This window comes from Aquirufa sp. OSTEICH-129A (assembly GCF_054558355.1).
The window spans coordinates 581,570-639,240 of sequence record NZ_JBPXKC010000001.1 but is presented as its reverse complement, the minus strand read 5'-3'; the positions used below and the strand labels follow the sequence as shown (position 1 = coordinate 639,240).

The window sequence follows — 57,671 nt, the reverse complement described above, 5'->3', positions numbered from 1 at the left end:
CATAACCACCATCTTCTTTTTCTTCGATGGTTACGGTAGCTCCTGATTGCTTTTGGATATCTTGAACCACTTTACCGCCTGGTCCGATTACCGCACCAATTTGGTCTTTCATGATTTTGATAACAGTAGCACGAGGAGTTTGAGGCTTGAAATCTTCTCTTACCTGTGGAATCGCTTTTTTCATCTCATTCAAGATGTGTAAACGACCTTCTTTAGCTTGAGATAAAGCTTCCACTAAAACTTCGTAGGAAAGTCCTTGAACTTTGATGTCCATTTGACAAGCCGTGATACCGTTTTCTGTACCAGTAACTTTAAAGTCCATATCACCTAAGTGATCTTCATCACCTAAAATATCAGAAAGAACGGCATATTTACCTGTTTTAGGGTCGGAGATTAAACCCATGGCAATTCCAGAAACCGGTGCTTTGATTTTTACACCTGCATCCATCAAAGCTAAGGTACCTGCGCAAACTGTGGCCATAGACGAAGAACCGTTAGATTCTAAGATATCCGATACAATACGCAAGGTATAAGGGAAATCTTCCATTTTAGGAAGAACTTTCTTGATGGCACGCATGGCTAAGTTACCATGACCAACTTCACGACGACCTACGCCACGATTCGGTTTTACCTCCCCTGTTGAGAAACCTGGAAAGTTATAATGCAGCATAAACTTATTATAACCTTGTGTCATAGGTTGATCGATGATTTGCTCATCCATCTTAGTTCCTAATGTCACGGTAGTTAATGACTGAGTTTCTCCACGAGTAAACACGGATGAACCATGAGGAGTAGGTAAATAATCTACTTCGCAAGTAATTTGACGAATTTCGTTCAATTTACGTCCATCCAAACGGTAGCGCTCTTGCAATACTAATTGACGAGCAGCTTCTTTTTCGATATCGTGGAAATAATGTTTTGCCAATGAAAGGTTCACGGTATGATCTTCCGGTAAAGAAGCAACATATTCGTCAACGATGGCTTTGAAAGCGGCTTTACGCTCGTCCTTTTTAGGATTAGCTTGCTTAGCTACTGCCAAATATTTATCGTAATAGTTTTTCCACAATTCAGCACGTAGTTCTTCGTCGTGTGTTTCATGTGAATAAGCACGCTTTTCAGTCTTATCTGTCGCAACAGTTAATTCTTTTAAAGCAGCACATTGTAATTTTATAGCTTCGTGAGCGATTTTCAAAGCTTCTAACATTTCTATTTCAGAAACTTCGTCACCTTCACCTTCCACCATTAAAATATCATTTTCGTTGGCAGCCACGATTAATTCTAGGCTGGCACCGGCTAATTCACTTACGGTAGGATTTACTTTATATTCCCCATTGATTTTAGCAATGCGAACTTCGGATATTGGTCCATTGAAAGGGATATCGGATACCGCCAATGCCGCCGCTGCAGCTAAACCTACAAAAGCATCAGGTAAAACTTCTGAGTCAGCTGAAATCAAATTAATTAAAACTTGCACGTCAGCATGATAGTCATCTGGGAATGTGGGACGCAAAGCGCGGTCCACCAAACGCGAGATTAGAATTTCATAATCAGAAAGGCGAGCCTCTCTTTTAAGGAAAGATCCAGGGATACGTCCGTTCGACGCAAATTTTTCTTGATAATCGACAGATAATGGAAGGAAATCCACTCCTTCTTTGGCCTCTTTGTTGGCTACTACTGTAGCTAACAACATCATATTTCCTGATTTGACAACAACGGCTCCATCGGCTTGCTTGGCTAATTTGCCAGTTTCGATTTGGATTTCCTTGCCGTCAGGCATTGAAATATGTTTTGTAATAATGTTGAATGACATACGTTTTTGAATAAATTGCTACGCCCTATGCGTAGAATAAAGATGTTTGTTTGATGATTCAAACTGTACCGCAATGAATAAAGCAGGGCTTCATGAAATGAAACCCTGCCATTAATCTTATTTACGAATACCTAATTCAGCGATGATTGCACGATAACGTGTAATATCCGTACGAGTTAAGTAATCAAGTAAACGACGACGCTTACCAACTAATTTCAAAAGACCTAAGCGAGTGCTGTGATCTTTTTTGTTTTTCTTTAGGTGCTCCGTCAAATGATTGATTCTGAATGTAAATAACGCAATTTGCGATTCAGCAGAACCAGTATCGATTTTTGACTTTGCTTTCCCTTTAGATTCAAAAATTTCTTGTTTTTTCTCGGGTGACAAATACATCTTTTACCAGTTTTTAAATTGTGAAAAATTAATTTGCAAAAGTAGGAATTTTAATGAGAAATTCCAAATATACCTGCTTATGCTTGGGTGGAAACTTTGTTCTTACGATTGTTCCAATAGGTTTTTATTCGATCCCAAAGAATTTTATAAAAGTCGGATTCAAATAGTCGGGAGTCTTTCAGTGCAATTTGTAAGAAATAAGCTCCAATTAGGGCTAAAATGCCGTTAGAGATCCATGCACCAATTTCGACTAGCACCTTCCCTTCTTTCGCCATTTTGTCGCCTTGTTGGGTTAAAATATACATTAGAATAAAGAATGAAACGGCTACTACCACTGGAATACCGAAACCACCTTTTTTAATAATCGCACCCAAAGGAGCTCCAATTAAAAACATGACCAAAACAGCAAGGGAATTGGTGAACTTGTGGTGCCATTCTAAATCTGTCTTTTTCAGTTCGGTTACTCGTTCGTTTAAATTGACTTCATTTGTTTGTCCAAAGGCAATTAAATTCTGAACTTCTTGTCTAGCCATTTCCTCCATAGGCCGATAGTCCTTATTAATTTTAATTTTTTCGGCTATTTTGGGACCTATCCATTTCGTGTTGAAATTCATGCTTCTTAAAGAGGCACCTACGGGTTTTCTGAAATAAACATAATAAACGCTGGAAGCCAAGGTGAATCCTTTTCTCATATTGCGAATGTTTTTTGACAAAGAGTCGGCATCATCGGCCAACTGGTTGTTATTTCGCATGATTTGGTGGTGTGCAAACTGGTTTTCTTCGGTTTTTTGTAAATCAAATCCAGCCAGTGACATGACTATTTTACTACGTTTGAAACTATGTATGGCTAATTCGGAAAGGTCATTTCCTGGGCCTCGGTCGGCATCTTCTATGTAATCTTTGCCATTGAATAGTTCGAAAATCAAATATTTCCGGTCTAATATGGTATACATTTGGGCAGAATCCGCTACGGTAACATGTCTGTTTCCATCATTACCTGTATGGTCATAAATGATGAGTGACTTTAAGGTTTTATTATCCGGAAATTTTTTTGCCACTTTGATGGAATAACCGGGAAGGTCATTGTAGAAAATCCCTTCTTTTATGTTGAGGGTTGTCTTGGTAGTTTTAATGTCATACAACAAGCTCCACCCTTTTAAGTTGGCCCAGGGTAATGCCACATTGACAAACCAAAACATGAAAACGCAGATAACCAGGGTCGTGACAAAAATGGGCCTAAAAATACGAAATATGGAAATACCGGCACTTTTTAGGGCAGTCAATTCGAAATTCTCTCCTAATTTTCCAAATGTCATCAGTGAGGATAACAAAATGGATAAGGGCATGGCAAGCGGTACGGTAATGAGTGAGAAATAAAAGAATAATTCGACGTAAACGGTGGCCCCTAGGTCTTTTCCAAACAGGTCGGCAAAGTAAAAGAGAACCAATCGTAAGAGGAAAATAAAAATGACAATAAGGAAAGTAAGAACAAATGGTCCCCAAAAGGCATTGAGGACTAGTTTATCTATTTTACGCATAATTAGCTTCCTACGATTTCTTTTAATTTATCGCAAAGATAATCCCAAAGTTCGGCAGCATCATCGTCCGACTTGAAAGTTGATGCACTATCACTTACTTTTAAATAGGTCGTATTGGAAAGTTCGCTTACATCTAATTTCAGTTCAATAAATCCTTTGGATGAATCATCTTTGGTATTGAAAAACTCGAATCGTACGAATTTATTCAATTTACTCTGAACTAAAGTTGCAGGATGATTTTCGTCATCCCAATAAAAATGAAAGGTACTGGCATTAGGTACGGTAACCTTGTCGGCAAACCATTGTTGTAGTCCTGAAGCGGTACTTAAATATGGATAAAGTACTTTTGGAGAGGCTTTTACCTCGTATTCAAACTCAAAATTGTTTGCTGGCATATTATGTAATTATTAATGGATTAGGCTTTACTGACAAAATTCTAGTCCTCTTTAGCAAAGGTATTATTTCTAAGCTAAATCCCAAATCTGCCACAAAATTAATCAATATTAAGAATTTATTTGTGACTGTAATCGCTTTCTGCTACCTTTGCAACGCAATTTGGCGGGGTAGCTCAGATGGTTAGAGCGTTGGATTCATAACCCAAAGGTCGGCAGTTCGATTCTGCTCCCCGCTACTTTTCATGTAAATTAGAAGACAAACTTAAGGGTTTGTCTTTTTTTTTGTGGTGGTTTTTGGAAGAGGTGGCGCTGTCGAGAGCCTCAGGCGCCTTTTTAACCTTAACTTTTACGCTCTGAAAGATTTTTGTGGTATGGAATGCTCTAAAAAAAAAGGTGGCTGAGGTGCTCGAAGCCACCTTTTATGAATTTGTTTCTTCGGCGCCTTCGAGAGCCTCAGGCGCCTGTTTAACCTTAACTTTTACGCTCAGAAAGATTTTTGTTGTTTAGAATGCATTAAAACAAAAGATGGCTGAGGTTATCGAAGCCACCTTTTTTGAATTTGATTCTTCGGCGCCTTCGAGAGCCTCAGGCGCCTGTTGATGAATTTATTATTTCTTCTAATATCTAGATTTATAATTTATCTAATTCTCGATATGCCTTCGATAGTTTGGGTAACAAATAAACATTACCATTAATTAAAGCTTCTTTTTTCTCTCTTCTCCACCTTTGAACTTGTTTTTCACGATTAAAAGCCAAATCAATTCGGGGGAATATTTCAAAATAGATTAAAGTTACTGGTAATCTATTTTTTGTATGGTTTGCCCCTCTACCCATTTGATGTTTTTTGAGTCGTTTTTCAAGATTTTTTGTACTTCCGCAATAAAAACTATCATCGCTACATCTTAATATATACATATATCCAATCATAAAAATGTGGTTAGGTTTTTGTGTCTAATTTAATTTTTCTTGTGGTTAAATTTCTGGGGCTTTATTAAATTATCAATTAGTTGTAAGTACCTTCCCGACACCTCAGGCGCCTTCGAGAGCCTCAGGCGCCATCTGGTGTACTATGGATGACTATTACAACTGAAGTTGGCTGAGGTCCTCGAAGCCACCTTTTTTGAATTTGATTCTTCGGCGCCTTCGAGAGCCTCAGGCGCCTGTTTAACCTTAACTTTACACCTTCAGAAAGATTTTTGTGGTGTAGAATGCATTAAAACATTAGGTGGCTGAGGTTCTCGAAGCCACCTGCATTACCTCATTTGAAAAATAAATCGGATATTTGTTCCCTGATTTTATCTCAATGTTTCTTTAACCTGTATGAATAAACCTCCATTCGATGCGATTTTCATGGAATTAGCTCAAAATTTAGCTTTGAGATCACATTGCACGCGTGCTCAAGTAGGTTGCGTGCTGACCAAAGAAACTCGTATTATTTCCATTGGATACAATGGTCCTCCAGCTGGAACACATAATTGCGATGATGAATTTGGAGAAGAAGGATGTCCCAGAGATTCTAAAGGATCTTGCTCCTTGGCTTTGCATGCAGAACAAAATGCCATTTTATATGCCTCTAAAAATGGGGCAGATGTAGAGGGTTCGACCATTTATGTGACCCTCTCCCCTTGTATATCATGTGCAAGGATTATTTACAGCATGAAAATTAAACGCGTAATTTACCTAAATTCCTATGCAGCCTATAAAGGGCTTCCATCTGATGAGGGAGTGGATTTCTTACGCAAATTTGGCGTGGAAGTTGAGGCTTACGCTGAAATGGACCTAAAATAGGGTGAAATATTTGGAAAGTAGTATGTAGAATGAAGAATGTAGAATGAATTTTGGATACTATTGCAATTCTACATTCTACATTCTTCATTTATAATTAATGATGATGCACCCCACCCTCACCATGAACGTGGCCATGAGCAATTTCTTCAGCTGTTGCTTCGCGAACCTTGATTACCTTTCCATTGAACATTAAATCTTTTTCTGCCAAAGGATGGTTGAAATCCATAGTTACAGTTTCTGGACCTACTTGTACTACCATACCCTGCATTCGGTTTCCTTGGTCGTCGGTCATTGGAATGAAATTTCCAACCTTTAACATATCGCTGGTATCCTGTCCTTCAATTTGAAAGATCGATTTTGGTAAATCAATAATGGCGTTCGGGTCCACCACACCATAGGCGTCCTCTGCTTGAATGGTGAAATCAAAGGTATCATTGGCGGACAAGCCATTTAAATTTGCTTCAAAAGCTTCTGGTAAGCCACTCAATCCATGAATAAATACCATAGGTTCATTTTCATCGACAATCTCTACCACTTCTGGTTGGCCTTCTTCATTTGGGAAGGATAATTGATATGAAATGAATACTACGGAGTTCGGTTTAATCTGCATATTGTTCTATTTTGCAGCAAACCTACGGGATTAATTTGTAAAGCTTGTTGCACTTTGATTATTATTTTTGGAACAGAAGCTTTTGATTAGCTTTGTATTTCGTTATAAATTCTATTTTTCCATGCAAAAAAGTGCTCAAGACGTATTAAAAGACATCAAACAACAAAAATTGGCACCGATTTATTTGATTCACGGGGATGAGCCATTTTTCATAGACCAGGTAGTTGATGCTTTTGAAAATAAGGTGTTGAGTCCAGATCAACAAAGCTTTAATCAATTTGTGATGTATGGAAAGGATCAAAGCTTGGGTGAAGTAATATCCTATGCTCGTAGATTTCCCATGATGTCTGACAAACAAGTCATCATTGTTAAGGAAGCGGTATTTTTAGAAGCCATGGTAAAAGGGAAAACAGATGCCAAGGAAAAAGGGAATTCGGATTGGAAAGCATGGGTAGATTATTGCGAAAGACCTACGGAGTCTACTATCCTTGTTTTTACTCTTAAAACTTTACTGACGGATAAATCAAAAATTTTGTCGCCCTTGGATAAAAAGGGAGTTGTAGTGGCTTCCAAAAAGATCAGTGAAGACCGATTGGGAATTTGGTTAAAGGATTATTTAGGATCACATTCCTTACATATTCAGGCCAATGCACAGGACTTAATGGTTTCTTTTGTTGGAACTGATTTAAAACGAATGGCCCATGAGGCGGATAAACTAATCGTCAATGTACCACAGGGCAAAGAAATTGGTTTAGACGAAGTTGAAAAGTTTATTGGGATTAGTCGAGAGTATAACTATTTCGAATATCAAAAAGCCATCGTTCAGCGAAATGCCGAAAAGGGACAGAAAATAGCTTTTTATTTTGCTGAGAATACCAAGCAAAATCCGGCTGCACCTATGCTAATCATGTTATTTAATTTTTTCTCCAAGGTTCTGCAAGTTCATGATTTAGGATCAATTTCTGACGGAGAAATGGCTAGCGCCATAGGTGTCAATCCTTATTTTGTAAAGGATTATATTATGGCAAAACGCAATTACCCACTTGGCAAGGTCGTTCGCATCATAGAAGCTATTAAAGATGCTGATTTACGCGTGAAAGGAGTTATTGGCAACAGTGATAAGGAAAGAGAAATAATTTTGGACCTTAGTTTTGAGATATTTAACCTTTAATTGATAGGTAAATAATCATCCGCTTTAACAAAGCCTAGCTGTCCCTCGAAATAGCAGTTTACCCAGATGTCCTTTTTTTGCCAATGGACGATTCTATTTCCTTTTTTTAGCATTTGTTTGACCGGTGCTGCTGAGGAGGCAAAATCTCTCAAATATGCCTTTTCCTTGGTGATTATCCCATATTTAAGTAAAGATGGAAAATTAGCAAACCATACCAAAAACAATAAATAAAAACCTAGGTAATACAAGCTATAGGCTTTGATTTTCATTTTTTTGACTTTTTTAAAGCTGAGAATTCCAACCACATAAAAAGCCAAGGCAAATAAAAATCCCATTAGGTAAGGAAAATAGGTAAAGTAAATCCACAGAAATTGATCCATGAGATTGATTTGAAAACCAGATAGCGACTGCCTATCCCCTATTTCTTGGAGCCTTTTAGCGATAGCAGGTCTATCCTGTTCTGCTTGCAGGCTGGATAAATAATATAATTCTTGTAGCCAATCGTTTTTGGCTTTAGCGATATAAGCTAATTTTAGGCGGATACTTTCATTTTCACTTCGCTGAGCATCAGCGAATGGTAAATAAATTTTTTCCGCCTCCAATAATCGATTGGATTTAAATAGAGAATCTGCTAAGGCTAATTGATTTCTATCTATTTGGCTATAAGCAGGTTGCCAAATGCCAAAAGAAAAAAGTACAAAAAATATAATTTTATTTAGATGGTACACTTGCATAATTCGAAAAACCGTACTAGTTTTGCACCGCAATAAGGGGAAAATGTTCTGCTTTTGCAAACTGAAGTTGGCCAGTGGCTAAACTTCCTTTCGACTCCAGAGTGGGTCAATTGATATACAAGCGTAAGCTTGATGATTCCGTAGCTCAGTTGGTAGAGCAATACACTTTTAATGTATGGGTCCTGGGTTCGAATCCCAGCGGGATCACTTCTAGTAAAATTAAAAGCCTCTAAATCAATCGTTTAGAGGCTTTTTTCATTTCAGGATATTCGTGACAATGATCTGAAAAAAATGAAAGCCCTTTCGGGCTCTCATTAAATAATCTAATCAAACTAAAAAACTTAATTCCAGGTACCAACGGCATATTGAAAAAGGACCATTTGATTTATGTGCCTCAACTGATCTATCTTTTTTAAGAGTTGATCTGAATTTAATTGCAATCGCTTTTGAGCAGATTGAATAAAATTATTTCCACCGGCATCCAAATGAGCTAGATCCTTGTAATACGTGAAGGCATAAAATTGACCACGTGAATCATCCGCTATGGGTACTATGGTTTGCCAAAAGCTCCATTCTTGTATCTCCCCTGCCTTGATTCGATCTTGGTGAACGCTTTTCATTTGCTTTTCGAAATTGACATAATTAAAGTAGTTTGAAACTGTAGTTTTCATCGTTTCTAACATGATAATGGAGTTCAAATCATTCGAACTTCCAGTACCCTCCAATAATTTGATTAGCATATTATTGGATACCGATTGTACCTTCTCTGTTTCAGCTAAAATGTTCGCAAAGCTGGGATCTTTTTTAACTAATTCCTGGTACTTATCCATAGGATACTGAGTGATTTTATTCAAATCAGAGCTAACATTGACAGAAATATAGTCATAATCGACACTGGCTGTCTTATAACCGTTTACTATAGGAAATGCAGCCCATTCATCAATAAAGCCCATTTCTTTTCTAATAAGATGAATGGTTTTCCACCTTTTTTCCAAGTTCATGGCTTCTTCTAAGCTATGTCCAGGTTTTAATTTGTGAAATGCGATGTTGGCATAAACGGTTTTTCCTTGCGCTTGTAGTTGAGTACTCACACTGATCATCACCAAAATGGAGAAGCTTAGAAAAAATATTTTTTTCATAGTTAAATAGATATGTTTTTTAATTGTTGGGAATGCGGGTTAAATAATCAATACGAATGGGATTTCTGAACTTAGCAGCTTTTTGATTTAATTCTGTCATCTTTTGATTTCCCTTTCTCGTTTCATTTCTAGAAGTTTGATGGGTATAATAATCCAATCTAGAACGATCAGGAAGCAATAACATAAAGGTATTGTTGGAATATCCCTCAATAGCTTGATAAGTGATGTAGTTATAATTAAATCCAGCTGCTTTTTCTTCCTTTAGGACCTCCTCTATGGTAGATTTAAATTCAGTTATTTTAGCCGATGGTACGGTAAAGAGTAATACCTTTCTAAAGTCATAATTTTCAATCTTGAAATCTGGAACAAGCATGGTATTGTTCTTAACTTGAACCCAAGTGGATCTACTAACAGGCTCTGCTTCATTTTCTCTCAATGATTTAGTAGCCTCAGGAAGCTCATCTATTACTTTTTTGGAAAGACTAATCCGCTGACTGGCATAGTCACCCAGATTTTTTTCTCCCGAAATAAAAATTAAACTGTAAATTTTACCCATTTCTGAAGAATGAGAAGCACGATTACTGACCAATTGCCCAGTGGTTTTTAACCACCAATTTCTAAGTATCGGATAGTTCTTTTTATACACATTTAAATCCGTCACCTTATTTTCATTTAAAATTAAATAGGTGTTTGGGGCTTCTTGTGCCAACATGAAACTGCTTGCCCATGTAATGCCCATTAATAAAAGAATGATTTTTTTCATAGTAGTATATTTATTGAAACTTGTGTTCACAATATTAGTATGCTACCTGCTCCCAATGGGACAGAATTAGGCTTTCATTTGTCCAAAAAATGATACAATTTGTCCGTATTTCGATCAAATACGGGTTCATGATGGGTCATTCACCCATTTTATTCCAAACCTTGGCTAATAAAATAGTAGATCCCTTTTTAATCAAAAATTAAAATATGATGGATTGAATTGAACTTAGTACATATCTACCACTACTTTGGTGGCTCTACCACTCACCGCCATTTCCATTGCCTTACCAATTTTGTTTAAAGGAAAGCGACCAGAAATAATTTTTCCTGGATGAATTTCACCTCGAGCAATCAAGTCGATGGTTTCCGCAAAGTCACTAGGATGGTCATAAATGATAGAAGGTAATATGGAAATACCCTCCCGGGCAATTTTTAATGGTACAAATTGTGCCAATTCATTAGCTAATCCTACTAAAATAATTTCGGAGCCTCTTGGAGCTGTTTCTAAGATTAAATTAGTGGCTTTGGCTACACCAACACAATCAAAAATGGCGACTACTTCCTGATCATATAAAAATGATGCTAATGATTCTTCTGGTAAAGATTTGGCTCCCATGGCGATGGCCATGGCTTTTTTTTCCTCGTTTAAATCTTTTACATATACCTGAAATCCTTTGCTTAAGGCCAATTGACATAATAAAAGTCCGATGGCCCCTAATCCAAAAATGGCTATTTTTTCAGTTGATTTGGCGGAACAACAATGTAATGCATGTACTGCCACGGCAAGAGGTTCAATGCAAACCGCATCTTGATCGGAAATGCCATCAGGTATTTTCCAACAAAATTTAGCATCAATACAGATATACTCCGCAAAACATCCAGGTGAATTAACGCCCAAAACTTGCTTGTTTGGACAAATATTGCCTTTTCCCTGTAGGCAAAATCGACAAGCTCCGCAGGGAATATTGGGCTCAATGACTACTCGTTCACCCATAGAAAAACCATGTGCTTCAGTTCCCAATTCTTCGATATGCCCCAATCCTTCATGGCCTAAAACGGTAGGTACAGCTAAGCTTCGATCACCCAAAAATAAATGTACATCTGAGCCACAAATGCCAGTTGATTTTAAACGGATTAAAACCTCATTCGACTTGGGAATTGGCTTGTCGAATTCTTTAAGGCTTAATTGATGGGGTTTTTCTAAAACGGCAGCATTCATAGTTTTTCAGATGGTAAGGTTCGAATAATCAACCCCATCACCAATAGTGGTAAAGAAAATAAGACAAATAATAAAGTGTTTCCAACTTGGCTATCTGATAAGATTCCGAATATGGCTGGACCTAAAATGGCACCTAGTCGACCAATACCCACCGTATATCCCACTCCTGTAGCTCGAATGGAGGTCGGATAAATACGTGAAAGTATAGGCCAAATTCCATTGAAACCTCCTTGGGCAAAAACACCGATGAACATCACCAAAATAAATATGAGTAGGGTATTTAATGTCAAAAAGGCATACAATTGCATGACAGTAAAGGCTGCCAACATATAAATGAAATGAGTCTTTTTTAATCCAAATTTTGAACCCAAAGCACCAATAGAGGATGAACCAATTGCTGCTCCAATATTGAGTGAAATACCCACATAGGTGGCTAATTCGAAGGGCATACCTGCGTCTTTTGCAATGGTGGGTACCCAGCTCATAACAGTATATAAAGTCATAAAACCAAAAAATGCAGCCAACCAAAGTCGCCAAGTATTGGGTTTAAATTCTTCTGTCAACAAAACTTTAACCCCTTGTTCTTCCGTCTTTTTACTCCTAAATTCTTCCGAATCTTTCATCACAAAAAAGACCAAAGCTGTCATGAAGGCTGAAAAACAACCCGCCAGAAAAAACGCATAGTGCCAACCTTTCATAGGAATAATTTCAGCAGCAATTAATCCTGTAAGAATAGCACCAATGGGCCATCCAGCTTGAATTAAGCCAACATTGAAATCTCGGTATTTGTCGTTAGAATACTCGGCAGCCGTGGTTGCAATGGTGGGTAAAATACCTCCAATTCCCAAACCTGTTAGAAATCGCCAAGCGAGAATCGGTACATAAGCATCTGCAAATGCTACCCCAAACATCCCCACACTAATCATAAACAATGAAATAATAAATATTCTTCTTCTGCCGTATTGATCTGCTAAGGGAGCTAAAGAAAAGCAACCTAGGGTCATTCCTGCTAAACCAGCACTAAAAATATAACCCATTTCAGCTTTTGATAAACCAAATTCACGAATGATTTCGGAACTAGAGAATGAAACAATAAGTACATCTATTCCATCATTGAAATTCATTAAAAAACACAAAGCCACCATTAATACCTGAAATGCAGACATGGGGGTATCACTGCTACTTATTTTTTGTTCTTTCATTATTCTAAAAATCCTCCTTGCGGTTTAATTCCTTTTTTTACCCAATTCCTTAATGTGTCAAATGATGTTGCCATTTGTTGGGCTGTAAAGGCACAATGAGCTTGCCCATTGGTGTATTTCACAATAAAATACTGATCTTTTTGCTGCTGGTGCACCATGTTTTCGTAATTCACCACTGCGTAAGTCGGTGGAATCAATTGATCATAAATCGTATGCACTAATAATACAGGCTTATTGATATTGCCAGTACGATCATATCTGGAAAATAATGGGTTGGGATTTTTAGTTGCCACTAATCTTTCTGCTAGCCGGTTCGTTAATAAATTATCCGGAAAACCTGAATAGACCGTTTGGAGGTTATCAAATGGATTTCCTCCGAATCGGATGGCTAAATCCCGGAGTACATTTTGATTAAAAAATAAGGAACCTCCAAGATCCTTTAATTTTAAGTCAAATCGCTTGGCGAATGCTTTTGCCAATACAGAATCCTTCTCCATGATAGCTTTCATGATTTGACCAATTTTAGGTCCAGCTTGGGCTAAATTGACATATCCCACAGATGAGTTTACATCAAAAATTTCTTTTAAACTGGGTATAATTCCAGGAAATAGCCCATTGAAGGTAGCGTACATATCAAATTCTTTTCTACACTGTAAATATGGCCTAGAAGATAATGGACATAATGGAAGAGCACCATGGTAATTTTCTCCATAATTTTCCATGATTCCTAAAGTAATTCCTCCTCCCATGGAATGTCCCATCATGAAGGTTGAATCAGGTTTAGCTACCTTTTTGACAAAGGCCTGTCGTAGTTCTTCTGTAGCATCTATACCTTCTGGTAATACAAAACCAACATCAGGGTAATCAGAGGCTGCTATGGCAAAACCCCGATCTAAAATGACTTGTAAGCGTTTATCTAATCCGAGGTTGGCATCTTGGGGCTTTTGACCTTGAAACTGGTAGCCATGGGCATACATGACTAATTTTTTATTCCAATTAGTAGGAATTAATATTTGGTATGTCCCTCCTTTTAGGACCCCAACATCTTTTTTTTCAATTTGGCCAAAGAGAGAAAAGCTGACTAATAAGGTTAATAAGATTACCTTCATGGTTAATTTTGGATTAAGTATTTGATGGTATTATTCGGTTTCAAACTTTTAAATTACCAAATTTTCTCCCATTTTTTCTAATTCTAATTCCTGAAAATAAATGAATACAGTCCAAATACACAGCCAAAATTACCGAGCATTTTTTGGATTGGAATTGATAGCTCAGTTTATTCCAGCTTATTTTTTAGCTATTAATATTTAGCTTAACTTTCCTTATCTGAAATTTGAGTAAGAAATTACTCAAATTGGGTTTTAAGGATTATACATCTATCACATTTTATTTGATTGGGATTATTTATGAAAAAATCAGTCTTTTTAGGTCTTTTTTTGCTTGTTTTCTTTTCGATTTCCACATGGACACCCCTTTGGGCTCAAAAGAATTCATTAAAGAACAGTCGGGTTTTGGTCTATACCAAAAATGGAGTGGGCTATGTCCATGATAATATTCCTTCGGCTGTAGCTTGCATACAAGATCTAGGACTAGCCAATAAGTTTTTAGTGGATGTTTCCGACGACCCTACTGTTTTTGCAGAAGCAAATTTGAAAAAATACACCTTGATTATTTTTACAAGTACCAACAATGACGTGTTTGCCACTGATGAGCAGCGCCTGGCATTTAGAAGGTATATTGAAGCTGGAGGAGGTTTTGTCGGGGTTCATTCCGTTACCGGTACCGAAAGAAAATGGTCATGGTTTAAATCAATGGTAGGTGAAACATTTACTTGGCATGCCAATTTCCAGTCCTTTTCTTTAATCAATATCAATCCTAAACATCCATCTATGGAAGGTATACCCGCTGTTTGGACAAAAGAAGATGAATGTTATTTTGGTAGAGAAATGTACCCGGGCATTCAAGTTTTGATGATGCATGATGTGCGTAGCTTGGATAAAAAGCAATCGGATTTAATTCAAAAGCATGTAGGTACATTTGGTGATTATTTCCCAGCGGTTTGGTTTCAACACTTTCAAGGGGGGAATATTTGGGTGACTACCTTGGGGCATTCTAAAACGGATTATCAAAATCCATCCTACCGAAATCACCTTTTGCAAGGGATTAAATATGTGGCAAGTCAATTCAAAGGAATTGATTTCAATAAGGCTTTTTCCACTGGCAAAGATGATCAATTAAGATTTGACAAATAGTACGGAAAATTTCTAATATTTGACAAAATATTAAGATTTGAGCGATCATTCTTTTTAATGAATCTTTTTTTATTTCTTTTCTATTTTAAAGGTTTAGGTGATTATTTCCAGGTATAAGGATATTAATTGTCAAATATTTTTCTACTTTTTGGAAAAATTTAATCATGGATAAAACTACTTATCTATCAGTAGACCATTATATTGAGTTTCAGGATTCGGATAAACAAGTGCGACTACAAGCTATTCGTAAAATAGTGAAGCAATTGCTCCCAGACGCCTTGGAAGTAATTTCATATTATATGCCGGCTTTCAAGTGGAAAGGGAAGATTTTACTCTACTTTGGAGCTTTTAAAGAACATATTAGTTTGTTTCCTCATGCAAGTTGTATTGAAGCATTTCAGGATAAATCAACAGATTATGTCATGTCTAAGGGTACCATTCAATTCCCAATGAATAAAGATTTACCTATTCAATTAATCCAGGAAATGGTCCAATACCGAATTCTAGAAATGGAACTCAAGTTTCAAAAGAATAAATTAACCTAGCATTTTAAACCTATTTTATCATATGATCAATCGTAGACATTTTTTACAATCAAGCAGCCTAGCTTTAGGTGCCTTAAGTTTCTCTCCTTCAAGTTGGTCCTGGGCAGGTGATGAACCAGAACTTTGCCGTGGAGGCTATTTTACAGAGGCCGAAGGAAAGGCGTTTTTGGAACAGCATAAACCCCAGAATCTTAAAGCTTGGAATAAACGCTCCGATCAAATACGAAAGCAAATCAAAGCAGGCATGGAATTGAATAAAATGCCTATAGCGCCTAAATCTACGCCTATTATTCATAGTAAAAAGGAATATAATGGCTATACCATTGAAAATGTAGCCTTTGAAAGTATTCCAGGATTTTATGTGACAGGAAACCTGTATCGCCCAGCTGAATTAGTTGCTGGAAAATCGTATCCAGGAATATTATGTACCCATGGGCATGATGGAGCAGCAGAAGGTAGGTTTAGAGAACAAACACAGCGCCGCTGTGCTACGCTTGCCCGAATGGGTGCTATTGTTTTTACCTATGATATGTTAGGGTATGGAGATGCACAGCAATGCTCACACAACATCAAAAAGTCTTTAAAATTACAGACTATTAATGGCACACGCGCATTGGATTTTCTTCTGAGTCTTCCACAAGTAGATCCTGAACGAATTGCTATGACGGGTGAATCGGGTGGTGGTACACAAACCTTTTTATTGGCAGCGATCGACAGTCGGATTAAAGTAGCCGTTCCCTGTGTCATGGTTTCGGCTCATTTCTTTGGAGGGTGCAATTGTGAAAGCGGCATGCCTATTCATAAGAAAGGTGATTATCAAACGAATAACGTAGAAATTGCTGCTTTAACAGCTCCAAGGCCTATGTTATTGATTTCCGATGGAGCCGATTGGACCAAGAATACCCCTCAAGTTGAATTTCCATTTATACAACATATTTATTCCTTATACCAGAAAGATACTTTAGTTGAAAATGTTCATTTAGCCAAAGATGTTCATGATTATGGTATAAACAAGCGATTAGCCCTATACCCATTCTTAGCCAAGCACTTGAACCTGGATATGAGTCTGATTTTGAATAAAAAAGGAGAAGTAGATGAAAATAAATCAGTCATATTGACCAATCAAGAACTTCGTGTTTTCAATGCTCAACATCCTCTGCCATCCAATGCCCTACAAGGTGACGATGCGGTGATGGCGGTTTTGTAAGTGAATAGGGATTAGGGTTTAGTGATTAGGGATTAGTTGTTAGGGTTTAGTGTTTAGAATATAGTTATTAGGGTTTATTGAATAGAATATAGTTATGAGGGTTTAGTGATTAGAGTATAGTGATGAGGGTTTAGTGTTTAGAGTATAGTTATGAGGGTTTATGGTTTAGGGATTAGTTGTTAGGGTTTAGTGATTAGAGTATAGTTATGAGGGGAATATAGTTATGAGGGTTTAGTGATTAGTTATTATTGTTTAATGTGTGCTTGAAACGATGGTAATGCTTTCATATAAATTGACTTTTTTGATCAATATATTTCAAGACTACCCCCTAACTCCTAACCCCTAAACCCTAACCCCTAAACCCTAACCCCTAAACCCTAACCCCTAACCCCTAACCCCTAACCCCTAACCCCTAAACCCTAACAACTAATCCCTAATCACTAAACCCTAATCCCTAACAACTAACCCCTAATCACTAACAATCAACACCTTCCCATTCCTCCCTGGAGTTTGATAAGCCTCAATGGCTTCTTGAAAATTCTCTAATGGATAGGTAGTAGGCACATCCATTTGAATACTTTCTTTAGCTAAGTGTTCAAATACCGATTTAATGGCCGAAAACCGCTTTTCAGAACTAAGACTTTCCATCCAACTAGTTAACCAAAAGCCCTTTACGCTTAAATTTTTAAAGATTAGTAAACCCGAATTTAATGGAATGTTTTCTAAGCTTAATAAACCGAATACATGCATGGTCCCTCCTATTTCAAGGCAATTTAAAATTTGAGCGGCAAGTTGTCCACCCACAGCATCAAAAATGGCTTGAACCCCTTGAGGAGCTTTTTCTTTGATGATCTTGCTTACTTTTTCATTTTCTGTATCAACTACTAAATCTGCCCCTAAATCATAAAGATGTCTTTTTTGAGCAGCTTGGCGAACCGTAGCTGCCACCCAAATACCTTTTTGCTTGGCCATCTGTATCACCAATTTCCCCCATGCCGAGGCTCCGGCAGTTATCAATAATTTATCTCCCTCTTTCAATCCACTGGCTTCCAACATGGCATAAGCCGTTAAGGGATTAATGAAAGCCTGACAAGCCATTTCATTGCTCATATTAGTAGGCACCGGAATAACCGAATTGACAGGAATACATACATATTCTTTCCAAGTTCCTATAGCCGTAAATATAACGCGAGTACCTATGGGATATGATTGATTACTATCTGTTGTTTCAATAAGTCCAACGGCTTCAAAGCCAGCACTACAAGGTAATTTAGGCTGAATACCATATAATCCTTGAATAAACATGATATCAGATGGATTGATATTCCTAGCTACAACCTTTATTCTAAGCTCATGAGGTTGCGGTTCAGGCATAGGGGATTCAACTAGCTTAAGGACATCTTTGGGTAATCCAGTTTGTTCAAAAATAACTTGTTTCATGCGGTTGGATTTTAAAAGCGGAAATAAAAAAGGAATATAAAAAAAAACTTGGAGAGCCCACCTAAATTTAGCTTAGAATGCTTAAATTGTTTCTTAACAAAACAATATTTTATGTATCCATTTACATTGTTTTCCCTAGAAGGGAAAGTGGCATTAATTACTGGTGCGAGCAAGGGAATTGGTTTAAGTATAGCAGAGGCATTTGCCCAGGCTGGCGCTAAAGTGGTTATAAGTAGTAGAAAACAAGAGTCTTTGGATGAAATGGCACTGGAGCTTCGCGAAAAAGGTTTATCGGTAGAAGCGGTAGCTTGTCACGTAGGTCATATGGATGAATTACAAGCTTTGGTGGATCAAACCATTGATTTATACGGACAATTAGACATTGTTGTGAATAATGCCGCCACTAATCCGGTTTTTGGTCCAGTGGAAGATACCAGCTTGGAAGCTTTTGATAAAATCATAGAGGTTAATTTAAAGGCTCCATTTCAATTGATGAAAATTTGTTTTCCCTATCTTAAAAAATCAGATGCTGCTTCCGTCATTAATATTTCATCCATTGGTGGATTATCGCCAGAGGCTGGTTTAGGAATATATAGTGTCAGTAAAGCGGCATTAATTTCCATGACTGAAGTATTTGCCAAAGAATGGGGCGAGCATGGTATCCGAGTAAATGCTATTTGTCCGGGATTAATCAAGACAAAGTTTTCGGAAGCCTTATGGGATAATGAACATATCTTAAAACACATGATGAAAAGCTTACCGATCAAACGGGTAGGAAAACCTGAGGAAATAGCTGCTGCGGCCCTTTATTTAGCTTCTGAGGCATCTTCTTATACAACAGGTACCGTTTTAACTGCCGATGGCGGATTTACCATTTAAACATTATGGAAGCTCTACCTCATTTATTTATTTCTGATCGGGTTGCTACTTTATTGCCTCAATATAGGCAATTTGTTGAGCAGCATATTTTTCCCTTGGAGCAAGGTGCTATTTATGGATCTTTTAAAGCTCATTTACCTGCTTTACATGATCTAAGGCGAAAAGCTAAATCTGCAGGTTTGTTTGCTCCCCATTTATCTTTACAGGATGGTGGTCTAGGTCTTAGCCTTTTGGAGTTTGCTTCTATTTCTGAGGTGCTGGGTCTAAGTCCTTTGGGCCATTTTGTATTTAATTGCCAGGCTCCCGATATCGGAAATATGGAATTGATGCACCGATTTGCTTCCGAAGAACTAAAAGCCAAGTACTTGCATGCTTTGCAACAAGGTGAAATACGTTCTTGTTTTGCCATGACAGAACCAGAACATGCGGGGAGTAATCCCATTCACTTGTCTACCAGAGCTGTGTTGGATGGAGATGAATATGTTATCAATGGACATAAATGGTTTACCTCCTCCGCTGATGGAGCACATTTTACGATTGTTATGGCGGTAACAGATCCTGAAAATACCAATCCCTACCAAAGGGCTAGTATGATTTTAGTTCCATTGGATAATCCAGGGTATCGACTTATCCGAAATATTCCCATCATGGGTGATGTTGGGGAAGATTATTTATCCCATGCTGAAATTGAATTTAAAGATTGCCGCGTACCCAAATCGAATTTAATTGGAGAAGCTGGAGCAGGTTTTGCATTAGCTCAAGAGCGTTTAGGGCCTGGAAGAATACATCATTGCATGCGTTGGATTGGAATCTGTGAGCGAGTAATGGAATTAACATGCAAAAGAGCCCTTTCAAGGGAATTAAATCCACATCATGTATTGGCTGAACAGCAAAGCATTCAACATGGAATAGCTGAAAGCGCGGCTGAAATTAAGGCTTCCCGTTTGATGGTCTTACAAACAGCTTATCTCATAGAGAAATATGGTTCCAAAGCTGCCAAAGAAGATATTTCAACGATCAAGTTTTATGTTTCTAATGTATTGATGCGTGTGATAGATAAGGCCATTCAAGTACATGGCGCCTTAGGAATCACCGATGACACCTTATTATCTTTTTGGTATCGTCATGAAAGAGGGGCTAAAATCTATGATGGTCCTGACGAGGTTCATAAGACAGTGTTAGCCAAAAGAATTATTCAATCCTATGCCAATCGATGATTGATTTACAGCGTGCATCCTTATTAGCCTATTTATCGGAACATTTACATGTTCCTGCATCTGATTTTCAAATAAAACCATTTAAAGGTGGGTTTTCCAATTTGACCTTTGGAATCGAAGCTCAAGGTAAAAAATGGGTTCTGAGGAGGCCACCATTAGGAAAGAAAATTTCCAAGGCACATGATATGGTGCGTGAATTTAGGATTTTGGAAGGATTGCAAAGGGCGGGTTATCAGAAAATCCCTAGACCCATTTTATGTTGTGAAGATGAAGGAATTTGGGATGCTCCATTTTTTATTATGGAACATGTCGAAGGGCCCATTTTAAGAAATAAAATGCCTGAGGGTTTAGATTTGGCTCCCTCTTTTTTTCAAAAACTATCGGCTCATTCTTTAGATGTTTTAATTGAATTACACCAGTTGGAACTAGAAAAGTCAGGTTTAGGACTTTTGGGTAAACCTGAGGGATTTGTTTCAAGGCAGGTTCATGGATGGGCAGAGCGTTATGAAAAGGCAATGACGGAGGAGATTTTAGATATGAATCATCTTGCTGATTGGTTGAAACAACATTTGCCCAAGGAAGAACAGGTAGGATTTATCCACAATGATTTTAAATACGATAATTTGGTCCTAAGCAGTTTTGAAAATCCAGAAATCAAAGCAGTACTTGATTGGGAAATGGCTACCGTGGGTGATCCCTTAATGGATTTAGGAACAGTTTTAGCCTATTGGGCGGAGGCTCAGGATCCCGAAATTTTAAAAATGTTTAATTTGTCCTATACAGAGGGAAATTTTACTCGGCAACAAGTCATTGATTATTATGCTCAGCATAGTTCCTTGAAGGTAGATAATATCCATTTTTACTATGCTTTTGGTTTATTTAAGGTAGGTGTGATAGCCCAACAAATCTACCAAAGACATGTGCAAGGTTTTGCACCAGATCCACGATTTGCTGCCTTAATCCATGTGGTTAAAGCATGTGGGAAATTAGCTGTTCAAAGTATCTTAACTCATCGAATTTAATATGGAAATCCAACAAGTATGTATTTTAGGTGCTGGAACCTTGGGTAGCCGCATTGGCTTTCAAGCAGCTTTATCAGGCTTTGAGGTTAAAATCTATGATGTCCATGAGGCTTCATTTCAATTGTCCAAGAAGATGATAGACAAGATTGCCGAAGGTTTGGTGTCCAGTAAAATTTATTCAACCGAAGCTATTCAGTTGGCTCTTGCTCGATTAAGCTACACATTGGATGATGAGGAGGCTGTAGCTTCTGCTGATATTATTTCTGAATCAGTAACAGAGGATTTATCTATCAAGCAAAAAGTTTGGGAAAGAATGGGCCAAATAGCCCCCGAAAAAACCATCTTTACTACCAATACGTCTTATCTCCTTCCCTCCTCTTTGGCCTCTTTTACGGGCCGACCTGCCCGCTTTTGTGCTTTTCATTTTCATGATGTTTTTTATTCAAGAATTGTGGACATCATGCCTCATCCTGGCACAGATACAGCGTTAATCTCCGTCTTAGAGGAATTTGGGCGGAGGCTTAATCAAGTTCCTGTGTTAGTCAAAAAAGAAAACCACGGCTATATTTTTAATGCCATGCTGCTGTCTTTTTTGGGTGCCGCAGGAAAATTATTAGTTAATGAGGTGGCTTCGATAGAAGATATTGATAAATCTTGGATGGTTAATTTTCATGTACCCATGGGACCTTTTGCCATCTTAGACTCGATTGGACTAGATACAGCTTGGCACGTAACGCATCAATTACCCGATGCTAATTCTAAGGCATTTGCGGCACTATTAAAGACTTATATTGATGCTGGTAAACTAGGCCAAAAATCGGGAGAAGGGTTTTATACTTACAAACCTTAATCAATGTAGAATGTAGAATGAAGAATGTACAATTAGTTGGTAGTAAAACTTTCCCATTCTTCATTCTCCATTCTTCATTCTTCATTCTTCATTCCCCATTCTTCATTCTTCATTCTTCATTCTTCATTCTTCATTCTTCATTCCCTATTCTCCATTCTTCATTCTCCATTCTTCATTCTCCATTCTTCATTCTCCATTCTCCATTCTTCATTCTTCATTCTTCATTCTCCATTCTTCATTCTCCATTCTCCATTCTTCATTCCCCATTCTTCATTCTTCATTCTTCAATCTTCATTCTTCATTCTTCATTCTCCATTCTTCATTCCCCATTCTTCATTCCCCATTCTTCATTCCCCATTCTCCATTCCCCATTCTCCATTCTTCATTCTCCATTCTTCATTCTACATTGATTACTCCGGATGATACACCCTCTTCGCTTGTTCCAAAACTTCTTTCTTGTCTAGGCTCATGCGTTTTACTTTCTGTGCTTGATATAGCGGTCTTTGGTCTGCAAAATGCGGACTATCTGTGTTTGAACTGGCTCCAAAGGTATTGACTGATTCGATGAAAGGTAATCCTCCATCTTTCGGGAATTTAACAAATTGTATATAGGCATCCCCACTATTCATTCGTCTTTTTCCACCTTCCATTTCCACGGACATTACAGCTGCTAAAACATCTGGCATTCCACCCTGTGGCCAATTTTCCTTTCCTCTAACCAGTCGTTGTACATCCCCTAAGTTTACATCAGTGCGTTTAAAATGTTGAATTAGTGTCTTTTGAATATACTCAAAAACTTGCACTGCTTCCTTGGAAGTCAATTTTTGATCTTGTCGACCGGCCATAATTTTAGGAACATGGTAATATGCCATCAAATAAATCAAAGCTCCTTGGCTTTCTGGTGCGGCCACATGATCCCAAGCTTGTAATTTTTCTACCAAAGGTTTGATATGAGGGTATTTTGAAGCATCCAATAAAAACAAAGAATCAGCTGCATAACCATAAGGAAATAAAATTTTCTTAGGTAATTGGCGGTCAAATTTGATACGTTTTAATTCTTCATAACTGATTTTTTCTTCTCCTTCCAATAATTCCTTAGCTCGGGCGCTTCGGTTATTATGATAAAGTTCATATCCGTCATTTGAATCAAAATCTTTGGGATTCAAGTTTTCCTGTTCCGCCGTGGCTAAAAATGGGGAGTGGTTGGTATTAAACAAATAGCCACTTTTGGGATTATGGTATTGTGGTAATGCTGAAAAGGGTTTAAAAGAGGTCCATAAACTAGCTCGGGTATTTCCTGGAATGGTGGATGACCAATTGTATTGTTTATCTGGATTTCGGAAAGGCATTTTACCATTGGAAACATAGAATATATGGCTGTCTTTATCTGCATATAATATGTTAAACATGGCCAAATGATTCTCTTCCAAAGCATTCTTGAATTCAGTAAAATTGTTAGCCCGATTCATGTGATACCATTGTTCTAATGCTTTGGCATCCATCAATGAAGGCAAACGCATAGAAAAATAAGCTCCTTGGGGACTTTTAACCGTTGGGCCATAAATAGAGCGATAGGCCATTTTTGAAATACTTATGGGCAATCCTTTAATTTTTAATTTGATTTTTCTTTTTTCTAAAGGCAACCATTCTCCATCCACTTGATACATGTTGGGATGCTTGGCATCTGTCTTCAATTGATAGACATCAATCTTATCTTGGAAATTAACCGTGTGGGCCCAGGCTAAATTAGGGCTGGTTCCGTGAAAAATCAAAGGAGCTCCGGGAAATAAGCCTCCAAGCATATTCCAACCTTCCTCACTTTGAAGATGAGCTTCATAGAAGGCTGTGGCACCTTCTATCGGTTGATGCGCATTGATCACCAACATATTTTCTCCACTTTCTGATTTAGAAGAATGAATGGCAAAAGAATTACTTCCTTCACCCGTAAATCCGGGTAAGTTGGCAATGCTGCCATTCAATAGTTTAGGTAAGGTTCTTTCTACACCACAAAACACGGCTACTGAAAATACCGTGGTTGATAAATATTCTTCTACATTTATCGGAAAAACATGTTTATTTAAAATTTCTTTTGGATGGGCATCGGCATATGCTTGTAAACCCAGCAGGTATCCTTTGATCAATAAAATGAATCGGGGATCCATGGAGCTAATTTGTTCTTCTACCAATTTCTTTGTTTGAAGTAGTCCGAATACATAATCCACGGGCGCTCCTTTTTTTCCAAGGTAGGTCCCTAATTTACCTTTTCCCGTTAAAATTAAAGTTTGTATGGTTTTGAAATCATCTTCTGCATGTGCCCAGGCCAGCCCATAAGCCACCTCGGCATCAGTGGGTGCAAAAATATGAGGGACTCCATAGGAATCCCTCGCTATTTGAATTTTTTCCGTTCTTATGATGGGGAAAGAATAAGTTTGCGCACTTACATTTTCCTGAACAATCCATACATATATAAAACAAACTAAACCTAGAATACGTAATTTCATTTACTATTGGGGTTACTGATTAAGTTGGCAAATAAGCGATAAGCTCCAGGTACACCTGCGGGTAATTCTCGGAAAAATACTAAGCCAGTATAAATGAATCGGCCTTTGCCATAAGGAGCAACAGCAATATTTCCCTTTTCCATTTTTTCACCAGGATCCATGAAACCCAATGGGAACTCAACATGTGGATCCGATGATTCACCAAGGTATATGCTGCGTTCTTGTACCCAATCTTGAAAATCATCTACCGTAATTTTATTGGGTTGATTGAAAACGGAATGACTGGCTATTAAAAATTCAGGTTGAGCATTTTCTCTTGTAATTCTACTACGTCCAACTTGAAATGGATATGGTGCCATTTGAGATTTCATGGGACCTAAAAAACTAGCAGTATTGTATTGAACCACATAATTTCCTCCATTATCGACATACTTCATTAATTCTGGATGAGCATTTCCTAAATAATCCTCTGTATTATACGCTCTAATTCCCGTTACAATGGCATCATATTTCTTTAACAATTCAAATTTCAAATCACTCTCTTTCAAGAAGTCGACCTGGTAACCCATCTGATTTAAAGCCTCTGGAACTTTATCTCCAGCTCCTTTTATATAAGCCACGCGTTTACCTTTGGCCACGATGGGACTGTGAATGATATCCAAACCTACCCCAGTGAAGTATCGCTGGGTAGGAATATGGGGGTATTCAATGGTATGTAGCTCCAATGAATCTATCCAATTCCCTTTTTCAGTGGTATAAGCCAAGGACAATTGATGGTGAATTTTGCCCATCTTTTTTAAGGCACTTTCTTGAAAAGTTATACCAAAAGATCTTTTTTCTCCTTTTTTTAGCCCCTTTTCTAAGGAAATTTGAGCTAGGGTTTCACCTAATTCATTTTTAATTTGAACGCTACCCGGACTAATAGCTGACATGGCAGTAATATTTACCAAAGTACTTTTACTTGTCTTAGATCCACTTGGTAATAACAGTACTTGAGAACTTAAAGAAAACACCGATTTAGGTGTAATGGCAATGGGCTGATAAATTTCTCCTTTCACTGGATCTACAAACATTTGTTGAACCGCTTTTTCAATTTGAAATCTTTCTCCCTCTAACTGAAAACTTACTTGAACACTCACAGCTGGGTCCACATCGGCTTGTCCAATTTTAAGCGGATCTTCCACAACAAAATTCCCTAAATTTCGTGCTTTTTGTAACCAATAAGGTTGGGTATATGCTTGATTTACAGGAATTTTAGAATTCCAGGTGAGCTTTCTCGAAGTATTAATTTTACCAGTAAAAGTGGTATCTTTTTGAAGTATTTTTACCTGTACATTTTCCAAGTTCAAAGGGCTTCTTAAAATGATTTCTGTTTTAAAATTTAACGTATCTCCGGTAGCAATGGTGCTTTGCTGGGTCGTTCCAGAAACATATAAAGCAGCAGCCTTTAAAATCCAATCATTGACTTGTACCCATTTTTTTTGTTGATAGCTGGATTTGGGTAATGCCTCAATGGATTTTTTTAAGGCAATCATCGCCTTGACGCTAGCATAAGGTTTTTCCCATTGGTAATTTTTAATGATTTCTTTTAATTGAGCTTCCACAGATTCGGAACCTGGTATTCTGGACCAAGAAGTGGAAATACCATCCCATAAATATTGTTTAGGGGCCTCTCCTGCTAAGGTTTCAAAATACTCCGTGCTTAAACCTCGATCAGCTGCAAATCCAAATCCTTGGCATTTGTGCTGACTTCTGCTTAAGGCGGCCAATTCCCCAGTACTTACTCCTAAAGCTGGAAGGTAATTACCAATTTGAATTTTAAATTGATTTTCATTGATGGTATTATTTGCTGATCCTGGAAAACGAAAAGTATTCCAAAGTAAACGTTTCGCTTGCCAAGTTTGTACTCCTCGACTTAATTGTTCGGGGAAGCGTTTAGGGTCTGCAGCTGCAGCATAGGCCTCTATGGCTAAAGCCGCAGAGGCTGAATGATGGCCATGGCCAGCTCGTGAATCTGGAGGAAACCTAGTGAAAATGATATCGGGTTGTAATTTTCGAATAACCCAGACTAGATTGGATAATATTAAATCATGATTCCAGGTACTAAGTGCTTCATCAGTGGATTTAGAAAATCCAAAATCTAAGGCCTGTGAGAAATATTGATGTGCCCCATCTATTCTACGAGCTGCGAGCAATTCTTGGGTTCTTAATAAACCTAAGGGTACACCTTGTTCATCACCAATCAAATTTTGACCTCCATCACCTCTTGTACAAGAGAAATAATTAGCTTCCCAATGTTGCTCTTGAGCAAACCATGTCAGCATATGGGTACTCTCATCATCCGGGTGTGCGGCTACGTGTAATACGGTTCCTAACACTTGGATAGATTGTAAATCTTCATATAATTGAGCATTGCTACGTTGAGCAAAACTGGGAAAACTACTTATGGCTAATAGGCAAAGAATTAGTTTTTTCATGGAATGATGGTAGGCTATGTATGTTTGGATTAATTATCCCAATTATCGGTACGGAAAAGATTGACTGGTAATCCTTCTCTGCTGAATAAATTAGGGATGGCGTCGTTGCTAAAAGAATAGCGTACAGCAACTGGATTGGGAACTTCTGGAGCAGAAACCAAAAGTGTATTTCCATCGATTTTCCCTTGAGCTGGATAAAATTTCTGGTCCTCTCCTGCAATCATTAAATGGGATGGATCACCATCCTTAGCTACTAATTTGCCATTTAATTCTCTAAAATAGATGCGGATTTTGCCTTTCTCTACCCGATGTCTGTCATATTTAGGATAAAAGATTGGACCGGCCTCTTGACCATAATTTTTCACCAAGGCCAAACTAGCAAAACGATGTGCGACTTCTACCTTTTTAGTTGGATGGATGTTACTTACATCCGGAACTAAATCACTCAGCACCACCATGGCCGTTTTTTCAATGGCCAAATTTTTAGTTTGCGCTTCTCTCAATTTGGCGCCAAAGTTATTCTCACCGTACTTGGAGTAAGGGGCAATTTGTGCAAAATAAAATGGAAAATTATTCTTGAATGCGGCTCTCCAAGAGCCAATCATGGTTTCCATTAATTCAGCATAGGTTTTGTATTGACCCACATTACTTTCGCCTTGATACCACAATGCACCTGCTATGGTGTATTGGGTGATGGGCGCTATCATGGCATTATAATTTAAGCCAGGATATACAGACCAAAATGCATTGGGCCTCAATTGCTTAGCTGCTTCCCATAAATTACTTTTTTTAGCTAGTACATCCTCCGGTGTCCATACTTCAGCAGGTGTTCCTCCCCAATTGGAATTTATAAGTCCCATGGGTACTCCTAACTTTTGATTTAATTCCTTACCAAAAAAATAGCCTATGGCAGAGAATGATTTCATGGCTTCGGGATTACAAACCACCCAGTGTGCTCTTACATCTTCTTGGGGATAAGATGAGGTCGCCTTAGGAATGTAGAAAAAGCGAATGTCCTTATTGACTGCATTGGGCATTTCATCCAAGGTTTCTTGGAGGTTTTGATCGCCACTCCATTCCATATTACTTTGGCCGGAAAATACCCAAACTTCACCAAATACCACATCTGAAATTTTGATGGTGTTTTTGCTTCCTTGAAACTCTATTTGATGGTTTCCTCCCGCTGCTGGTGTAGGGATTTGAATGCTCCACTTCCCTAAAACGGCTTTGGTTTTAAAGTGGGTGGTATCCCAATCTACATTTATTTTAACGGTCTCTGTAGGACTAGTAGTCCATCCCCAAAGAGTCACTTTACTTTTTTGTTGTAAGACCATGTGGTCTCCAATGATTGCAGGTAATTGAACATCCGCTCGACTGACAAAACTGGCTAGCAATAAAACAGCGGAATATAAAATCTTTTTCATGTAAGATAAATTTATGATTTCAACATATTTCTATTCCATGGCCCACGGTAAGGTCTTGCCAATAATGCAGTGGCTTGTGGATCATTGACAATAATTTTGGCACTTGGGTCATAAATAACTGGTCTGCCACCTAATTCCATAGAAACATTGGCTAATAAACAACTAGCTGTTGAAATATGGCCTTCCCCTATATCCGCTATCGGTTTAGATTTTTTATCAATAGCAGCTATAAAATCCAGCATATGTAAACGAGTGGCTGGGGCAGCATTGAGCTCAATACGTTCTTCAGTTAGATCCTCTGGATATTTTTCTTTTTCATAGACCACATCCATGTGTAAGCTTTTTTGCTTAGAATCTGTTGGAGTAAAGTCATATTTCATGGTGCTAGCTCGCAGAGTTCCTTTTTCGCCATAAATGGTTAATCCCCATGGATATTCTGGATCGTTTGGCGTACCCCAAGTACGGTGCTGCCATACACAGTTTAAACCATCATATTCAAATACCGCCGATTGGGTATCAGATATATTCGATTTGCCCTCTTTTTGAACATAGATACCTCCTTGGGAACTAATCCGTTTTGGCCAGCCTAAATCCAGCATCCAGCGAGCAGTATCAAACATGTGGATACACATATCACCCATGATGCCATTGCCATATTCTTTGAAAGTTCTCCACCAACGGATGTGTGGGCTTCCGTCATATGGTCTCATAGGAGCAGGTCCTGTCCACATATCATAGTCAAAATAATCTGGAACAGCCTGAACTGGGGGATTCCCATTATTTCTCATGTGGTAATAGCAATACATTTCCACATGAGCTACCTTACCTAAAAGGCCTTTATCAATGATTTCTTTTTTGGCGTGGATTAAATGGGGAGTGCTTTTTCTTTGAGTTCCCACCTGAACCACTTTACCATATTTGCGGGCTGCAGCAACCATCGCCTCTCCTTCTAATACATCCACAGATATTGGTTTCTGCACATATACGTGTGCTCCTGCCTTAACAGCGTCAATCATTTGTAAGGGATGCCAATGGTCAGGACTACCGACCAAAACAATATCCAATTCGTTTTCACTTAACAGCTTTCTATAATCACCATATAGACGGGGAACTTTACCTGATTTTTGTCTTTCACTGACTAATTTACCGGCTTGGTTTAATTGATTTTTGTCGACATCGCATAGTGCCACTACTTCTACCGGAACTACTTGAATGAGTCTGAATAAATCACTTTTCCCGTACCAACCTGTGCCAATTAAGGCAACCCTTAATGGTTTGTCTGGATGAATTAAATCAAGGCCATAAGCACCGAATTGAGACAAGGCTAAACTGGCAGTGGCACCTTTTAAAAAATGTCTTCGATTAATGTTAAATGTTTTCATAGCTAGAATAAAAAAGTTGATACCGATGATCCTGGAATTGAAAGATCAATGGTTTTATGTTGATATTGAATAGGTAATCGTTGATTTTCTTTCATCTCATTTTGGACCAATATACAGATTTTTTTATCCGGTCTAAGAAATGCTACCATGGATAATTTAGACGGGGAATTTAAACGGATTCGTTTAGAACCTGCTGGTAAAAACTGTGATGCTTGAGCTAAAATATAATAAGCCACATTTCGCTGAACGCCTTGGTATATGGTTAAAGCTCCCAAACACTCGGTACATCCTCCTGGACTATGGGGTCCTATGTTTTGGTCATTGGCTAAATTCCATTCTAAAGCTGTTTTAGAACCTTGATTCAGAGATCCAATAACTACGTTTTTCATATGCCACATAAAATCGCCATAAAATTCACCTTTCACTCCGGTCCATTGTTCAGTGAAATAGAGATTTTTATCTGTATGCTTTGTCCTTACCTGTGCTAATGCACTAATATCTCCATTGTATAAATGAAAGGCAGAACCGTCTACGTATTTACGAGCTTGAGGATCATTTAATATATGAATGGGGTATTCTGGTTTATCGCAATTATGATCATAGCAAATGATTTTAGTAGCTAGGCCATTTTTTTGAAATTGTGGACCTAAATAATCTCGGATAAACACTAATTGTTCTTCTGCGCTCATGGATAAGCTAGGATTATTTCCGGGATGCAAAGGTTCATTTTGGGGGCTAATTGCGTAAATAGATATGCCTAATTTCTTCATTTCCTGGATGTATTTGACGAAATACCGGGCATAAACATCATAGTAGGCTACTAATAATTTACCCCCTTTTGAATCCTTATTATCTTTCATCCAGGTTGGTGGGCTCCAGGGTGTGGCGAAAAGCTTGATCTTGGGATTTATTTGTAAGATTTCTTTTAAAAGTGGTATGAGAGCTTTTTGATCTTCTTGCAGACTAAAATGCTTAAGGGAAATATCTTCTTTTTCATGGCTTAAATCATCATAGGAAAATACTTTTTCATCCATATCAGAGGCACCGATACTTATCCTTATAACCGACAAATTCAATTGTTGAGGCTTATTTCCAAATAATTCACGTAAAAGATTTTTTTTGGTTTGGGCATCAAGCGCTTGTATTAAATGTGCACTTCCGCCTGTTAAGGTATAGCCAAATCCATCCAAAGTTTGATCAAGAGATTGTGGATCCACTACCACAGATTCATTCTGTTTTGAACTACTTGCTGATTTCCATGCTAGCTTAGGCATTTTTTGAAACATCTGTTTATTTCCAGGAAAGGAAATCCAGGATTCAATGGATTGCCCTTGGCATAAAATAGGATGTAACAAAACAAAAAGCATCCAAATGACCTTTGGATTTGCTTTAATGACCTTCATAAACGATGTATTAGAATGTAAACTTAAAGATATTCATATTTTGAAATTGTTCAATTCTATCTTACTATTTTTCAATAAAAAAAGCGAACCCGGAGGGTTCGCTCTGTGACACGGAATACTTGGATTTGGATTAAAAATAGCGGTTAGAAAATTCAGTATGTGTTTTGGAATTAGGCCCCATAAATATCCTTGCATAGATACGCATGATAGAAAGGCCATCTAAAATAAAACTTAAGGAAATTACCCCTGCCAGAGCAAATTGATCTTCGTGGATGTGGGAAAATATAACATCCTCTCCGATAAAGGTAGGTGTAATAGGAAAACCCGTTAATCCAAGGCAAGCCAATAAAAAGACCAAGGCAATTTTTGGATGTTCCTCAGATAATCCATGAAAACGATTTAAAAGTATTTTCCCCTCCAAACGGAATAGTCGCATGATGCATGCATATCCAATTAATCCAGCTAGTAAAATACCACTTAAATAAATCCATGTTTCTTTACTATCATAACTTTCATTAAACGAAATAGCTAAAGCAATGGTGATGTGGTTGATAATGACCAAAATCCAACTTAAGCGTAGGCTTCTTCTTTGCGTGAATGACTTAAAAACAAAGATTAATCCTATGCTTCCAAGAATTAGGGGCATATAACGCGTCCAATCTTGGTTAAAATAATTCCATTGCTTGATGATAAAGATGCCCAGTAAAATAGGAACAAAAATACCGATCAATCTTTTCACCGTAAGAAAATTAAGTTTATTTCCTGCCCATTTCATGGGATTCCATAAGTATTGGTACATCATGGAATCCAAATTCCATTCCTTTAGACAAAGCAGGTATAAGGTATTTTGGATTTTCTCTGGAAAGGAATTTTCCACCGTTTTATCCTTGGGTTCAAAATGGTAGAATTGTTCCCGAATCAGGTAACTAACCACAGAAGGAGAAACCAATAACTGGTAGGTTCTCAAAAATGCATTCCCTGCAAAATGAAATAAGGCTAATTTTTCAAATCCAAGGGAAATTTCAATGAAAATAAGACCAATTTGGGCAATGGATGAGTAGGCAATCTGACTCTTAACGGAAGATTGTACTCGGGCAATGCCCGTGGTTATCACCGCGGTAGTTAATCCCATGCAGGCAATAAGGATGCGAATGGAAATTTGATGTTCCCAAAATGGAAAAGTTCTTAACATTAAAAAGACACCAATGTGTACCGATAAAGACCCATAAAATATGGCACTAGAGGGAGTAGGCCCCTCCATAGCTCTAGGTAACCAAGATGAAAAAGGAAGTTGAGCTGATTTGGCACTTGCAGATACTAAAATCATCAAAGAGATAAAAACTCCGATAAAGCTATGCGTTTGCAAATGTTCATGGACCAATTCCGCATTGTTTAGTTGCGAAAATGTAATGTTTTGATGCCAAAGATGATGGCTCGCCCACATAGCTAATATGATTCCTACATCACCAATGCGGTAAATGGAAAATACCTTGACAGCATTTTTAACGGGTAAATACCGCTCTCGGTAAAAGGAAATTAGGAGAAAAGAAGATATTCCAAGCATTTCCCAGCCAATAAACAGGGTTTCCATATTGCCTGCTAAAATGGTGATGCTGTATCCCAAATAGAAGAATAAGGTGGTATTAAAAAAACGTTTATAACCAGGCTCACGATGCAAGTAATAGCGTGAATATAATGTCACCAAAAAGGTAAGTATAGCTCCTACTACTAGATAGACACTCGTGATGTAATCAAATAAAAAATCAAGCTGGAATACATAGTCACTGTTTTTAAACAGTATCCAACTGTTCATTTGCCATTCGGGAGCTCCTGAGAATAACCAATTGACAACGAATAAAATGGCAGCAACCAATTGTACTCCTAGAGTTCCAAAGGCCGTAAAGGAAATTTTCCTCTCTTCGTTTTTGGCTAAGACTAAGCTTATCAAAAAACCTGCCAGAGGAATCAAAATAAATATGGGAAGGTAATTTTGCATGATATTAGTCTTGTTGGATTAAATACACAGGAAAATTCTCTTGATTACTTTCCAATAAACCTTCTAATTCACGAATGTGATCTAGTTTTTTAGTTATCGGTAGATACGGATAGAATTGCCCTTTTTCAAATATGTGAATTTCCTTTGTTTCCGGATTAACCGAAGCCAAGATCACCCAATCGTTAATAAACCATTCATAGGTTTCTGCCGATTTTTGAATGGTTTGTAATACCACCTCAGGAAAATGCTCAACGATGAGCAATAATCGTATCGGATCATGGACCTCTGTCATTTGAGAAGGTAAACCAGGTCTCAAATCGCCATCGATACCATTGGCGACCCCAAACAATCCCATGACATTATGAGGTAATTTGGTTCCTGCACCCAATTTTTCACTATCCACCCTTGAAAAATAGTATTCTAAATTTATACCGCCACAAACAGGAGCAGCCGCTTTTAAAATATTTAATAAATAGTTCCCTTCTGGGTCAACTTGATAATCGAATGAGTTGAGAAAGGATCTTCGATCTAGAAAAAGACCCTTGGAAAGTTCCCTTCTCCCTACCAAACATAATGCATTGGTGGCATGATTTAATTCGGGGCGTGGCTCAAATAACGAAACTGAGCGTAAGCGAATTTTTTCATGAATCTCCTTGGGACTAAGCTCTGTATTGATGGACTCAAAGCGTCTAGATCGTTCTTTGGCATTTAAATCTAAGGCATTTTCAAATACCTTCACATGAGTGGCATGTAACGATAAGTAGTATTCATCTTTGATTTCATCATCATAAAAGACAATCTCATCTCGAGTGGTGTCGTGTAATGCGCCTACAAAAATGGTATTATCAGGAATTTCAATACCCCTTTCTTTTAAAATAGCACGTACCTCGGGCTTATTGGCCATTTTGCTGACTACACGAGCATTCACAGACCCGGCTCTTCCTGAACAAGCTCCACAGTCATAGGCTGCATAATGAGGATTATTAACCGAACTAGCTCCATGCCCAACAGCATAAACGATGGGTGCAAAATTTTTGACAAGCCCAATACTTTTAAGCATACCCTCTACCCGATTGGCCATTTCCTCAACTTTAAAGCCAATTTGTAAGCCATTTTCTTGCTCAAACAAGGCATCATAATCCACTTGTAATTGGGAAAATTTATCCATGTGCCGCAGCGATGAGGCTGTTGCCGGGCTCATACTAGGTTTGAAAATATTAGCAAATAATTTCAGGGCTGACCAAAATCCTAAGGTTTGAGAAATAATCCAGCCCGTATAAAAATTATGGCTATGCTTGGAAAAATACAGGTCTTTTTCCCGTTTCTTTTCATCGCCAATCTCTTTAATCAGGTATTTCGGAGTAACGGGCGCTGGGCATAATTTGGAATAAAATTTACCTCCAATGGGTTGGTAAAAGAATTCCACACTAAAGAATCCTGGCGTTCCATAGGTTTCACATTGGGGATCTATGCCTTCCAAATACCTTCGGAATGAACACTCTCGGTCATCGATACAAAATAATCCTTGAAAACTTTTTTCATGGATACTTTTCGATTGGCTTCCCCCCTGTTGAATTCCTGCTAATACCTGATCATAATAGGTCCATTCAAATGCTTCTTGGAAAATGGAGAGAATTTCCATGATCTCCGAATATTCAATTGGGTCTAATAAGGAAGGAAGTGGATGCTCCAAGGTATTACCCAAGCCTATCCATCCTTTGTTTAACAGATGATCAATGGTATCAATTTCCAACAAACACTCGAGCATGATTAAATCGTGTAGACTAATTTGCCTTCGATCTAATAAGGATTGTGGTAAATCTTCCACGGTAGATACCATTCCTGACCAACCCTGGTGGGCAAACTGCTGGTCAAAAAGGTATTGTTCATACAAATGTGGATGAGAACCTACTAAAATACTCAATAAGTCCTCTAAGGTTGTATGCTCATCTAGGAGCATATTTTTAGCTCTTTGACCTTTAAAAAGACTGACCCAGCTCTTTTTTTCTAATTCCTTGATGGCCTCTAAAAAACTTTTGTTTTGAATAGGGAAATGCCAAATAGAAATCCCTTGATCCAAATAACTGGAAATCAAACGAAATAAATTTGGATGAACCATGGAATCCAAATCAATATTATACACGTTCTTCCATTGACCTCTCAATGCACCTATTCTAGGACGAGGTAGACTGTCTAATTCTTGATGCAATAATTTATACTTCCATTGACTCGTCTTTTTGGCGCCTTTTTTATTTTCAATGACGCGATTCAATATATCATCATGAATACGTTTTTCATGATACAGTTTTCGAAATTCATCAATGCTAAGATAAACCTGATAGCCGAGTGTAGTTTGAGCCTTTCTCAGCGCCTCATGAAAAGGTAAATGTTGAAAGGCATGCAAAGTATTATGATGCACAAAATCCATCAAAGGAGCCTGTGCAGGTAAAAAATGTTTCAATTCATGAAGAACATGTTCTACATGAAATCCCTTATGTGTTGTAGTCATCTTCCTTAATTTATGTAAGCGATGTGCTTAATATTCTCACCGGTTTATTTGAAAAATGTTGGCTGATTGAGCGATAAAGCTCAAAATGAAATTATGAAACGATTGGTTTCTTTTTTCTAGCAGCCAATTTGTGTTCAGAAAGTAGCGTATGTTCATCCAAACCAATAATGGTAAATGTCCCTCCCGATGCTTGATATTCAGCTTCAAAGTGATGTAGATTTTCCATCACAGAATGGTCTACCAAATGTGTATTACTAAAATCCATGGTGACATGCATGCCTTGAGGTATGGCATCTAATTTAGCTTTTAAGCCCATATAGTTGGTAAAAACCGCAGCTCTAGTTACCTCTACTAAATATTGATCCTCATTAAATGATACAGCGACATTGGCCTTGAAGAAGCTGGATAATGGGGCTCCGTTCATTATATGTAACAGTATTTTGACCAACATACCTGCGCCAATTCCGACCAATAAGTCTTCATATAAAGTGAAAAATATTGTGACTAAAAAGATGGCCAATTGTCCTTTTCCAATGTTGAATATATGGATAAACTCTTTGGGATGAGCTAATTTAATGCCCACAGAAACCAACATAGCTGCTAAAGCGGCATTCGGAATAAGTTCAATAATGGGTGCGGCAAATACCACAAAAACCAAAATAAAGAATCCGTGGAAGAAATTCGCCCAGCGAGTTTTGGCTCCATTATTCACATTGGCTGAACTACGCGCTACTTCAGAAATCATCGGTAAACCGCCTAAAATTCCTGCTAAGGTATTTCCTATTCCAACAGCAATTAAATCCTTGTTTGGATTGGATTTACGTTTATATGGATCCTGCATGTCAATGGCCTTTACAGTTAATAATGACTCTAATGAACCGACCAATGCAAACATGATGACATACTTGATAAATACAATTTTATTGTTAAATCCAGCAAAGTCTACATTGACATGAATATTATCAATCAAGCTTCCAATTTTCACCAAAGCAGATGCTGGCTCTGTATGTTTGAAGTCTAAAAATATTTCGGCTGGAATGGCGATACACAATACAATTAAGGCAGCAGGAATTTTACGTAAAAAAGTAATAGGTACTTTCTGCCAAGTCATCATAATGATAAAACTTAGTATTCCTACAATAGCTCCATTTTGATCTAAATTCATGATAAATTGAGGAATGGAAGCAGCTAATTCAAATGGACTTTTACCTTTAGCTAAAATGGGATTGACATTCAATAAAACAGGAATCTGCTTGAATATGATGATTAACCCAATGGCAGCTAACATACCATGGACGGCGGAAAGTGGGAAGAAATCTACTAGTTTTCCCAACTTGAAAACTCCGAATAGAATTTGAATAATACCTGCCACGACAATTGCCCCTAAGGCATAATGCCAGCCTTGTTCTCCCCCTCCAAAATCCGCTACGGCTCCAACAATGATGACAATCAGTCCAGCTGCTGGTCCTTTGATGGTAAGTCTTGAACCAGAAAATAAACTGACAATAATACCACCAATGATGGCAGTTAATAATCCCATCAAAGGTGGGAACTCAGATGCTTTTGCAATGCCTAAGCTTAAAGGCAATGCCAATAAAAATACAATAAACCCAGACACAGCATCAGAACTGAAATTTTCTTTCAATCCTGCTAGTCCATCTTTTGGTAAGTTAGATGTTATATTTTTCATTTTTTTTCAGTTGATGCATGTATTTCTCTTGGCTAATAGAATCCAGAATTGAATCTCAATTCTTTAAAGAAAAATAAATGCGCAGTGGGAAATTTTGGATATGATCCAAGAAGGCGAATTGAATAAAGGATAATCGTACAGATTAATCCTACAGCCTAATATTCCTGAAAAGTATGAAAAATGGAGTGGATGAATAGCTATCTTCCATTTGTGATGGAATAGCTACAGATTTTAATGCCCCTGAATACGGGTTATTGAATGAGAAATGTCCTGATATAGGAAGGCCTGAAAAGTCAAAAAGAACATTTTCAGCTTCATCATCTTCCTCGGTAGTATCTCGATCTTCTTCAAATAAAAGGTTAAAAAAACTAAGCTCTTTTTGCTCTGTTTTTTTAACCTTCAAATGATTATCAATAGTACTTTCTTGTGTTATACCAATAACCTGCTTCATCGAGGCCGTAACCAAGAAAAAGAAGATACTGATGAACAATAAGTAGTGACGATTGAATTTCATATAAACCTATAACGGCACAAATGTATATTTAATTTCGTAAAGATGATAAAAATTCTACCACATCTCTAATTTCTCTCTTGCTCATTAAGCTTCCCATAGGTGGCATACTGGATGGAAAATTCTCTCTGGACTTAATCCGAGATATTGCAATTTTCAAAGGTTCTGCCTCAGAAGTTTTTAACTGAATCATGCTTTCCGTTTCAGAAATCACGGTTCCACTTACTTCGGTCCCGTCGGTTAATTTCAAGTTTATTGTACCGTATCCAGGGGCAATTCTTGCACTAGGTTCGATTAATGCTTGTAAAATTTGTTCTCTACTTAATTTAGCTCCAATACCCTTTAAGGATGGTCCCACGATACCCCCTTCTCCTCCAGCATTATGACAACGCACACACTGAACAGTTTGGTTTCGGTAAAAAATGAAATATCCAGCTTGAATGCTGCCGCCAAATAAAGCATCTTTAAATTCATCTGTTAATGTACCTTTCGTTTTTAAAGCATCTAACTTAGCAATAAGCATTTGAGACTTAGTCGCTTCTACCGCTTCCACTAAATCTAAACGGATTTCGCTAGATAATTTATTGCTTACCATCCTTTGGATTAAATCTGCTAACACATCTTCAGTTTTATCCACAGGCATTTTACCAATACTTTGTAATAACTGCTGCTGCTCAATTACACTACCTTTTTCAATGATGGGATTAACCACCGTAGATAATTGATTTTTCGAAAGCTCTACTTTATCCAAAAATCCTAAGGAAGCTCCACGAACACTTCGGTCAGCATCGTTCATTCCTTTTTGTATAATCAAGGATAGATTGGCATCTTTCAAGGCAACTAAAGAACCTAAATGTGCAGCTTTTACTTTCGCATTGGCATGATTTAAGAAAATTTGAGTTTGTTCACTTTTGAAATCTGTAATTTTTAATTCAGATAACAATTTCGCAGTGGCTATTAATACCTCTGGATTTGAACTGCGTAAAAACGCCGCAATTTTTGGTTGGATTCGTCCAACCACATCAGCTGGATTTCTTTGTAAAACACCCCTATGACGACCATCAACGCGGTCCAATACAGATGGATTCGCCCAAGAACCTAAGGTGGCGATGGCCTCTGCACGTATGACATCCGAAATATCATTGCGTTCGCTGAAATTGATTAATGCATCTATTTCTTTGCTACTTCCAACGCGTAAACAAGCATTGATCGCTCTGCGTAATAATGGTTCACCTTTCCAAGCTTTGTTGTTCAATGCCTCAGCTAAAGCAGGTAATGCAGCAGGAATGGATTCATCATCATTGATGGCTCTAGCCGCTTCTGTGGCAATGTATTCATCTGAATCTTGCAAAAATAAAGCAACCTGTGGACTAGCTAAACGACGAAGGACTAAAACTGCTGCTGTTTTTAAAGCGGTATTTGAGGATTTAGCTAATGCTACGATTGGCTCTTCTTTTCCTATCCTAGATAATGCCAATACCGCTGCATGTCGGATGTAGTGATCCTCATCATTATTTTTCTCTATCAACTTCAATAAAGTAGGAATAGCATTTTCTGATTTTATTCTACCTAATGCCTGACAAGCAAAGAAACTAACTCGTGGGTTTTTAGAATCTATTAATTGAATTAATCGATTCTCATGGTTTTTATTGAAAATATCTCCCAACACCTTTGCCGCTTGAGCCACAATCTCCTCATCTTGATCATTTAATTGTTCTCCAAGCATACTTCCCACGGAAGCATCATTAGCACCTATTTGGCCCATTCCCCAGATGGCATGAATTCTTGCTAATTGATTTTCTCTTTGTTGAATTGCTTTTTGAAAAATAGCGACTGAAGCATTTCCTCTTCTAGCTAATTCAAATTGAGCTTTCATGCGAATACGCAAATCATGGTAGAATAAAAGGTCGTACAATGCATCCACTGATTGTTTTTCATAATCCAATTGAATCAATCGTTTCGTTTCAGCTCTTTCTTTTTCTAAATCATTGTTGTTGCCATCTACGTCAATCTTCCAAACTCGTCCATATTGTTTAGTATCCCAGCCATTTACCCAGTCAGCCGCGTACAAGGCTCCATCTGGTCCAAAACGCATACCAGTAGGTAAAATTCCACTAACTACATCTTGTTCTGAATTGAAATCAAAAGAGGCCCCCTTCGGTTTTAAGTCAAATGACCAGATGTGAGAGGCATTAGGATTTCCAACAAACTCCACCAAAAAGAACTTATTTGTCCATTTTTTACCTAGAGCAGTTCCTGGGTTAAATAACATTCCCGTAGGTCCGTTGTGGTAATTTCTGATGGGAGGAATGATGTAAGCAGCTTGTCCTTTCCAACGAGGAACATATAATTTCTCATCCATCCAAACCTTATATAGGTTGTTTCCTGGGTCTGTATATTTACCATATTGCCAGTTGGATCTCCAACCTGCGTCAGAACCTTCTACGATATGCACTAAACGTTCACTTTCACCCGGATGATCGCCGTCATTGTCCGAACTGATTAAATTGCCATAATGATCAAAAACAAATTCGTGGGTATTGCGTAATCCTGAAGCAAATACCTCAAAATTACTTCCATCTGGATTCGAACGAACGATTACACCGGAATTCGGGTATTTATATTGCTTACCATCTACCGCAGTGATGTTGGCTCCAATGTCACCAATTTGCCAATATATTTTTCCATCAGGCCCTTCTATGACCCCCGACATCCCATGTCCACCGAAACCAATATGAACCGCATAACCAGTAGAGATAGAAACGGGATCAGTTAAGAGACCATTTTTCTTATTGTTTTTCAAACGCCATAAATCTGGTCCAACCGCAATGAAGGCATCTTTTTTACGCACCAAAATACCTCCAGCTACGTCCGTATATTCTTCATGAAAACCCTGATGAACACGTGTCGCCTGATCAGCTAGACCATCTCCATTTTTGTCCTCAATTTTCCAAACCTCTTCTTTTTCCACCTTCAAGTCGTTCACATCATGAATTCCATCTTGGTTTAAATCGGGTAACCATTCGTTTTTAGCTGAATTTTCAGGAGCAAAGGTTTTATGCAAAAAAGCCTTTCTATCGGCCACTGATTGAAATCCAATGGATTCGGTCATCCAATCTCTATGACCGCGGATATCAAATTCTGAATATTTCCCACGTTTAGTACGAGTAATGTAAACCGCACCTTTGTCATCCATATCCATAGCTACCGGATCTGGGGCTAATGAATCAGATGCAAAACGGGTAATTTGCAAACCAGGGGCAATTTTTATAGGTAATTTCTCCTTGGCCAACTTTGCTTTTTCAGCCAAATTATCTTGATCTTCCAGGATGACACGGTAAGTGTCTTTTTCTAAAGATTTACTGCAGGAATAGGAAAGAATGGAAACAAGTCCAAGGGCATATAAAAATTTCAATTTCATTATATATGATGGTTTTTGAAGGCAAAAATTTCAATCAGAATTACAAACATAAAAAGACAAATTCATATAATTTATACCCAATCGCTTTAAATAATCGAATCTAAAATGATAATGGATGGCTATTGTTAATTTTTTTAGGCTGCCCATGAAAAAAATGTATTTTTGTTTTACCAACATCAACACTATGAAATCGCGGATTATCTTACCTACTTTATCTTTGATCCTCCTTGGATTTGGCTTTTTAAATGCCCAGTCCATCTCCCCTAATCAAGTGAATCAATGGAAGGCCCAGTCGAAACGGGTTACCATTATCCGTGATGAATATGGCGTTCCACATATTTATGGAAAATCCGATGCGGACGCGGTATTTGGTTTATTGTATGCTCAATGTGAAGATGATTTCATGCGGGTTGAAATGAACTACATTGAGAAACTTGGAAGAAAAGCTGAAGTATTTGGAGCTCAAGAATTAGCTAATGATTTATATATTCGATTGATTATCAGTCAGGAAGAAGCTAAGCAAGATTATGCCAAAAGCCCCATCTGGTTGAAAAAATTGTTGAATGCCTATGCCGATGGCATCAACTATTATTTATACAAACATCCCAAGGTAAAACCAGCCTTATTAACACATTTTGAACCTTGGTATCCCCTATTATGGACTGATGGAAGTATTGGTGCTATTTCTACTGGAAGTGTCAATCAAGCCGAGGTGGCCAAGTTTTATGGTCTATCAGGGAATAAATTGAGTTATATTAAAAAGAATCCTTTGGATCCTGAGGCTGATTTGACTGGATCGAATGGATTTGCCATTGGACCGGCTAAATCAAAATCAGGAAATGCGCTATTTTATATCAATCCCCACGTTACTTTTTATTTTAGACCTGAAGTACATGTAAGCAGTGAAGAAGGATTACAAGTCTATGGTGCTGTTACTTGGGGACAATTCTTTGTATATCAGGGTTTTAATCCATACGGAGGTTGGATGCATACTTCCAGCCAGGTAGATGTAGCAGATAATTATGCCGAAACAACCCGTGATACCAAGGGAGGAAAAGAATTCCTCCTAGATGGCAAATGGCTACCAATGAAGGTTAAAAACATCGTATTGAATGCCAAAGGACAGCCCGCTCAAACAATTCAAGTCTATTCCAATCACCGAGGGCCTATTATGGCAGAAAGAAATGGACAATGGATTTCTGTTAGGTCCTATAATCGCTCCATGAAAAGTTTAATTCAAAGCTGGGCAAGAACTAAAACTAGAAGTTTTGAAGAATTTCAAAACGTAATGAAAATGCGGGCCAATACCTCCAATAATACGGTATATGCTGGAAAAAATGGACGAATTGCCTACTGGCATGGAAATTTTGTTCCTAAAAGGCAGCCTGATATTGATTGGTCACTGGTTCAAGATGGTACTAAATCAGCATTGGATTGGAAGGGTTTACATCCTTTAGAAGAGATTGTTCAATCCATTGATCCAGTCAGTGCTTGGATTCAAAATTGTAATTCTACGCCTTTTACTGTTTCTGGTGTTTCAAGCCCCCAAAAAGCTCAATATCCTGTTTATATGGCTCCTGATGCTGAAAATTTCAGAGACCGTAATGCCGTTCGCTTATTTTCTTCACGTGATAAAATTGATTTAGATGATTTAATTCGTCTAGGCTATGATCGTAAACTTATTGCATTTGAACTCCTTATTCCTGCTTTAGTTAAGGCAGGTGAAAAAAGAAATATGGCGGCTAATTCTCCATTTAAATTGGCTATTGATACCTTAAAACGCTGGGATTATCAGGCCAGATTGAGTTCAGTTGCTCAAACCATAGCCATACAATGGGGACAAAAATTATTAGAAAGAATACCAAGAAAAACCATGTTCGGAGGTGAAATTAATCTCATTGAAAGCGCCGAAGCCTATATCGCTTCATCTAAGGAGGAAGAAATGTGCCAAATATTGGATACGGTGCTCAATGAGTTAATCAATAATTGGGGAACATGGAATGTGGCTTGGGGAGATATCAATCGCCTACAACGCATTGGTAACCAGGTGGATTTGGCTTTTGATGATGCTAAACCTAGTTTCTCTGTTCCATTTGCCTCTTCTACTTGGGGCATGTTACCTTCTTATAACAGCAAACCCTTTGCTAACACTAAAAAATGGTATGGCGTCAATGGTAATAGTTTCATATGTGCGGTGGAGTTTGGTCCAAAAATCAAGGCTAAATCTTTATTAGCGGGAGGTCAAAGCGGTGATATTCAATCTCCTCATTTTTTTGATCAAGCACAAAACTATGCCGAAGGAAAATTTAAGGATGTTCATTTCTATTTGTCCGATGTATTAAAGCATCAGAAAACAGCTTATCATCCCTAATTTCCATTGTTTAAGCAGGCAAAATTTGTAAATTAGAAGGATAATTACTCGAATATGTCTCAATCTATTGTTTCCAGATTTCAATATGAAGCCATCTTTAATGAAGCTGCAATTGGCATTCTGGTGACGGATTCATCGAGTAATGTAGTCATGACCAATAATTTTGCTGATCGATTGTTTGGTTATGCGCCGAATGAATTAAAAGGTAAGAATATTGATATATTGATTCCCAATCATTTGCGATCTAGGCATCATGGGCATCAAGCCAAGTATGCTGAAAATCCGCAAGATCGCCCCATGGGTGTTGGATTAGATTTAAAAGCCAAAAGAAAAGACGAATCCCTTTTTCCCGTAGAAATTAGTTTAAGCCATTTTAAGGAAGACGATCAAATGTTTTACATCGCTTTTATCAGTGATGTGACCTTAAAACGCAAGGTAGAAATGGAGTTGATTTTGAAGAATCAAGAGATTAACCAGTTAAATGAAACCTTAGAAGAAGAAGTAAAAGCGAGAACTCAAGCCCTACAAAATACCCTAGAGCAGTTAGAGGCCAATACGATTGAACTTGAAAATTCCTTGCAAAAAGAAAAGGAATTGGGAGATTTAAAAACCCGTTTCGTTTCCATGGCATCGCATGAATTTAGGACTCCCCTAACTTCAATTCTTAGTTCAGCCACATTGCTTGAGAAGTATCAAAAAGCTGAGGAACAAGAAAAAAGGGAGCAGCATATTCGACGCATCAAAGCTTCTGTCAATCATTTAACCATGATTTTAGAAGAATTTTTATCCGTTGGGAAACTGGAATCAGGCCATGTAGAAATTCATGCATCCACCATCGAACTGGAACCATTGTTCTTAGAAATAAAATCAGATTTGATTTCTTACAAAAAGAATAATCAAAAGATTATATTAGATTTTAATGCTTCTGAAACTTGGGTCAGTGATGAATCTGTTTTGCGTAAAATTTTATTAAACGCTCTCTCAAATGCTTTGAAGTTTTCAAATGAAAATGTTGATTTAATTGTCAGAGAAGAGAATGACCTTTTGAAAATAACCATCAGTGACAAAGGAATTGGGATTAGTGATGAGGACAAAAAACATTTATTTCAACGTTTTTTTAGAGGCAGCAATGCCACAGTTATTCCAGGAACTGGTTTAGGATTACATTTGATTGATCGATATTTGGAATTAATTAATGGGCGAATGACTTTAGAATCTGAACTGAATCGAGGAACCCAATTACATATAGAAATACCAAGATTAAACCATGATGAATAAAATATTACTTATCGAGGACAGTGATGATATCCGTGAAAACACGGCAGAATTATTGGAATTATCAGGATATGTGGTGGAAACTGCTGCGGATGGTATAGAAGGAGTTCGAATGGCTCAGCAAAACCTGCCTGATTTAGTAATATGTGATATCATGATGCCGCATTTGGATGGCTTCGGAGTTTTACAAGTTTTTTCCAAACACGAACAATTATCCCAAGTACCCTTTATTTTCCTGACCGCCAAGACGGACCGCTCGGATATGCGAAAAGGCATGGAAATGGGTGCTGATGATTTTTTAACGAAGCCTTTTCAAGAGGTTGAATTGTTGCGTTCCATAGAAACACGTTTAAAAAAGAAATCACTTCAGCGGTCAGAAAGTCAAGTTGATACGGAATTACAATCCGAGGTTACCCTGGCACAAAGGGCCTTAGATTTTCTTGATTTTACTCATTTTGGTGGAGAAAAAAGAACCCACCATGTACAAAAAAAGCAAAGTATTTATTCTGAAGGAGATAGTCCATCTCGCCTATATTTTTTAGAAAAAGGTAAGATTAAAACCTTTCATACCAACCGAGAAGGAAAGTATTTCATTACCTCATTCATAAAAGAAGGTGAGTTTTTTGGTTATGTCGATATCCTAGAAAATCAAACTTATCGGGAAACAGCCGAGGCATTGGAAGAATCGGTTATTCTAAGCATTTCTACTACTGAGTTTAAGGATTTATTAAAGCAAAATATTCATTTAGAAATTTACTTTAGGAAGGCATTAACTACTTATCTCATGAAAAATGAGAAAATTTTAGTGTCCATGGCTTATCAATCATTGCGTTTGAGGGTGTCACTGGCATTGGTTGAGTTGGCAAAAACCTACGGTGATGATTTAACTAGTCCAGTAGTCATCCGACTTTCTAGAGAAGATCTGGCCTCACGTGTGGGTACAGCCACCGAAACGGTTATTCGTACGCTAAGTGATTTTAAAAAAGAAGGTTTATTGGAAATTCGAGGTAGTGAAATGACCTTGTTAGATGTTAATAAACTGGCTAATTTGCGTTATTAGGCCCAAAAGGATGACAAATGATGGGGCTTAATGGAGAGTTTTTCAAATAGTTAGAATGGCTCATCCCTATTCCCCACGCTCCTCGAAACAATAGTAAAAAGGCAACAGCCCAGCTCAGGTATTTGATATAATGCATGAGCTTTACTTGCTTTTTTTCTAACCATTGAAATCCCCAAATAGCCGTTGTTATGGCTGGTATGGTACTTAATCCAAAAATAAACATGGTCCAAGCGCCCAATATCGGACTTGGTTGTATTAATGCCAAGCTTAGACCACCGATCACTAATCCACAGGGTAATAAACCATTTCCCATTCCCAACAAGAAATGACCTGTAATCCCCATTCCTCTCCCCGACTTTTGCAATGGCTTACCTAGCCAACGGTACAAAAAATCAAATGAACTGTCCTTGATTTTTCCTGTGGAAAGAAATACTAAAACCAAACCCGCAAATAAATAATAAAAATGCCACCAGGCCGGAAAAATCCAAATGGAACCCATGCTTGCAACCAATAAACCTAGGATAGTATAAGTAACTATGCGGCCAACTTGATAGATGATTGTACTCAAATTCGCTTGTTGGTTTTTCTGCCTTAAATGCAGCATAATAGGGCCACACATAGCCACGCAATGCCAGCTACCAGCTAATCCAAGTAAACAGCTAAGGTACCAAGTTTGCATTAAGGAACTAAAATACGATGATCATCTAAATAGGTTTTATCAGCCACCATCCACTCTAAACTGATTTTCCATGGCCCCTTTACTAAAAAATCTCCAGAAATAGTCCAGGTGCTATCTTTTGGCGCTTTCAAGGTAAATACTTTGTCTTGAGCGGCAGAGGATGGTCTAAAGAAATTGACTTTGATATCATGTGTCCCAGCAGGTATACTTAATTTTACCTCTTTATTACTTTGGTTGAAGGCTAATTCGATTTTCTTATCCAATAGCTCCGTTTCCTTTCTTTGATCTATTTTCTTTTGAAATTTTTGTCCGTCTTCATAATAGTGATCCCCTACTAATTCGATGGTTTCATGGGTCATATTGACATAAAAATAGGCCATAAACGCTCCAAAAAGTATGAATACGCCAATGATGGCATGTCCCCAATTCAATGATTTTTTTTCTGTATTACTCATCAGGCTGTATAAATCTAGTTTTGATTGTTTCTTTTTTTCCGTCTTTATTCAAGATGTGAATTTCAACTTTGTCTTTACTTTTCCAAGCTCCCAAGGGCGCTTTGATAAAAAACTCAGACTTTACCATTTTTCCTGGTTCGATGCCGTTGGGAGGAGTTCCTACCCATTGTATGCGCATGGGAGCATCAATTTGGAATTGTAAATTTTGTAAATCCAGTGATTTGTTCAAAATCTCAATGGAATACAAATTACTCACTTCCTTGTTTTTTTCATCTAATTGGAAGGTCATTCCTGGGGTTCTCAATAAGGTTGTTTCCCATGGACTTCTTGTCAACAAAAGAAATGCAATAGCGGAGATTAATAAAACTAGGACACCACTGTATGCTCCAATCCTTAAATTGAATTTAAGTTTTTTCTTTTCATTGATGCCATTGACTGAATCATATCGAATTAAGTTTTTAGGCTTATTGATTTTTTCCATAACCTCATCACACGCATCAATACAAGAAGTACAGCCTATACACTCCAGTTGATTGCTCCCATTTCTAATATCGATACCAGTAGGACAAACACGCACACACCAGTGGCAATCAATGCAATCTCCTTGCTGACTCTGATCCACTCCTTTTTGAATTTTCCCTCTTGGTTCCCCGCGTTGATGGTCATAAGATACCAATATGGAATTATTGTCTAATAAAACACCTTGCAATCTGCCGTATGGACAAACTACGATACAGACTAATTCACGGAATCTAGCAAAAACAAAATAAAAAGTACCCGTAAACAAAAGAATGGCAAACAATCCTGCCAAGTGTTCTAATGGAGGTTCTGTGACCAACTTAATCCATTCTTTTTTACCCATGAGGTACATCAAAAAGGTATTTGAAATGGCAAATGACAACAGGATAAATAAGGTATGTTTACTTGCCCGCTTAATGATCTTAGTTGTATCCCAAGGCGCAGCATCTAATCTTTTTTGGGCTTTATCATCTCCATCGATCCAATATTCTATTTTACGAAATAGCATTTCCATAAAAATGGTTTGTGGACATGCCCAGCCACACCATACTCTCCCAAAAAGTACAGTAAATAAACTGATGAAAATAAGTGAAGTCACTAAGCCTAAAGCGACTAAATGGAAATCTTGAGGAAAAAATGGAACCCCAAAAAAGATGAATTTTCGCTCTATGACATTGAATAAAAATACAGGCTCCCCCTTTCTTTCTATCCAAGGAAGGCCAAAAAGTAATAACATCAAGAGGTAGGAAAAATACGTTCTTAGGCGATATAATTTACCTATAATTCTACCTGGGTATATCCAAAGACGTTTACCATCTTTGCTTTGATTATATAGATGATTACGATAATCATCATTTTCTAAACTGATATTTGACATAAAAAAGAAGGTCCGTTTCCGGACCTTTTTAACTTAAAATGGAGCCTTTTCTCTACAAGTACTTATACCAAATGGTTTATACAAGGGACAAAAACGAACGATTCCTGTCAAGGCAATAATGCCCGCAATTACATATACGACTACAGCTAAATTCTCTGGAATTATACCTGCATAAGTAAGGATACTAAGAGCTACCGCAGCAGCTATTCGTGCAATCCGATCTGTACGTCCAACATTCTGTTTCATATAGGTGAGTTTTGTTTACTATTTTAGCTCGGTTCCTTGTGGCTCTTTTGCCCCTGGAGGGTTAGTACCCTGCAAAGTTAAAATGTAAGAAGATACTTGCTGAATCTGTATAGGATTTAAAGTTTTATTCCAAGCAATCATCCCTTTTTCTGGAACACCATTGGTGATGGTATGAAACAAGTCTTTAATGCTTCCTCCATGTATCCAGTACACATCGGTTAGATTAGGACCCACTCCTCCTTGACCTTTATCACCATGACAAGCTACACAATTTGTCGAATAAATAGTAGCACCTTCTGTTAAATCTTTAGCGGCACTAATTACCTTAACATTATCCTCATTCACCGAATTAGCGAACTTCTTCATGTATTCCTCCCTGGCTTTTTCAGCTACTGCCACCTCTGATTTATATTCTGCCTCTTGAATGTTGCCATCTTGGGCCACGTGGTAATAGAATAAATACACCACGCCAAATAAGATAGTGATATAAAACAAATACATAAACCATGGGGGTGTTGGATTATCTAATTCAACAATTCCATCGTATTGATGCTCCATTTCTAGATCTTTTTCCTTTTCCAAGGGTTTTAACCCAGTAAATTTCTGCCACCAGCTTAAAGATGCTTCTTCCTCCTGTTTAGTCGGATCTAAGGTTAATTTCTTAAGTGCAGAAGCAAGCTGCATTGTTACGATTAATACCAAAATGCTTGTTAATAGAATCAAGCTGATTAACCAAATTTCTGTGAATGAATTAAACATATTGTTATGTATAAATGTTATCAAAAATGTTTTAGACCTATTCTAGGGGCATTTTTCTCATTTTATCGAGATGTTTTTTATCCATCCAGAACAAATAGACGCCTACCAACACAAAGAATACTAAGAATATCAATAAAGAGAAAATCATATAGGAATCTGCTCCTGGTATGGTGGAAATAAATTGCTTAAACATGGCCTTATTTTTTAGAAATGTCTGTACCTAATCTTTGTAAATAAGCGATCAAAGCAATAATCTCTTTGTCAGCACCTACTTTGATTTTTTCCTCAGCTAAACGTGCTTGAATCTCTTTGGATTGAGCTTCCAAGTCTTTCACGGCATTTTTGATTTGAACATCATCATATGGTACACCCAGCGTTTTCATAGCTTGTAACTTAGCCTGAGTTTGAGATGTATTTAGGCTTTGTTCATACAACCACTCATATGCTGGCATGATAGAACCTGGAGACATGGAGGCTGGCTCCCGCATGTGGTGATAGTGCCAAGAATCAGGGTACTTACCTCCTTGACGGTGTAAATCTGGACCAGTTCTTTTAGATCCCCATAAGAATGGGTGATCATAGACAAATTCACCAGATTTTGAGAATTCGCCATATCGTTCTGTTTCGCTACGGAATGGTCTTACCAATTGAGAATGGCAACCTACGCAACCTTCACGAATATAGATATCACGTCCTTCTAACTCCAAAGAGGTATATGGTTGAACTGCGGCAATGGTAGGCACATTGGATTTCACCATAAAAGTTGGAATTAATTCTACCAAAGAACCTATCAAGATCATGATCAATGAACCTATCAATAATTGAATAGGTCTTCTTTCAATCCAGCTATGCCAGTGTAAACCTTTAACTTCTTTTTCAGAAACGATAACCTCAAGTGGAGCAGCTTCTGCTGGCTCATTGGCTAAAAGTGAACCTTGAGCCATTGTTTTGAACAAGTTATAGGCCATCAAAATAGCACCGACTAAATACAAAGTACCACCTAAGGCACGCATTTGGTGCATAGGAATGATTTGCAAAGTTGTATCCAAGAAGTTGCCATATTGTAAAGTTCCTTCTGGAGTGAACTGTTTCCACATCATTCCTTGAGTGAATCCTGAGATGTACATCGGAATAGCATAAAATGCAATACCTAATGTACCAATCCAAAAGTGTGTTTTAACTAATTTTTCAGAGAATAAAGTAGTTTGGAAAATACGTGGAACCATCCAATACAACATCGCGAAAGTCAAGAATCCATTCCATCCTAAAGCACCTACGTGCACGTGCGCTACGATCCAATCGGTAAAGTGGGCTATAGCATTGACATTTTTTAAGCTTAACATTGGACCTTCAAATGTCGCCATACCGTAAGTAGTAATACCTACTACCATGAATTTCAAAATAGTATTTTCACGAACTTGATCCCATGCACCACGCAATGTCAATAATCCGTTGATCATACCACCCCAAGATGGAGCAATCAACATAATTGAAAATACAACACCTAAAGATTGCGCCCAATCAGGTAAGCTAGAATAAAGTAAGTGGTGTGGACCAGCCCAGATATAGATGAATATCAATGCCCAGAAGTGCAAAATTGATAATCGGTAAGAATACACAGGACGATTCGCCATTTTAGGAAGGAAATAATACATTAAACCTAAAAATGGCGTAGTTAAAAAGAATGCCACCGCATTGTGGCCATACCACCATTGTATTAATGCATCTTGAACTCCAGCATATACATAATAGCTCTTTAAGAAGGAAATGGGTAATTGTACCGAATTAGTTAAGTGCAAAACAGCCACGGTTACAAAGGTGGCTATGTAGAACCAAATCGCTACATATAAGTGACGCTCTCTACGCTTGATAATGGTTCCAAACATGTTGATACCAAATGCTACCCAAACTAAGGTAATAGCTATATCAATCGGCCATTCTAATTCCGCATATTCGTGCGATGTAGTAATACCTAATGGTAAAGTAATAGCCGCAGCTACAATGATTAATTGCCAACCCCAAAAGTGGAACGATGAAAGAAAATCACTGAACATACGTGCTTTTAAAAGCCTTTGGAGAGAATAATAGACACCTGCAAAGATGGCATTTCCTACAAATGCAAAAATTACCGCATTGGTATGCAGTGGACGTATACGACCAAAAGTACCGTATTGAGTTACGTTCATTGCAGGTTCGAATAATTGTGAGGCAATAATGACCCCAACGAGCATTCCAACAATACCCCAGATAATGGTTGCAATGGCGAAATTCCGAACGGTTTTATTGTCGTACGAGAATTGATCCAAAGTAGTCGTTTGTGACTTCATAAGCGTTTAAATTGAGATTAATTGATTGTCTTTTTTTCATCGTTTAGAATGCGCATCCCTGGAGTAATGAGGTCATCTTGCTGTCCTGTGCGCACAAACCAAATAAACGCAATCAGGAAACCGATGGCCATGAGTAAACTCAAAAAAATCATTAAGTACATTATTTCCATGGCATTCAAAATTTAGAGAACAAGGATTGCAGAAAGAGTTATTAATACTCTATACTACGCTGTAAAGTTCTTTTTATATCAGGGCTTAAAATATGATTTTCCTCAGCAATGTAGGTCATTGTATATGATTTCAATTTGCTTTTTACTTGCTTACCATATAGGTTCATGCCCCATGTTGCGATAACCAACATACTAATTGAATTAACAGGCATTAAAATGGCAGCTACTAGAGGTGATAAATTACCCTGAATAGCAAAACTTAATCCAATGGCATTATAAACCAAGGACAAAAGGAAACTCATTTTGATTAAATTCAGCCCTTTATGAGCGAATTGTAAAAATTCCGGTAATCGACTAAGTGATTGTCCTTGTAAAATGGCATCACTCGCTGGTGTAAAATGTAAATGATCGTCGGAAACAGCTACGCCAACATGTGCTTGCTGTAAAGCTCCGGCATCATTTAGGCCATCACCTACCATCATCACTTTTTTACCTTTTGCTTGTAATTCCCTAATAAATTCCATTTTTTCCATGGGACTGCATTCAAATTTCATATGGTCATCCGATGAAAACCAATCTTTTAAACTGCTGGCATGGCTGGCTTTATCCCCTGATACTAAATAGACATCGTACTGATGTTGTAGTTTTCTTAGCATATACTCTACTCCATCTCTGTTTTCCCATGGGAAGTCCCAAAATCCCAAGGACTCCTCTCCTATTTGAATAAATAATTGTGATTCAGATGAAAAGAAATCTTGTGGAGCCTTGTCATGAATGCCTAAGAATTTTGCAGAGCCAAGTTTTAGGGTGATATTTCCCCATTTTGCCTCTAATCCTTTTCCAGGAATTTCTTGGAAAGCGGCTAATTTGACCAAATTTCTTGTACCTAAACTTTGGGTATAAGCACAAAGCCGTCTAGAAAGTGGATGTGTTGATTGTACCGACAAGGAATACAATAAATCTAATTCTTGCTCACTTAATTCACGTTGTAAGTGACTTTTAGGAGCTTCGGATTTGGCTAAAGTTAAAGTACCCGTTTTATCAAAAACCAAGGTATCTACTTGTGCCATACGCTCTAAAGCTTGAATGTCTTTTATATAAAATTTAAATTTAGATAGCCACCGAACGCCATGGCCTAAAGCAAAAGGATAGGAAATAGCTAGTGCACATGGACAGGCAATAACCAAAATACTGACGACAGAGTTTTGCCATTTGCTAGGATCAATCTGCATCCAATAGGCTGCTACGATGGTCGCCAAGCTAATTAATCCAATAGTAAAATAGACGCCTACTTGATTAGCAAAGTTCTCCCAATTTTCCATTTTGAAACTAGGGTCTTTGAAGGCTTGCTGTTCCCATAATTGGGTTAAATGACTCTGTTGTAGGTCTTTTTTGACCTCAATTTCAATCATTTCACCATGGTGTTTGCCTCCTGCGTAAATTAAATTTCCCGACTGAATAGGGATCCATTCGCTTTCACCCGTCACAAAACTATAATCCATGTTGCTTTTACCCTTCATTAAAATAGCATCAGCGGGGATGATTTCTTCATTTCGGATTCGAAGGCGATCTCCTACTTGGATTTCGCTCAAAGGTGCTGTTTCTTCATTTCCTTGAATGATTTTGGTAATCACCAAAGGAAAATAGGACGTGTATTTTCTTTCAAAGGATAAAAAATCAAAGGATTTTTGCTGAAACCATTTGCCGACCAACAAGAAAAATAATAGACCCGAAACAGAATCCATATAGCCTGCTCCCGTATGACTTAAGATTTCATAAACACTTCGGGAATAACCAACTAAGACACCTAAAAGTATAGGCATTTCTATGGTCATCTTTTTTAATTTTAAATGGGCCCAAATGTTTTTGAAATAATCTGAACCGGAATAAAATAGGGCTACTGAGCCTAGAACTAAATTTAAGTAACCAAACAGATTTTTAAGATTTCCGTCCTCAATACCTAAATATTCAGGAAAACTAAATAGCATGATGTTACCAGCACAGAAGCCCGCAACACCTAGCTTGATGAAAAGTTGTGTTTGTTGAGAAAGTCTTTTTTTCTTTTCTTTTCCTTCCGATTCCTCAGATAAAAGTGGTTCATATCCGATTTTAGCCAATAAAGAAGCCAAATCCCCTAAACTGATTTCTTTTTCTTTAAACCAAATACTTAAATCCTTTTTGCCAAAATTCAATTGAGTTTTGATGATTCCTGCATTCAGCTTATGTAGGTTTTCTAATAAATACAAACAAGATCTGCAGTGAATACTGGGTAAATTGAAACTGACTTTGGATACTTCTTGATTGGAAAATTGTATTAATTTATCTCGAAAGGCTGGTTTATTTAAATAATCAAAGTTTTGATTGCTGGGCGATATACCCGGATTTACATCACACGTGTAGTAATTGCCTAATTCATGGTCATTCAGGAGCTCATACACATTCTTACAACCTTGGCAACAAAATTCTTTCTCTTCAAATTCGATGATTTCATCCACAAATGGCTCTCCGCAGTGGAAGCAATTTGTGGATGTCAGGGTGGTATGGACTTTTTCTTCCATCATATAAACAATCTTTTCTCAAAGGTCCTTTGAAAAAATTGCTCTGTTAATGATAAAAAGCAGTACAAAACATGAGCATTGTCATAAAATAAATTCCTGAGTAAATATACTTTCGTAAACAAATTTTAAAAAAGTATGGATCAGATGATCGAGACAGAACGTAAAGTATTAGCTAGCGGAATAGAAATCAACTATTTGGCTAACGAATTTTTGTTCCGTCAAGGTCAAAAAGCGGAATTTATTTTTTATTTTCAGGGCGGAGAAATCGCCTTAAAGTCGTTTAACTCTCCTGAAGGTATTATTTATCATGCTAATCCTATTTTTTTAGGAATTTCTGAGGTATTAGAAGGTAAAAAGCACACATTTTCGGCTGAGACCTTACAAACTTCTAAATTTCTAGTTTTTGAAAAGAACTATTTCTTGATGTTACTGCAAGAGTTTGATTTTGCGGCATCCTATTTTGAACAAAAAAGTAAGGAGTTTGATGCCGTATTTACCGAATTAGTTCCTCAGTGATCTTTGGTTTTAATTAAGAGGTTAAGCCTCTATAAAAAATAGAGTGGTAAGTTAAAAGGGTTGTACTGCCCTGCTTGATGATGTCGGGCAGGGCTTTTAATTTTAGAATGAAGAATGAAGAATGTAGAATGAAGAATTAAAAATTTAGCGTTGCTAACTAAATGTGGATTCTACATTCTACATTCTACATTCTACATTCTACATTCTACATTCTACATTCTACATTCTTCATTCTTCATTCTTCATTTTTCATTCTTCATTTTTCATTCTACATTCTACATTCTACATTCTACATTCTTCATTCTTCATTCTTCATTCTACATTCTACATTCTACATTCTACATTCTTCATTCTTCATTCTACATTCTTCATTCTTCATTCTACATTATATCAGCGGACTATCCTTCTCCTTTTTCAAGGTATTATACACGAGCCGATCCATCAAACCATTCATCCACTTATTTAGAAAGACCGTCAATTTTCCTTGAAAGGTTAATACTAAGGTCTTTTTCTTTTGTTCATAGGCTTGATAAATTTGTTGGGCAACTTCTTCTGCTGACATCATTTTTTCTTCATCACGCATGCTATCTCCCGTGATTTTACCTTCAGAATTCAAAGAAGTATTTCGAATATTGGAAGCGGTAAATCCAGGGCAAGCCGTTAGTACATGAACGCCCGTTTCTAATAATTCAGTCCTTAAGGCCTCTAAAAAGCCATTCATGGCAAACTTGGATGCCGAATACCCCGTTCTTACAGGTAATCCACGGTAACCGGCTATGGATGAAATACCAATAATGCCTCCTTTGCTAGCTTTAATGTAGGGTAAAGCTGCATGGGTAGCATAAACCGTACCCCAGAAATTGATGTCCATGAGTTGTTTTATCACCTTTAAATCTACATCCTCAAACATCGATCGCATGGAAATACCTGCATTATTAATTAATATATCAATGCGTCCAAATTCTTGCACTACTTCGTTTATCATCGACCTTGTTTGTTCCTCTGAGCTAGAATCGCAAACGATGGCCTTGCAAGCAATATTGGAAGCTGAAATTTCGCTCCAAGCTTCTTGCAACTTAGCTTCATTTCGGCCTGTAATAACTACCTGCGCTCCTTTATTTCCAAATTCAAATGCCAATGCTTTTCCTATTCCGGAAGAAGCGCCTGTGATGATGACAACTTTATTTTTCATAGACAAAATTTGAACTCAAAGTTAAGCTTTTATCCCATAATTGATTGACTAGCCAAATGAAAGCCCTATTTTTGTGCTAGAATTTAATTATGAGCGCCAGAAAATATAAAATCCCTCAAGTTTTAGAGCAAATTTCCATCCTTGATTTTGCTGCAGAAGCTAAATGTATTGCTAAAGTCAATGATGAAGTCATCTTCGTTCAAGGAACTGTTGCCCCAGGTGACATTGCCGATTTGCGTATACTCAAGTCCAAAAAGAAATTTAAACAAGCTCAGGCAATTAATATTCAAGCGCTCTCTCCTTTTAGAACAGCGTCTCCTTGCGAACATTTCGGCTTTTGTGGTGGCTGTAAATGGCAGCATGTTTCCTATGAAGCCCAATTATCGTTTAAACAGCGACAAGTAAAAGATAATTTAGAAAGAATTGCTAAAGTGAAACTCCCTGAATTTCAGCCCATTTTAGGCTCAGAGGAGGAATACTATTATCGAAATAAATTGGAATTCACATTTTCTTCTTCTCGTTGGCTTACCAACGAAGAAATAGGAAAAGAGGACTTAGGTTCCATGAATGCTTTAGGTTTTCACGTGCCAGGTCGTTTTGATAAAATCCTTCCTGTGGATCATTGTTATTTGCAACCAGATCCTTCCAATGCCATCCGAAACGGAGTACGTGATTTTGCTGAGGCCCATGGAATTTCATTTTATGAATTAAAAAATCAGCAAGAAGGCGCATTACGCAATTTAATTATTCGAAATGCGAGCTCAGGTGAATGGATGGTGGTAGTCCAATTTGCTTATGCTACTGAATCTGAGATTTCTTTAGTCATGAACTATTTGAAAGTGACATTCCCTATGATCACTTCATTGAATTATGTTGTCAACCAAAAAGGAAATGACACTTTTCATGATTTAGAAGTTATATGCTTCCATGGAAAACCATTTATCGAGGAACAAATGGAGGAATTACATTTTCAGATTGGTCCAAAATCCTTTTTTCAAACCAATGCCAAACAAGCGCTTCGATTATACCAATTGGTTCGTGAATATGCTGATTTACAAGGAGATGAATTAGTTTATGACCTATATACAGGTACTGGAACCATTGCTTTGTTTTTAGCCAAATTTGCGGCTAAAGTGGTTGGATTAGAGTATGTGGAAATGGCTGTAGAAGATGCCCGCAT

Annotated in this window: 47 protein-coding genes and 2 tRNA genes (2 of these 49 running past the window's edge); 16 read left to right on the top strand and 33 right to left on the bottom strand. The window is 37.7% G+C overall.

Annotated features, from left to right (window positions below; genetic code table 11):
* The 4 genes from pnp to SKC36_RS02835 all read right to left on the bottom strand — a co-directional run.
* On the bottom strand, window positions 1-1,810 hold the 5' portion of the coding sequence (gene pnp, locus SKC36_RS02850) for a polyribonucleotide nucleotidyltransferase (RefSeq protein ID WP_459464454.1). The gene continues 338 nt to the left of window position 1, outside the view; only the first 1,810 of its 2,148 coding nucleotides appear in the window; it begins with the start codon at window positions 1,808-1,810; its stop codon lies off the left edge, out of view.
* A 117-nt stretch (window positions 1,811-1,927) separates the two neighbouring features.
* A complete protein-coding gene (gene rpsO, locus SKC36_RS02845) occupies window positions 1,928-2,203 on the bottom strand; it encodes a 30S ribosomal protein S15 (RefSeq protein ID WP_109323137.1) in 276 nt (91 codons plus the stop codon).
* Window positions 2,204-2,280: 77 nt separating this feature from the next.
* Window positions 2,281-3,741 (bottom strand): LptF/LptG family permease, encoded by a 1,461-nt coding sequence (locus SKC36_RS02840; protein WP_459453018.1) that lies wholly within the window; start codon window positions 3,739-3,741, stop codon window positions 2,281-2,283.
* Window positions 3,742-3,743: 2 nt separating this feature from the next.
* Window positions 3,744-4,136, bottom strand: a complete 393-nt coding sequence (locus SKC36_RS02835) for an START-like domain-containing protein (RefSeq protein ID WP_459453017.1) — start codon at window positions 4,134-4,136, stop codon at window positions 3,744-3,746.
* A 162-nt stretch (window positions 4,137-4,298) separates the two neighbouring features.
* Between SKC36_RS02835 and SKC36_RS02830 the strand changes: the two genes are divergently transcribed.
* Window positions 4,299-4,372: transfer RNA gene (locus SKC36_RS02830), tRNA-Met, on the top strand.
* Between the two features lie 394 nt (window positions 4,373-4,766).
* Here SKC36_RS02830 and SKC36_RS02825 read toward each other — a convergent pair.
* Window positions 4,767-5,051: a GIY-YIG nuclease family protein gene (locus tag SKC36_RS02825; RefSeq protein WP_459464452.1), complete on the bottom strand. Its 285-nt coding sequence runs from the start codon at window positions 5,049-5,051 to the stop codon at window positions 4,767-4,769.
* A 405-nt stretch (window positions 5,052-5,456) separates the two neighbouring features.
* Here SKC36_RS02825 and SKC36_RS02820 point away from each other — a divergent pair, with 405 nt between their 5' ends.
* Complete coding sequence (locus tag SKC36_RS02820; RefSeq protein ID WP_459453015.1) at window positions 5,457-5,924, top strand: deoxycytidylate deaminase; 468 nt, start codon at window positions 5,457-5,459, stop codon at window positions 5,922-5,924.
* 94 nt (window positions 5,925-6,018) lie between these two features.
* Here SKC36_RS02820 and SKC36_RS02815 read toward each other — a convergent pair whose 3' ends face one another.
* Entirely contained in the window at window positions 6,019-6,534 is a 516-nt protein-coding gene (locus SKC36_RS02815) for an FKBP-type peptidyl-prolyl cis-trans isomerase (protein WP_459453014.1), read from the bottom strand.
* Window positions 6,535-6,655: 121 nt separating this feature from the next.
* Between SKC36_RS02815 and holA the strand changes: the two genes are divergently transcribed.
* On the top strand, window positions 6,656-7,705 hold the full coding sequence (gene holA, locus SKC36_RS02810) for a DNA polymerase III subunit delta (protein WP_459453013.1): 1,050 nt from the start codon (window positions 6,656-6,658) through the stop codon (window positions 7,703-7,705).
* On the opposite strand, the gene SKC36_RS02805 is transcribed toward holA, so the two are convergent.
* A complete protein-coding gene (locus tag SKC36_RS02805) occupies window positions 7,702-8,439 on the bottom strand; it encodes a hypothetical protein (RefSeq protein ID WP_459453012.1) in 738 nt (245 codons plus the stop codon). The two genes, holA and SKC36_RS02805, sit on opposite strands and share 4 nt — an antisense overlap.
* 134 nt (window positions 8,440-8,573) lie before the next feature.
* Here SKC36_RS02805 and SKC36_RS02800 point away from each other — a divergent pair.
* Window positions 8,574-8,646 (top strand) — tRNA-Lys (locus SKC36_RS02800).
* Window positions 8,647-8,780: 134 nt separating this feature from the next.
* Here the strand turns inward: SKC36_RS02800 and SKC36_RS02795 are convergent.
* The 5 genes from SKC36_RS02795 to SKC36_RS02775 form a co-directional block, all read right to left on the bottom strand.
* Window positions 8,781-9,578, bottom strand: coding sequence for a hypothetical protein (locus SKC36_RS02795; protein ID WP_459453011.1), 798 nt, complete (start codon window positions 9,576-9,578; stop codon window positions 8,781-8,783).
* A gap of 19 nt (window positions 9,579-9,597) precedes the next feature.
* Entirely contained in the window at window positions 9,598-10,341 is a 744-nt protein-coding gene (locus SKC36_RS02790; protein ID WP_459453010.1) for a hypothetical protein, read from the bottom strand.
* Window positions 10,342-10,566: 225 nt separating this feature from the next.
* Entirely contained in the window at window positions 10,567-11,559 is a 993-nt protein-coding gene (locus SKC36_RS02785; protein WP_459453009.1) for a zinc-dependent alcohol dehydrogenase, read from the bottom strand.
* The gene (locus SKC36_RS02780) at window positions 11,556-12,761 is read right to left on the bottom strand and encodes an MFS transporter (RefSeq protein ID WP_459464450.1); all 1,206 of its coding nucleotides are present in this window, start codon (window positions 12,759-12,761) and stop codon (window positions 11,556-11,558) included. Before SKC36_RS02780 ends, SKC36_RS02785 begins: the two co-directional genes overlap by 4 nt.
* On the bottom strand, window positions 12,761-13,870 hold the full coding sequence (locus SKC36_RS02775; RefSeq protein ID WP_459464448.1) for an alpha/beta hydrolase family protein: 1,110 nt from the start codon (window positions 13,868-13,870) through the stop codon (window positions 12,761-12,763). Before SKC36_RS02775 ends, SKC36_RS02780 begins: the two co-directional genes overlap by 1 nt.
* A 297-nt stretch (window positions 13,871-14,167) precedes the next feature.
* On the opposite strand from SKC36_RS02775, the gene SKC36_RS02770 reads away from it, so the two are divergent.
* The 3 genes from SKC36_RS02770 (at window position 14,168) to SKC36_RS02760 (ending at window position 16,765) form a co-directional block, all read left to right on the top strand.
* Window positions 14,168-15,013: a ThuA domain-containing protein gene (locus SKC36_RS02770; protein WP_459464446.1), complete on the top strand. Its 846-nt coding sequence runs from the start codon at window positions 14,168-14,170 to the stop codon at window positions 15,011-15,013.
* Window positions 15,014-15,177: 164 nt separating this feature from the next.
* Window positions 15,178-15,558 carry an iron chaperone gene (locus tag SKC36_RS02765; RefSeq protein WP_459464444.1) on the top strand — a complete coding sequence of 127 codons (381 nt, stop codon included), beginning with the start codon at window positions 15,178-15,180 and terminating at the stop codon, window positions 15,556-15,558.
* A gap of 22 nt (window positions 15,559-15,580) precedes the next feature.
* Window positions 15,581-16,765 (top strand): alpha/beta hydrolase family protein, encoded by a 1,185-nt coding sequence (locus SKC36_RS02760; RefSeq protein WP_459464442.1) that lies wholly within the window; start codon window positions 15,581-15,583, stop codon window positions 16,763-16,765.
* A gap of 468 nt (window positions 16,766-17,233) precedes the next feature.
* Here SKC36_RS02760 and SKC36_RS02755 read toward each other — a convergent pair whose 3' ends face one another.
* A complete protein-coding gene (locus SKC36_RS02755; protein WP_459453003.1) occupies window positions 17,234-18,205 on the bottom strand; it encodes a zinc-dependent alcohol dehydrogenase family protein in 972 nt (323 codons plus the stop codon).
* A gap of 111 nt (window positions 18,206-18,316) precedes the next feature.
* Between SKC36_RS02755 and SKC36_RS02750 the strand changes: the two genes are divergently transcribed.
* Genes SKC36_RS02750 through SKC36_RS02735 form a run of 4 tightly spaced genes read left to right on the top strand, consistent with a single transcriptional unit; the run spans window position 18,317 to window position 22,173 of the window.
* Window positions 18,317-19,084 carry a glucose 1-dehydrogenase gene (locus SKC36_RS02750; protein WP_459453002.1) on the top strand — a complete coding sequence of 256 codons (768 nt, stop codon included), beginning with the start codon at window positions 18,317-18,319 and terminating at the stop codon, window positions 19,082-19,084.
* 5 nt (window positions 19,085-19,089) lie between these two features.
* Window positions 19,090-20,301: an acyl-CoA dehydrogenase family protein gene (locus tag SKC36_RS02745; protein WP_459453001.1), complete on the top strand. Its 1,212-nt coding sequence runs from the start codon at window positions 19,090-19,092 to the stop codon at window positions 20,299-20,301.
* A complete protein-coding gene (locus SKC36_RS02740; protein ID WP_459453000.1) occupies window positions 20,298-21,323 on the top strand; it encodes a phosphotransferase family protein in 1,026 nt (341 codons plus the stop codon). Before SKC36_RS02745 ends, SKC36_RS02740 begins: the two co-directional genes overlap by 4 nt.
* A 1-nt stretch (window position 21,324) precedes the next feature.
* Complete coding sequence (locus SKC36_RS02735) at window positions 21,325-22,173, top strand: 3-hydroxyacyl-CoA dehydrogenase (RefSeq protein ID WP_459464440.1); 849 nt, start codon at window positions 21,325-21,327, stop codon at window positions 22,171-22,173.
* A 410-nt stretch (window positions 22,174-22,583) separates the two neighbouring features.
* Here SKC36_RS02735 and SKC36_RS02730 read toward each other — a convergent pair whose 3' ends face one another.
* The 10 genes from SKC36_RS02730 to SKC36_RS02685 all read right to left on the bottom strand — a co-directional run bounded on the left by SKC36_RS02730 (window position 22,584) and on the right by SKC36_RS02685 (window position 41,487).
* A complete protein-coding gene (locus tag SKC36_RS02730) occupies window positions 22,584-24,674 on the bottom strand; it encodes a penicillin acylase family protein (protein ID WP_459464438.1) in 2,091 nt (696 codons plus the stop codon).
* Window positions 24,671-27,151 carry a PIG-L family deacetylase gene (locus SKC36_RS02725; protein ID WP_459464436.1) on the bottom strand — a complete coding sequence of 827 codons (2,481 nt, stop codon included), beginning with the start codon at window positions 27,149-27,151 and terminating at the stop codon, window positions 24,671-24,673. Before SKC36_RS02725 ends, SKC36_RS02730 begins: the two co-directional genes overlap by 4 nt.
* 29 nt (window positions 27,152-27,180) lie before the next feature.
* Window positions 27,181-28,575 carry a sialate O-acetylesterase gene (locus SKC36_RS02720; RefSeq protein ID WP_459464434.1) on the bottom strand — a complete coding sequence of 465 codons (1,395 nt, stop codon included), beginning with the start codon at window positions 28,573-28,575 and terminating at the stop codon, window positions 27,181-27,183.
* Window positions 28,576-28,586: 11 nt separating this feature from the next.
* Window positions 28,587-29,957, bottom strand: coding sequence for a Gfo/Idh/MocA family protein (locus tag SKC36_RS02715; RefSeq protein ID WP_459452995.1), 1,371 nt, complete (start codon window positions 29,955-29,957; stop codon window positions 28,587-28,589).
* A gap of 2 nt (window positions 29,958-29,959) precedes the next feature.
* Window positions 29,960-31,360 carry a glycoside hydrolase family 30 protein gene (locus tag SKC36_RS02710; protein ID WP_459464432.1) on the bottom strand — a complete coding sequence of 467 codons (1,401 nt, stop codon included), beginning with the start codon at window positions 31,358-31,360 and terminating at the stop codon, window positions 29,960-29,962.
* 130 nt (window positions 31,361-31,490) lie between these two features.
* A complete protein-coding gene (locus SKC36_RS02705; protein WP_459464430.1) occupies window positions 31,491-33,356 on the bottom strand; it encodes a proton-conducting transporter transmembrane domain-containing protein in 1,866 nt (621 codons plus the stop codon).
* Window positions 33,357-33,360: 4 nt separating this feature from the next.
* Window positions 33,361-35,865 (bottom strand): YbcC family protein, encoded by a 2,505-nt coding sequence (locus SKC36_RS02700; RefSeq protein WP_459464428.1) that lies wholly within the window; start codon window positions 35,863-35,865, stop codon window positions 33,361-33,363.
* A 91-nt stretch (window positions 35,866-35,956) separates the two neighbouring features.
* Window positions 35,957-37,555: a SulP family inorganic anion transporter gene (locus SKC36_RS02695; protein WP_459464426.1), complete on the bottom strand. Its 1,599-nt coding sequence runs from the start codon at window positions 37,553-37,555 to the stop codon at window positions 35,957-35,959.
* A 148-nt stretch (window positions 37,556-37,703) separates the two neighbouring features.
* A complete protein-coding gene (locus tag SKC36_RS02690) occupies window positions 37,704-38,069 on the bottom strand; it encodes a hypothetical protein (RefSeq protein WP_459452990.1) in 366 nt (121 codons plus the stop codon).
* Window positions 38,070-38,097: 28 nt separating this feature from the next.
* The gene (locus SKC36_RS02685) at window positions 38,098-41,487 is read right to left on the bottom strand and encodes a HEAT repeat domain-containing protein (protein ID WP_459464424.1); all 3,390 of its coding nucleotides are present in this window, start codon (window positions 41,485-41,487) and stop codon (window positions 38,098-38,100) included.
* Between the two features lie 184 nt (window positions 41,488-41,671).
* Between SKC36_RS02685 and SKC36_RS02680 the strand changes: the two genes are divergently transcribed.
* The 3 genes from SKC36_RS02680 to SKC36_RS02670 are packed head-to-tail and all read left to right on the top strand — an operon-like array spanning window position 41,672 to window position 46,193.
* Entirely contained in the window at window positions 41,672-43,858 is a 2,187-nt protein-coding gene (locus tag SKC36_RS02680) for a penicillin acylase family protein (protein WP_459464422.1), read from the top strand.
* A gap of 54 nt (window positions 43,859-43,912) precedes the next feature.
* A complete protein-coding gene (locus SKC36_RS02675; protein ID WP_459464420.1) occupies window positions 43,913-45,136 on the top strand; it encodes a PAS domain-containing sensor histidine kinase in 1,224 nt (407 codons plus the stop codon).
* A complete protein-coding gene (locus SKC36_RS02670) occupies window positions 45,126-46,193 on the top strand; it encodes a response regulator (protein ID WP_459452986.1) in 1,068 nt (355 codons plus the stop codon). Before SKC36_RS02675 ends, SKC36_RS02670 begins: the two co-directional genes overlap by 11 nt.
* Here the strand turns inward: SKC36_RS02670 and SKC36_RS02665 are convergent.
* Genes SKC36_RS02665 through SKC36_RS02625 form a run of 9 tightly spaced genes read right to left on the bottom strand, consistent with a single transcriptional unit; the run spans window position 46,177 to window position 54,786 of the window.
* Entirely contained in the window at window positions 46,177-46,872 is a 696-nt protein-coding gene (locus tag SKC36_RS02665) for a sulfite exporter TauE/SafE family protein (RefSeq protein ID WP_459452985.1), read from the bottom strand. The two genes, SKC36_RS02670 and SKC36_RS02665, sit on opposite strands and share 17 nt — an antisense overlap.
* Complete coding sequence (locus SKC36_RS02660) at window positions 46,872-47,327, bottom strand: FixH family protein (protein ID WP_459452984.1); 456 nt, start codon at window positions 47,325-47,327, stop codon at window positions 46,872-46,874. The genes SKC36_RS02665 and SKC36_RS02660 overlap by 1 nt, the downstream gene beginning before the upstream one ends.
* Complete coding sequence (gene ccoG, locus SKC36_RS02655) at window positions 47,320-48,723, bottom strand: cytochrome c oxidase accessory protein CcoG (RefSeq protein ID WP_459452983.1); 1,404 nt, start codon at window positions 48,721-48,723, stop codon at window positions 47,320-47,322. The genes SKC36_RS02660 and ccoG overlap by 8 nt, the downstream gene beginning before the upstream one ends.
* Before the next feature lie 33 nt (window positions 48,724-48,756).
* Window positions 48,757-48,969 carry a YgaP family membrane protein gene (locus SKC36_RS02650; protein WP_459452982.1) on the bottom strand — a complete coding sequence of 71 codons (213 nt, stop codon included), beginning with the start codon at window positions 48,967-48,969 and terminating at the stop codon, window positions 48,757-48,759.
* 18 nt (window positions 48,970-48,987) lie between these two features.
* Window positions 48,988-49,728, bottom strand: coding sequence for a cbb3-type cytochrome c oxidase N-terminal domain-containing protein (locus SKC36_RS02645; RefSeq protein WP_459452981.1), 741 nt, complete (start codon window positions 49,726-49,728; stop codon window positions 48,988-48,990).
* Between the two features lie 37 nt (window positions 49,729-49,765).
* The gene (locus SKC36_RS02640) at window positions 49,766-49,921 is read right to left on the bottom strand and encodes a CcoQ/FixQ family Cbb3-type cytochrome c oxidase assembly chaperone (protein WP_166373951.1); all 156 of its coding nucleotides are present in this window, start codon (window positions 49,919-49,921) and stop codon (window positions 49,766-49,768) included.
* Window positions 49,922-49,925: 4 nt separating this feature from the next.
* Window positions 49,926-52,055 carry a cytochrome-c oxidase, cbb3-type subunit I gene (gene ccoN, locus SKC36_RS02635; RefSeq protein WP_459452980.1) on the bottom strand — a complete coding sequence of 710 codons (2,130 nt, stop codon included), beginning with the start codon at window positions 52,053-52,055 and terminating at the stop codon, window positions 49,926-49,928.
* Between the two features lie 17 nt (window positions 52,056-52,072).
* Complete coding sequence (ccoS, locus tag SKC36_RS02630; RefSeq protein ID WP_459452979.1) at window positions 52,073-52,225, bottom strand: cbb3-type cytochrome oxidase assembly protein CcoS; 153 nt, start codon at window positions 52,223-52,225, stop codon at window positions 52,073-52,075.
* 41 nt (window positions 52,226-52,266) lie between these two features.
* The gene (locus SKC36_RS02625) at window positions 52,267-54,786 is read right to left on the bottom strand and encodes a heavy metal translocating P-type ATPase (RefSeq protein ID WP_459452978.1); all 2,520 of its coding nucleotides are present in this window, start codon (window positions 54,784-54,786) and stop codon (window positions 52,267-52,269) included.
* Between the two features lie 132 nt (window positions 54,787-54,918).
* On the opposite strand from SKC36_RS02625, the gene SKC36_RS02620 reads away from it, so the two are divergent.
* Window positions 54,919-55,299, top strand: a complete 381-nt coding sequence (locus SKC36_RS02620; protein ID WP_459452977.1) for a cyclic nucleotide-binding domain-containing protein — start codon at window positions 54,919-54,921, stop codon at window positions 55,297-55,299.
* A 385-nt stretch (window positions 55,300-55,684) separates the two neighbouring features.
* Here SKC36_RS02620 and SKC36_RS02615 read toward each other — a convergent pair whose 3' ends face one another.
* The gene (locus tag SKC36_RS02615; protein WP_459452976.1) at window positions 55,685-56,491 is read right to left on the bottom strand and encodes an SDR family oxidoreductase; all 807 of its coding nucleotides are present in this window, start codon (window positions 56,489-56,491) and stop codon (window positions 55,685-55,687) included.
* 89 nt (window positions 56,492-56,580) lie between these two features.
* On the opposite strand from SKC36_RS02615, the gene rlmD reads away from it, so the two are divergent.
* Window positions 56,581-57,671, top strand: the 5' portion of a protein-coding gene (rlmD, locus tag SKC36_RS02610) for a 23S rRNA (uracil(1939)-C(5))-methyltransferase RlmD (RefSeq protein WP_459452975.1). The gene runs 331 nt beyond the window's last position; 1,091 of the gene's 1,422 nt are visible here — the first part of the coding sequence; its start codon is at window positions 56,581-56,583; its stop codon lies beyond the right edge, outside the window.

Bases quoted from the DNA above. Each gene is read 5' to 3' on its own strand.
- SKC36_RS02670 (WP_459452986.1), top strand. From the start codon at position 45,126: ATGATGAATAAAATATTACTTATCGAGGACAGTGATGATATCCGTGAA.
- SKC36_RS02755 (WP_459453003.1), bottom strand. From the start codon at position 18,205: ATGAAACAAGTTATTTTTGAACAAACTGGATTACCCAAAGATGTCCTT.
- SKC36_RS02675 (WP_459464420.1), top strand. From the start codon at position 43,913: ATGTCTCAATCTATTGTTTCCAGATTTCAATATGAAGCCATCTTTAAT.
- SKC36_RS02705 (WP_459464430.1), bottom strand. From the start codon at position 33,356: ATGCAAAATTACCTTCCCATATTTATTTTGATTCCTCTGGCAGGTTTT.
- SKC36_RS02835 (WP_459453017.1), bottom strand. From the start codon at position 4,136: ATGCCAGCAAACAATTTTGAGTTTGAATACGAGGTAAAAGCCTCTCCA.
- SKC36_RS02725 (WP_459464436.1), bottom strand. From the start codon at position 27,151: ATGAAAAAACTAATTCTTTGCCTATTAGCCATAAGTAGTTTTCCCAGT.
- SKC36_RS02780 (WP_459464450.1), bottom strand. From the start codon at position 12,761: ATGAAAGAACAAAAAATAAGTAGCAGTGATACCCCCATGTCTGCATTT.
- SKC36_RS02640 (WP_166373951.1), bottom strand. From the start codon at position 49,921: ATGTTTAAGCAATTTATTTCCACCATACCAGGAGCAGATTCCTATATG.
- SKC36_RS02650 (WP_459452982.1), bottom strand. From the start codon at position 48,969: ATGAAACAGAATGTTGGACGTACAGATCGGATTGCACGAATAGCTGCT.
- SKC36_RS02695 (WP_459464426.1), bottom strand. From the start codon at position 37,555: ATGAAAAATATAACATCTAACTTACCAAAAGATGGACTAGCAGGATTG.
- SKC36_RS02625 (WP_459452978.1), bottom strand. From the start codon at position 54,786: ATGATGGAAGAAAAAGTCCATACCACCCTGACATCCACAAATTGCTTC.
- SKC36_RS02750 (WP_459453002.1), top strand. From the start codon at position 18,317: ATGTATCCATTTACATTGTTTTCCCTAGAAGGGAAAGTGGCATTAATT.
- SKC36_RS02685 (WP_459464424.1), bottom strand. From the start codon at position 41,487: ATGAAATTGAAATTTTTATATGCCCTTGGACTTGTTTCCATTCTTTCC.
- SKC36_RS02740 (WP_459453000.1), top strand. From the start codon at position 20,298: ATGATTGATTTACAGCGTGCATCCTTATTAGCCTATTTATCGGAACAT.
- SKC36_RS02710 (WP_459464432.1), bottom strand. From the start codon at position 31,360: ATGAAGGTCATTAAAGCAAATCCAAAGGTCATTTGGATGCTTTTTGTT.
- SKC36_RS02645 (WP_459452981.1), bottom strand. From the start codon at position 49,728: ATGTTTAATTCATTCACAGAAATTTGGTTAATCAGCTTGATTCTATTA.
- SKC36_RS02760 (WP_459464442.1), top strand. From the start codon at position 15,581: ATGATCAATCGTAGACATTTTTTACAATCAAGCAGCCTAGCTTTAGGT.
- SKC36_RS02730 (WP_459464438.1), bottom strand. From the start codon at position 24,674: ATGAAATTACGTATTCTAGGTTTAGTTTGTTTTATATATGTATGGATT.
- ccoS (WP_459452979.1), bottom strand. From the start codon at position 52,225: ATGGAAATAATGTACTTAATGATTTTTTTGAGTTTACTCATGGCCATC.
- SKC36_RS02790 (WP_459453010.1), bottom strand. From the start codon at position 10,341: ATGAAAAAAATCATTCTTTTATTAATGGGCATTACATGGGCAAGCAGT.
- SKC36_RS02745 (WP_459453001.1), top strand. From the start codon at position 19,090: ATGGAAGCTCTACCTCATTTATTTATTTCTGATCGGGTTGCTACTTTA.
- ccoN (WP_459452980.1), bottom strand. From the start codon at position 52,055: ATGAAGTCACAAACGACTACTTTGGATCAATTCTCGTACGACAATAAA.
- SKC36_RS02700 (WP_459464428.1), bottom strand. From the start codon at position 35,865: ATGACTACAACACATAAGGGATTTCATGTAGAACATGTTCTTCATGAA.
- SKC36_RS02660 (WP_459452984.1), bottom strand. From the start codon at position 47,327: ATGAGTAATACAGAAAAAAAATCATTGAATTGGGGACATGCCATCATT.
- SKC36_RS02815 (WP_459453014.1), bottom strand. From the start codon at position 6,534: ATGCAGATTAAACCGAACTCCGTAGTATTCATTTCATATCAATTATCC.
- SKC36_RS02775 (WP_459464448.1), bottom strand. From the start codon at position 13,870: ATGAAGGTAATCTTATTAACCTTATTAGTCAGCTTTTCTCTCTTTGGC.
- holA (WP_459453013.1), top strand. From the start codon at position 6,656: ATGCAAAAAAGTGCTCAAGACGTATTAAAAGACATCAAACAACAAAAA.
- SKC36_RS02820 (WP_459453015.1), top strand. From the start codon at position 5,457: ATGAATAAACCTCCATTCGATGCGATTTTCATGGAATTAGCTCAAAAT.
- SKC36_RS02680 (WP_459464422.1), top strand. From the start codon at position 41,672: ATGAAATCGCGGATTATCTTACCTACTTTATCTTTGATCCTCCTTGGA.
- SKC36_RS02620 (WP_459452977.1), top strand. From the start codon at position 54,919: ATGGATCAGATGATCGAGACAGAACGTAAAGTATTAGCTAGCGGAATA.
- SKC36_RS02665 (WP_459452985.1), bottom strand. From the start codon at position 46,872: ATGCAAACTTGGTACCTTAGCTGTTTACTTGGATTAGCTGGTAGCTGG.
- SKC36_RS02715 (WP_459452995.1), bottom strand. From the start codon at position 29,957: ATGAAAACATTTAACATTAATCGAAGACATTTTTTAAAAGGTGCCACT.
- SKC36_RS02840 (WP_459453018.1), bottom strand. From the start codon at position 3,741: ATGCGTAAAATAGATAAACTAGTCCTCAATGCCTTTTGGGGACCATTT.
- SKC36_RS02720 (WP_459464434.1), bottom strand. From the start codon at position 28,575: ATGAAAAAGATTTTATATTCCGCTGTTTTATTGCTAGCCAGTTTTGTC.
- SKC36_RS02805 (WP_459453012.1), bottom strand. From the start codon at position 8,439: ATGCAAGTGTACCATCTAAATAAAATTATATTTTTTGTACTTTTTTCT.
- SKC36_RS02770 (WP_459464446.1), top strand. From the start codon at position 14,168: ATGAAAAAATCAGTCTTTTTAGGTCTTTTTTTGCTTGTTTTCTTTTCG.
- ccoG (WP_459452983.1), bottom strand. From the start codon at position 48,723: ATGTCAAATATCAGTTTAGAAAATGATGATTATCGTAATCATCTATAT.
- SKC36_RS02690 (WP_459452990.1), bottom strand. From the start codon at position 38,069: ATGAAATTCAATCGTCACTACTTATTGTTCATCAGTATCTTCTTTTTC.
- SKC36_RS02795 (WP_459453011.1), bottom strand. From the start codon at position 9,578: ATGAAAAAAATATTTTTTCTAAGCTTCTCCATTTTGGTGATGATCAGT.
- SKC36_RS02765 (WP_459464444.1), top strand. From the start codon at position 15,178: ATGGATAAAACTACTTATCTATCAGTAGACCATTATATTGAGTTTCAG.
- SKC36_RS02785 (WP_459453009.1), bottom strand. From the start codon at position 11,559: ATGAATGCTGCCGTTTTAGAAAAACCCCATCAATTAAGCCTTAAAGAA.
- rpsO (WP_109323137.1), bottom strand. From the start codon at position 2,203: ATGTATTTGTCACCCGAGAAAAAACAAGAAATTTTTGAATCTAAAGGG.
- SKC36_RS02825 (WP_459464452.1), bottom strand. From the start codon at position 5,051: ATGTATATATTAAGATGTAGCGATGATAGTTTTTATTGCGGAAGTACA.
- SKC36_RS02735 (WP_459464440.1), top strand. From the start codon at position 21,325: ATGGAAATCCAACAAGTATGTATTTTAGGTGCTGGAACCTTGGGTAGC.
- SKC36_RS02615 (WP_459452976.1), bottom strand. From the start codon at position 56,491: ATGAAAAATAAAGTTGTCATCATCACAGGCGCTTCTTCCGGAATAGGA.